This is a genomic window from Thermoplasmatales archaeon (genome assembly GCA_026127925.1).
In the GTDB taxonomy this organism is placed as follows: domain Archaea; phylum Thermoplasmatota; class Thermoplasmata; order Thermoplasmatales; family Thermoplasmataceae; genus JAKAYB01.
In genome coordinates, this window is record JAJSLM010000007.1 from 1 (window position 1) to 57,671 (window position 57,671).

Below are 57,671 nucleotides of genomic sequence, written 5' to 3' on the forward strand. Positions count from 1 at the left end.
GATCACCATATTCCTGGGAGTGTGCAGGAGTTTCAAAAAACCCCCTCTGGACTCCCCCTTATATCTATATCGTAGTATATTATCTCTCTTATAACTGTAAACTGTACAAATAATAAAGGGAGCACATCAATCCCCTTCTCCTTCTGTTCCATTTTGATCCAAGATAATCTCCCCTGATGGTGATCTTGAATCCTGTGGAATCAATGGCACAGTCCACAGGCTTCATCGGGAGATCATGAATTCTTGGAGCAATCTTCCTTATCCTTCTGAATATGCTTGTATAGGAAACGATTGCAATGCCGGTGATCCTTGCAAATACTCTGGCAATTCCCTCAAGTGATCTGAAAGGTACGTTGTATACTGCCCTCAGCTTGGCAAGGAATGTTATGAATGCATTTGGGGTCTTGTAAGGATGCCCTTTCTTTCCTCTATTGTTATCTTCCAGGAGTTCCTTCCAGTTCATTAGAAATGACGGATCAATCAGGTCCTCGATCCTGTTTACAAGGGATCTGTTATACCTGTCAAACCTTCTGTTTGAACCGATCCAATACCTTCTTGTTCTTCTATTACCTACAGCAGTGATTGGTTTTGGTGTCATACAAGCCAATCACTCCCCTGTATTTCACTATACAGGGGAGTTATGCAACACAGTTGTAATTAAGTTATCATTATCGCTTGTTAAATCCGAATTACAATTATTTTTTTTAAAACCTATTCAAGGTGGCATTAGTATCTTCAAGACACCTCCTGATCTATTCTTTTGCGTTTGTGTAGTTCAGCACAAACATAATGTAGTCAGATTAAGCAAGAAACAATAAATAAGATGCCATAAAGTGAGATTATCTTACCATAATAGTTTTCTATATCCTTAGCCGGCATGCTTCCAATTTTATGAAAGAACAACATTAGAAATGGGAATGTGGCTAGCGTGATCAGAAAAATTGGGCCTACTATTTTAAAAACCGCAAATAGTACGATAACTACTACAGCTATGCTGGAGACAACTTCCATAAGAATAATGCTATTCTTTTTTCCAAGTAAAACTGCAATAGTCCTGATTTTCCCTCTATCATTTTCAATATCTCTGAAATTTCCGATATACAATAATACGAAAAGAAGAACTGAAAATGGCGTAGACAAAAGTATAGAATTCAATGAAACTTTTTCAATTTGGAAGAAAACAATTGAATTGAATATTAGAATGAATGATAGCATCAGTACGATCTCCCCAAGAGCTCTGTACTTAAATTCGAACAGTGGACCTGTATAACCGTACGCAATACATATTCCTGCGACCTCAAACAGGATCATCGTGTAGTTGTCTTCAACCACAGAGAGCACAAAAAAGATCAGGAAAGAAAGAACGGTTGAAACCACGGCAAGTTTCAGGAGTCGGTTTGGTTTCAGTCGATAATAAAATATTGGATGATTTCTGTACGAAGTGTTCGGACTATCCGGTCTGTCTATCCCATTTTTATAATCGAAATAATCGTCAAATAGATTTATGGAAACAAGGAGAAATCCATACGATACAAAGGCTACAAGATAAAAAAGAAGATTAAACACGCCTGCTTTTTCGTAGCAGTATGCGAATCCCATTGAAACTATCACAAAGTATAGATATATTGGCGGAACTCGTCCATCCCTTATTGCTATCATGAAATAATTTTTAAGCATGGATGCGAGCGATATTGTTGGCAGAAATAATAAGCATGGGTAAGATTGGTGAAATTGACCTAATGTTTGGGGCAAGCAAAAATGTAAAAAATGAAGGTTTTATTCACCTTTGCTGTCCCGTTCTCCCCTTAAAAGGCATTTCCGCTCATTTGAGATGGTAATCGCGCCTATTTAAATTGTAGATTCGGATTTTTTAAACAGAGTTCAATGAGGCTTTAAGTATTCTACAAGAGCAATAATGTCATGGGATGGCCTAAGGGAGACGAAGGAATCGACAATAGTTTCTGTGTAATTTTTACGAGTGTAATGATCTAAAATCTATTTAAGGTAAATTGCCATACTCTTTTTAGTATCGTTGATAAGGCAGAGATAAGGGAGCTGAATTATTTGGCTACAATTGAAGAAAAGATCACGCAGTTAGAGGCTGCATTAGAAAACGAAAAGGGGAAGAGTCAAGACGGCACTAGCTGCATAACGATAGCAAAAATTGAGCTTCAACTGTCACAGCTCTATAGGCAGATAGGGAATGTTCCAAAATCAGATGAAATGATGGGTGAGGCAGAAAAAACACTTCAAGATCCAACATGCCCACAGACGCGGGAAACAAGTCGTCTCATTAACTATGTGCGCTACTATAAGGCCAATCCTAATATTGCGAACATAAAGCCTATGCCTCCTCTTCAAAGGTATATGTCATTGATCATATTGATAGCCGGATATGGTGTTCTCTATTTATTGTATTTTATTGGCGTTGTTTCTGGCGAGGATATGTTTATAGGCATAATAATCGTGTTCGTACTTTCGATGATAATCAGTTCTACGATGAGATCACGCTATATACGAGATCAGAAAAATCAAGTCACGAACAGCGGTGCGACAACCCAAAATGAGGACATAGTTCATATAGAATCAAGGATAGATTCAGACACTACTTATCGCAATCCAGAAAGAATTCTTGATGCGGCAAGATCCGAACTAACCCTAGCCAATATATACCTTCAAAAAAATAATCTTGAAGAGGCAATGAATCACATAGACTTGGCTAAAAAATTCCTCAATGATCCCATGTGCGAATCTGATGCAGAGAAAGAGCAAGTAACTCAATCTACCAGTAATCTAGAGGCTGCGATACGCTCTAAGCAAATGGGGACAAGATAAAAAAAGTAAAGACAAAGGCGAAAGTCCATAGCTTTGTCGTTTCAAGGTAATTGAATTTCTCTAAGTATGCATAAACAGTATTTAACTGAGAATATTATAGACTGACAGCTGTTGTTGGCAACGGTTCATTCGGATTAGTCAAATTCACTTACGAGCATCTTTGATTAATATTGACTGGAGATTAGGACTATAGTAAATAATGGGGTAGTTTCTAATAATTTGGTGCAATACCCAAATCAATGGCTGAAGATAGCGAGTTCAAGAAATTAACAATAGGTGAAACTTTAGCCAAATTATCTTCAAGTGCTGATGGTTTATCCAGCGCTGAAGCCGGAAAAAGAATTACGGAGTACGGAAAAAACGAAGTGTCGGAGAAAAAAAAGAATCCAGTATTCGCGTTTTTAAAAAAATTCTGGGCGCCAGTTCCTTGGATGCTTGAGGTAGCTATCATTCTGACCTATATTTTAGATAAATTCCTAGATATGTACATTATTGCGTTTCTCCTTGTTTTTAACGGTATTATCGCGTTCACTCAAGAAAAGAGAGCCGAAAACGCTGTAGAACTATTAAAGCAGAGATTAAATGTCAAAGCCCGGGTTCGGCGTGATGGATCCTGGAGTATTATTGAAGCTAGCGCTCTTGTCCCAGGGGACATAATCCATATAAGGTCTGGAGACATAATTCCTGCAGACATCAAGATCATTGATGGACATGTACTAGTTGATCAGTCTGCTCTGACTGGAGAGTCTATTGCTGTGGACTACGGGAAGAGCAATATGGCATACTCCGGTTCATTGGTGAAAAATGGCGAGTCAACAGGAATCATTGTTGCAACAGGCTCAAAAACATTCTTTGGAAAGACAACGGAGTTGGTAAAAGCTGCCGGATCCGAATCTCATCTTGAGAAACTCATACTGAACATAGTCAAGTACCTCATCGCTATTGATGTTGCTCTTGTCGCTATTCTTGTTGTATTTTCCCTTTTAATGGGCATAAGTTATTCATCGGTAATTCCATTTGCTTTGATAGTTTTAATTGTATCTATTCCCGTTGCGCTACCAGCAACATTTACTATTGCGATGGCTCTTGGTGCTAGGGAATTATCTGGAAATGGAATCCTTGTAACAAGACTGGTTTCTGCTGAGGACGTCGCGTCAATGGATGTCCTGAATCTGGACAAGACCGGGACAATCACGGAAAATAAGCTGACTGCAGGAATACCTATACCTTACGGCGTATACAAGGATTCGGATGTGTTGAAGTACGCATACCTGGCCTCAAGTGAATCTAGCCAGGATCCAATAGATCTTGCCGTTATTGAAGCTTTTAAAAAGTCTAATGTGGCTATGCCTGAATTCAGTGTGGAAGAATTCGTGCCATTTGATCCTAAAACTAAGAGAACCGAAGCTACAATCAAGTTCTCAGATCAGACAATAAGTGTCATGAAAGGCGCTCCTCAGATCATTGCCGGCATTGCAACCTTTACCAACGTAGATGCATATCACCGGGAAATAGATAAACTCTCGAAAAAAGGTTTCAGGGTAATTGCAATAGGTAAGATAGGAGATGGCAAAAAGTGCGATCTTGTAGGGCTCCTTCCTTTGTACGACCCACCAAGAAAAGATAGCAAAGCATTCATACAAGAAATAAAGAATCTTAACGTTGTTCCAAAAATGGTAACGGGAGATAATTCTGCCATAGCTAATGAGATCGGCACGGAAGTAGGTATTGGCGGGCGTGTATGTAGTATCGATGAATTGAAGGGATTAGCTAGTTCGGAATCCGAGGTTTCCAAAATAATAAACAGTGATGTCTTTGCAGAGGTTTTTCCAGAAGATAAGATATTAATCGTGAGGGATCTCCAAAAGGGGAAACATTATGTTGGAATGACTGGTGATGGAGTCAATGACGCTCCGGCACTCAAGCAAGCTGAAGTAGGGATAGCTGTATCCAATGCTACGGATGTAGCCAAGGCATCTGCCAGCATGGTTCTTACCCATGAGGGTCTTAGTGACATTGTAAACGCAATAAAAGTGGGACGACGGATATTCCAAAGAATGCTAACCTATACCATAAACAAGATCGTTAAGACAATTCAGGTTGCAATATTTCTTACACTTTCATTTTTTGTGGTTCGTTTTTTTGTTACAACACCGTTTGATATAGTCCTTCTGCTGTTTGCTAATGATTTTGTTACAATGTCAATAGCAACCGACAATGCAAGGTATTCAATGCACCCAGAAAAATGGAGCGCGCGAAGCCTAATCAGGTCCTCTCTAATACTGTCAGTAGCCGTCCTTGTAGAATCGTTTTTCACGCTATGGGTAGCGCTGTACTTTAGAATGACGCAGTTAGAAATACACACTTTCATATTTGACATGCTAGTATTCAGCGGTCAATTAACCGTATATGTGGTACGGGAGAGGGGACGTATGTGGTCCTCTAGGCCAAGTACTTTTCTGATGACAGCAAGTATACTCGATATAATAGCAATATCGCTTCTCTCGGTCTTTGGAATTCTCGTGAGCCCATTGCCTTACATATACGTACTCATAGCGCTCGGCATAACTTTCGGCTTTGCCCTTGTTCTTGACCAGGTAAAAATCTCCCTAAAGCGTGATTTTCGCGCCTGATCGTTAGTAAAATAAAAAAAAGATAATATTCATTTTACTATTAATACTGGGCAATCTGAATGTGCGACAACGGCATTAGAGACACTACCAAGCAATAAGCTCTTGAACCCTCCAAGTCCCCTGGAACCCATAACTATGAGGTCCGGTTTTAATTTATTTGCCTCTTCAAGCAAAGACTCAGCAACTGAGGTAGTTCCACTGGTAAAAACGCTTTTCACATCCTCCTCCTCGGCTTTTGCCTCTTTAATCAATGGATTGAGAACCTTTAATACATTTTTCTTAGCGAGTGAATAGTACTCATCCCAATCAAAATAAGCTTCTCCCGTACCGTAACCACCTATCGGAAAAGCAACGGCATGTACAACCGTAATCTCTGACCCGTACTTATTGGCTATAGAGAGCGCAGTTTTGAACGCCCTTTTGGATGGCACTGATCCATCGAAAGCCACAATAATCTTTTTCGGGAAAAAATCTCCTTCTGATTTATTGTTTTGATCTTTATTCTTCATCAGTTGTAAATGAGTTTATAAAATTTAAAATTATCTATACAATTGTATTCCACTCTTTAAAAACAGCTTTCGAATAGGACTGTAACTATCTTTTATGTTATCTAAGTTCATTCAGGCGGTTTGGGCGATGATTCAGCACTACAACCGTAGGTCTTACCATGTACTTTGACTTTGAGACTCGAGTTATAGAAACAAGCGCAGTTCTTTCGGATGTTGTATTAAAGAATTTCTTGAGTTCAGACAATAGTGACTTTGTTGGATAAAGTTCAACAAAGATAGGGTTCCCGTCATGGTACCAGGTAGCTATGATTGTATTGCAATCTTCGTCCTCTATATCCTCCCTGTCTATCTCGAAATCAAACTTCTGCCCTACTTCTATCCTCAAATTATTTACCTATCTACGTAACCTGGGACATTATATTTAGTTTTTCACTAGTGAAATCAGACAATTGTTCTAAAATCAGATATAATCCATCCAGATATATTACTATTCAATTTTTTCCACCAACTGAATTTTCAGGAATTTTTCAAGTTTTCGCAATGTCCGAATCTCAGGAATATAACCTCCTCTCTCTATAGATGAAATGATGTTTTTCTTTTCAAGTACTTTTTCAGCCAGCTGTTCCTGAGTCAAGCCCATTCTAGACCTGGCTTCTCTGACGAGTAAATGGAAATCAGGGACCGGTTCAAGTGATTCTATGTCATCTTTAACCCTCATTTTCGTATTAGGTTTTGGAACTGGATACGCGCGTTTTTTCACCGGGATAGTCACTGCAGGAATATCTTCCTGATAGTGTGGCTTAGTGCTTGAATGCTCCACAACAGGCTTTCCGAATTTCAGGCAGTTATCACACACATTCAGTTCCGCATCCTCTATGCGTATCTTAGTTAATTTTGGAACATTGCGCCCACACATTTCACAATACATATCGATCATTCACAAATACTATGACAGATTAAAGTTTTGCGAATTTCATCGTGGTTCGAAAAAGTTCTCATCAGCATAACTATACATAGTTTTTTTAACTTATATTCTGTTCCACCTCTATTGAATGATAAATCTGTAAGATATAGTGTGTCAAAGGGCAAGGCATTCACTATTAGTGACTATAGTAAGCCAGTTTACGGAGAAAACGTTGTCCACAGCGGGGGAAAATATGCCAGGGAATGGAATCCTAAAAGGAGTAAACTTGCTGCAGCACTGATAAAAGGTTTTTCGCATCTTCCTTTTACTAGCGACAGTAAGATTCTTTATCTTGGCGCCTCGTCCGGTACGACGGTAAGCCATATTTCGGACATATCTATAACTGGAAAAATTTACGCAGTAGAAAAGGCAATTGAACCATTTTCAAAATTACTATTCCTGGCTGAGCAGAGAAGAAATATATACCCAATCCTGGATGATGCAAATTCTCCGGAAAGGTACAAATTTTTTGTGGACAACGTCAACGTTATGTATCAGGACATTTCCCAAAGAAACCAAGTTCAAATATTCAATGAAAACGTTAATGCTTTCCCAGGGGTAAATAGTGCGATCCTCATATTAAAGATCAATGCAATTTCAAGCAAGGGGAAGGAACATGAAATCCTGGAAACAAATTTACGCATGATACCGCATTTCAAGATTTTGGACATAATCGATCTTCGCCCGTATTCTAAGGCCAACTATTTTGTCTTTATGCAGAGAATTAGGTGATCGGTTTAAAGGTCTGTTCAACCCGATTTCAACAGTGAAGGAGACAATAGTATATTATGCATCATTATAATGCTCAAAAATGACTGATTATCATGATTTTTTTTCCAAAAATGTGGACTACTATACTAAGAGCAAGTCCCATAGATCGGGGGAGGATTTGTCAATGCTTCTGGAGGCTCTTAATGTGTCCGGTGATTCTGTCGGGCTAGATCTTGCAACAGGAACCGGTAATACCGCAATTGAAATTGCGAAGATAGCACGTATGGTATACGGGCTTGATGGCACGCAGGAGATGCTCGACTCAGCAATCAAATCAGCTTATAATCTCGGGCTTAGTAATATTGAATTTGTACTGGGGTCCGTAGAGCACCTCCCTTTTGGCAATGAAACATTTGATCTCGTGTCATGTCGTCGGGCAGCCCATCATTTTAAAGATAAGAGTATGTTTTTGGATGAAGTTCGCCGTGTTTTGAAGGTTGGAGGGAAGTTTGGCCTGGTCGACTTTGTTCGACCCGAAAATGATACTCTGAACCTGTTTAACAGAATAGAAACCATGAGAGATCCTTCGCACGTCGCTGCATTAAGATTTTCCGAGTGGGATGATATGGTGAAGAATCACGGATTCAAAGTCTTAGAATCTCAACTTGTAAGAAGGTCAATTCCTTTTGGAGAATGGCTTAGTCCCGTTTCTGTAGACAGTGAAGCCGGTATCGGGATACAGAAACTCCTGAGATCGGTCAGCGCGTCTGAGCTCGAAATAATAAATTTCGATCTTGATGCCATGGAGATAAAGAAAGACTACCTTATACTGACTTGTGCAAAGGTAAATGATTAAGTTAAGCTTTAGTTTAGGGTGAATGATGTGGTTGGTAGCGAAAATGGAAATCTTGATCTTGAATTTTTCAAGTCGGAAAAGTTCATTAAGAAAAAATGTGTAAAATGTGGGAAATATTTCTGGACTAAAGACAAAAATAGGGTAACATGTGGAGATCCTCCGTGCGATTCATATTCCTTTATCGGGAATAGTCCTGTGAACAAGCAGTATTCTCTGAAGGAGATGAGGGATGCGTTCACTGGTTTTTTCTCGAATACCCACACGTTCATTAAACCTTATCCCGTTGTGCCAAGATGGCGTGACGATGTTCTCCTGGTAAACGCATCAATTTACGACTTCCAGCCTCATGTAACCTCTGGGAGAGTTAAGCCTCCCGGAAACCCATTGGTAATGTCACAACCGTCCATAAGAATGAATGATACTGATCTTGTAGGAGCTACGGGCAGGCATCTTACCAGCTTTGAAATGCTATGTCACGATGCATTCAACTACCCGGATAAAAAAGTGTACTGGAAGGAAGAGACAACAAAGTACTGTTATGATTTCCTGACTCTGGGATTAGGCGTAGATTCGAGCCTTATTACGTTCAAGGAAAAGCCTTGGTCTGGTGGTGGAAACGGAGGAAACGCCTTTGAGGTTTTTGTTTCCGGTCTGGAAGTTGCCACGCTCGTTTTCATGGATCTGAAGGAAGATCCAAATGGACCCGTAGAGATCGAAGGAAAGAATTACTCGAAAATGGATATGGAAATTGTCGACACAGGGTATGGGCTTGAACGTCTTGTTTGGTTATCTCAGGGAACTCCTACAGTTTATCATGCCGTTATGCCTGATGTCATAGACCTTCTTCTAGGGCTCCTAGATGATCGAGAGATAGATAATGAGATTCTATCTGTTTTTTCAATGGAAGCTGCCTTACTCGAACCCTTTGATAAGAGTGAGTTGCTGGAAAACACACTTGGCAGAATTAGGCGTGAAAAGAAAGACGTTGACATGAAAAGGTTGGAAGAATTGTTCGATAAGGCCCGGTCTCTCTTCACACTTGCTGATCATTCTAAATCACTCATGTTTCTCTTTTCGGATTATGTCATTCCCTCAAATGTGAAGGTAGGGTATCTTTCTCGCCTTCTCATAAGAAGGAGTCTAAGAATGATCGACGACCTTGGCATAAATGTCGATCTGTCAGATCTAATAATCAGGCACAGCACAAATATGCAGGATGTAATCCCGAACTTTCCTTCGGAATTTCTCAATACCATAATGCCTATGGAGAAGGCAAAATACAACGATCTTAAAAGTCGAGCTGTAGGCATTGTCGAGCGTGTGTTCAGAAAGAGCGATACTCTTGCACCAGATGATCTCGTACTCCTGTATGATTCGTTCGGGATAACTCCAGAACAATCGACAGAGATAGTGAGAGAAAAATTTGGAAAAAATATTGAGATCCCAGGTGATTTCAGTAAACTAGTCGTCTCTATACACGATCAGGGCGTCGTTTCGAAAGGTGAAGTTGAACACTTTCCAGATATACATACCAGGCCTCTTTATTACGATGACGCATCAATATCGGAATTTACAGCCGTAGTTCTTTATTCTGAGGGAAATAATATAATCACAAATCAAACCGCTTTCTACCCCGAAGGTGGTGGACAGCCAACTGACACTGGCTATTTTGCCTTAGGAAATAAAAAGGTGGATATGTTAAAGGCGGAAAAATTCAATCGCAGTATTGTTCACAGGCTCTCGTCGCCTATTCCGCTTGGTACACGCATTTCTGGGCACGTTGATTTCTGGAGAAGGAGAAGGCTCATGGTTCATCACTCCGCGACGCACCTATTGCTTGGTGTTTGCAGGATGGTCCTCGGAAATCATGTGTGGCAGAGCAGTGTGCAGAAGGGAACTGAGCACTCAAGACTTGATATAACACATTATGCGAAGATCTCAGATGATGAGATAAGGAAAATTGAGCAAACTTGCCTGAAGTTTATAACCGAAAACAGAAAAGTAAGAGTTAGAAACATTGAGTGGAACAAGGCCATTGGCACCTTCGGGTTCCGTCTTTTTCAGGGTGGTGTTCCCGATGGAAAGGAAATTAGGGTTGTGGAAATCGAGGGGGTCGATGTAGAGGGGTGCGGAGGAACACATGTTGCATCAACAGGAGAATTGGGTTTTCTTAAAATTATAAAAACCGAGACAGTCCAGGAAGGTATACAGCGTATTATATTCTCGGCTGGCTTTGCGGCTCTTGATTTCGTTGAGGACCAATATTTCACAATCAAGGCCGTGGAAGGCAAGATCAAGCCAAGTCCCGAGGGCCTTAAAGATTCATTTTTGAGAATTGTTGACGAAAATATACGCTATAAAAAGGAGCAAACGAAAAACGAAAGAAAATTCATAGAAACTCTTATCTCCTCCGCAACCAAGATCCGTATTAATGAACTTGAAGGGATATTCATATCTCATGACCTCGAAGATCGAGACTACAAGCTACTTGTTTCGGCCATTTTCAAACTCCATCCATTTTCAATCATAAGCAGGAGAACAGGGGATGTTTATGAAACGACAATCATATCCAGTGGCGCAATAGATTGTAACAAAATGGCAAATATTCTCAGGTCACGTATCGGTGGAGAAGTATCAGGATCCAACAACAACTCTATCGTTAAGAGTCAAGAATCGATTAATGAAACGTTAATAAGGAAGGTTTTCGATTTAGATTGATTGAGGTCTCATAGCCAATGGATAAGACGGAATCTGAACAAATTGAGAAGTTAGTATGTTCGAAATATAAGTGCGTGGACAAAAGTTATGACGGAAAGACACTAACTGTCAGCATCGATCATCTCGATTCCTACCCGGACAGCGTATTCGATAATTTGTCCAATGCAGTTGAAAGAATGGGATTCATTGCATTCACTGTCAAGGGAGATCCAGATTCGATAGTTATTTTGGATAAGTCACCAAAAAGAAAATCGGAGTCCACAATTAAGTTTGCTCTTGTGGGGGCCACGATTCTTAGTATAATCTATGTAGGTTACACTTACGTTTCTGTGTTCATTGGAGGATCAAATTTTCCAGCGATCCTAGGATACTCACTCATTCTTTACACAATACCTATTATAGCAATACTTGGAAGTAGGGAGATTGGCAGGTTTGTCGCACTTCATAAGAATGGTATGAGATATCAATTCCCTGTGTTCATCCCGAATCCTCTCGGAATGGGGACAATGGGATCCCTTAATTCAAGAAGCGATTCATTCAAAAACAGAAAAGTTATGATCGAGACAGGTGCTTATTCACTCATTTTTGGATTGTTCATTTCCATGTTCTTCTATATATTTGGTGCACTTTTTACCATCAGTTCCCTGCATTTTTATTCCATTTCACACTCAACAAGCAGTATCGGTAGCTCACTCATTTCACAAATGTTTCTCTTTGCTGGTCTCCCGGTATCGAGTTCTCTCACCCCTATAGGTTTTGCGGGCTTTGTTGGTCTGATAATAACTGCATATAACGCTTTACCGCTTGGATTCCTCGATGGTGGCTTAATTTCATCAGGAATCTTCGGAAAAAATTCTTACATATTGTCCTACGTCTCTGTTGTGGTAATAGTGGGTTTTGCTATCCTGTATCCACCAGTTCTCGTTCTGGCGGTTTTTGCACTTTTGTTTGGTGCAAAGGGGCCCCAACCATTGAATAATCTGAGTCACTTGTCAATAAGCGGAAAATCTTTGACAGTGATAGCGTTCATTGTGCTAGTGATTGGGATAGCTCCATTACCCTTGCACGTTCCATACAATACGTTTCATCTATCCGTTCCAGACTCAGATATCCTGATCTACAATAACAGTCAACAGGAGATAAATTTTAACCTTAGCCTCAATAATACTGGCGCCGTGACAGTATTTCCCTCGTTTGGTGTCACTCCGACTGTAAAGTACGACATTTCCGGAATATCGGATTCTGTCCTTCCAGGAAAGCAATCGTTCTACCAAGTCACCATATTTACCGGTAAGAATTTATCCTACGGTTTCTCCAACTACACGATTATCGTAAAATCCGGTTCAGCTCAAAGTTCAACCAGTGTTAGGATCCTTAAGATCAATGTTACGTCTGCCGTTGAATTCACAAATATCCCGAATAGGGTTATCAGTGTTTCCTTATCCAATAAGCAGGTCCAGCCATTCGTGGTTACAAGCTACATTCAAAATTCATCCATAAGGATTATGAGTATTGGTGGGCAAAATCTATCGTTTCTATTCTTTCCGTCGAACAAAAGCAGTTCATCTGCGATGATTAGTTCTGGTTTTCAAGTACTCTCACTTAACCTTAACATTAGCCCTTCGAGCAGTTACACATTTAGGGTAGAACCGCTGACTGTGCCAGATTATTGGTACATTGTCGCATTTAACTCTACTTTCAGTGGGACCTATGAAAAAATCCAAGTGGTCAAATGAGCAAGAAAAATGTTGGATTTTTGGTGAATCCCATTGCAGGATGCGGCCAATTTTTTAACATGAAGGGATCCGATGGTCTCTCTCTCAAAGATTGCCCTGAGTCTGTATCTTTAAGCCTGGCTGAAAGATTCCTTGACCTGATACCTGAAACAAACGTAACCTATTACACTGCAAGCGGAAACATGGGTGCAAAGGCATTTAACAAGAAACCATTGGAAAATTTTCATGTTATCTATAATGCCCCTGAGATTACATCTAGGGCTGATACTCAGAACTTTGTTTGTGCGCTTGGGGATTATCCCATAGACATCCTTGTTTTCTTTGGGGGGGACGGGACAGCAAAGGATCTTGTCGATGCGAGAGTGGATATACCAGTCCTCGGTGTCCCAGCAGGAACTAAGATGTTTAGTTCAGTGTTCTCGATATCCGTAGAAGATGCTGTTTCTGTGTTAAGATCGCTTCTTTCCCAAGACGAAGGGACAATCGTTAGCGGGGACGTAATATATGTTGATGAAAATAAGTACTCTGCAGGAAATCTTGTTATGTCCTTGTATGGTCAGTTAAAAATACCTTCTTCTCCTATGATCGTTACGGCATGTAAAGGGGAATATCCAGATAGTAATATTATGGACATAGTTGAATATATAGAAGAAATAATAAAGCAGGATGTCAATTATATCGTGGGTCCAGGTTCTACATGCCTTGAAATAAAAAAATTATATGGCGATGATGGAACTACATTCGGTTTCGATCTTATTAAAAATGGTAAAATCGTAGCAAGAGATCTATCCGAAAAGGAAATTTATGAAGCTGAAGCCGATCCCACTAAAATCGTCATTTCCCCACTTGGAGGTCAGGGTTTTCTCATTGGGCGAGGAAACAAACAATTATCAGCGAGAGTGATAAAAAAAATAGGTTTTGAAAATTTCATTGTTGTTTCTTCACCAGAAAAACTTAATGGTATCAATTATCTCTATATAGACATCGGCAACTTTGATTTTACCATCCCGAGTTACGTAAGAGTGCTATATGGATATGGCACATTCAAATTGGTAAAACTTCGGAGATAAAATACAACTGCCCGTATAAGGAACTGGGCACATGTATGCCCATATGCTAATCTTATGGATCGAGCAACTGGCAACCTACGTTGGGATATCCCCAAAGAAAGTTCTGGAATTACGCGAGACCAAAATCTTGAGTGCATTCATAACCCCATCCTACCAAATAATCTCTGTTTCTTTATTGATTTATTTGTATACAACATTGAAGAACTTTAAAAATAAATGACATGATGCCAACCTCCTAAGTTGTGATAAATAATCGCATCGTATGGAATAGAAGGGTATAGAAAAAGATATAATGTGAGTTAGCAATACACACTTCATTGGTTAGAAGCAAAACTAAGGTAAAAGGATTCTCAGATCTGAGCAAAATGATCAAGCGCTCACCAAAATGGTGGCAGCTCTTGATCCTGGTGTCTGTTATTTTGGTAGTAGATTATTTGCTTATTAGAAACGTTATTTTTATACTATTCGGCATTCTTGGATCATATGCTTTGTTAATATTATTCGATGTATTTTTTATTAGAATTAGCCGTACATATTTCCCGTTTCGTAGGATTATGTACCTAGATTTTTTGGCTTTTCTTATTTCATCTGCTTTCTTCTGGATACTCTACTATTCTCGCATATTTCAGAATCTGGAAGTTATCCTACTTCTGTCTATATCCTCCGCAGCTCTTCTTCGCGTCCTAATCCTCGCCATATATTATTCGGATAAGGTTTCAAAGTTAACGATACCTACACTCAACTACACATTTTCATCAATGATAGTTCTGACAATCATCTATCACAGCTGGTATGTCCTTATTCCAGCAATAATTTCTTCAATAATATATATTGTCGCTGGCATAATTTTCATAAAAACTACAACGCATAAATTTTCAAAAGAGTACGGTGAAAGCGCAACAAAGATAATAAATCTGTTTTTAAATTATAATAACAACCATAAATATATGAACACAGGAATTAACTTTTTTTCCAAGTTGTACACGAATACGAGATCAGTGCCCGTGAAGACAATTGACGTAATTAAGAAAGATGGTGGCCGTCTCGTAACCATGGTTTTCCCCTACGTTCACCCGGGTCCGTTTGGTAAATTAGGATCAAGTGATCTTCCTATAAGATTGCAAACAAAACTTCACGAAATCCAGGCCGATCTCATGGTTTTTCACACAACAACAACAAACAGTAACAATTGTGCTGGAGAAGAAGACCTTGATGCTATTGCAAGAAGTGTAAAGAAGTCCCTCAAGAAAATGAGTTACACAACGACGATCTCTCCATTCAGAAGATTTGAGTACAACAACTTCTCTCTGGGGATTCAGAAATTTGGCAATTTTGCTTTCGGAGCAATAATACCTGAACAGACCTCATTTGATGATATAAAATTGAACGAAGGACTAAGCGTGATAAAGCATGTTGAAAGCAAAGCAGTTAAACAATTTGCTCTCATCGATGGGCAAAATTTCTTTGTAGAAAAGGGTCAGGAACTTGATAACTGCGAAGGGATGGGCCAGGCTTTTGTGGAAGAGCTCGGAATACTGTCCGCTGATTCGCCAGCTCGTTTAGGTTATTATCGCATAAATGAGCCATTACCTGATCTGGGGACAATGGGAATTCAAAGCCTTGTTACTGAGAGTAACGGCAGATTTTATGCCATTACCCTTACGGATTCCAACAACATCCTGAGAGAAGTTGTAGAGGCAGCACGAGACATCCTAAAAAATGAAATTGCGGACCTAGAGATATATACCACAGATAACCATGCATTAAACGCAAATAATCTTGATTCAAATCCACTAGGAAAGAGCAGCGAAATCAATACGGTAGTCAAGCTAATTGTTAAATCAGTGAGGCTAGCTAAAGGTAATATCGATGATGTTAAAATTGGCGCAAGTACTGTTGCAGCTAGAGTTAGAATGGGTGACGAGAATGCGTATCAGAGACTAATAGATTCTGTTTTCAGATCGCTCAAAGCTGCGAAATATTCCATTATTCTTACGATCCCATCCAGCATCGTTGCGTCAATAGCGGTTTTTAAGTTTCTATTGCCAATTTTATGAGCTACTACAATATTTAACACTTGCGAGCGAGAATTTCCCTTTCGCAAGATAGGGGATGAAAGCGAGCGAAAAGCTATGTCAATGAAATAACAAGCAAAATATATAAGCAGTCACATGTAATTACTTAAACAGCATGTTCAACGCTTACAGATTCCGAATGTACCCTAATAAAGAATAAAAGATTCTTCTGAAAAAGCACTTCGGTTCATGCCGCTTTGTTCGGGGCCATTTCCTTGATCTTCGGAATAGACAGTATGTGGAAACAGGAAAGAGGATGAGTTGCAAGAGCATGCAGTCCCTTCTCCCTTCATTGAAAAGAAGAATGAATGGCTGAGTGATGTCAATTCGCAGAGTCTTCAGGTAGTGCTTCAAAATCTTGACATGGCATATAGTAGATTCTTCAGAAATATTGCTACTTATCCTAATTTCAAGAAAAAGAAAGCTGGAGGTTCATTCACAGTCCCTCAGCATTTCTCCATCAATGACAACCATCTATCGATCCTGAAGTTCAAGACTCCATTGTGTTTCTTCATGCGCAGGAACATTGAAGGCGAGATGAGGAGTTTCACCGTGACAAAGACACCATCAGAAAAACATTATGTTTCAATACTTGCTGGGAGGGGGAAAGAATACCTGAACCTGTAGAGATTGAAGTAGTCACGTCTATTGGTATCGATGTGGGCATCAAGTCATTTTCCACTGCTTCGGACGGAATTAAAATTCACAAACCAAAGAATCTCAAAAAATCAGAAAAAAAACTTGTCTTGTTACAGAAGAGGCTATCCAGAAAGCAAAAAGGATCAAAGAATCGCAATAAGGCAAGGATAAAAGTTGCAAAGACACAGGAACATATATCGAATCAGAGAATCGATTTCCACAACAAACTCTCGGATGCGGATGTTCAATGCATACGACGCCGTAATAATGGAAGATCTGAATGTAACCGGAATGATGAAGAATCATAATCTTGCAAGGAGCATATCTGATGCAGGATGGTCCTCTTTCATGATAATGCTCAAAACCAAGGCAATGTTAAGAGGGAAGAACATAATAGAGATCGGAAGATTCGATCCTTCATCGAAGATGTGTTCAAAGTGCGGGAACATAAAGCATGATCTGAAACTATCAGATCGCACATATCACTGCAATGAATGCGATCCCATCATCGACCGTGATCTGAATGCCGCAATAAACATAAAGAAATTTGGCCTCATACAGATAGGGGTACCCACGGACAGCGGGGGAAGTTACGCCTATGGAGATATCTCTCGCGGGATGCCTGATTCGTGAAGGCATTAGCCATGTATCGTTGAAATAGGAAGCCCCCTGCGTTAGCTGGGGGAGGATGTCACCAATATGAACGGCACAAAGTAATACGTAAAAATTATTATTGCTGGTAATAATACAATATCTGTTAAAGAAAAACTTAATTAGTCATATTAAATGGGAGATACGTGGAAAACTCAACCGAAGATGTGGGCTCCTGGGTAAAGAAGTTAAATCTGGCTTCTACAAAAGACATCCAGGTTCCGAAGTTGTTATTCGATCAGGTTATCGGTCAAGATGAGGCTAGGGAAGTTGTTAAAAAAGCCGCACTTCAAAAGAGGCACGTGTTGTTAATTGGAGATCCCGGAACAGGTAAATCAATGTTAGCACAATCCATGGTGGATTTTCTTCCTAAGGATGAACTCGAAGATATACTTGTATTTCCGAATCCAGAGGATTCCAACCGTCCCAAGGTCAAGACCTTGCCTGCAGGAAAAGGTAGAGAAATCGTAAGGCAGTATCAGATAAAGGCTGAAAGAGAAAAGAAGGATCGATCGAGAAGTATACTTTTCATAGCCATTACTATTATATTCCTCGGGATAATCGGAACGATTCTATTTCACGACGATATACTTGTTCTTCTTTTTGCCGTAATGATCGCTATAATGCTCTATTTCATGTTCGCAATGACTCCTGCAATAAGAATGGAAAAGGCTATGGTGCCAAAAGTCATTGTTTCTCATAATCCAAATGATAAGCCACCGTTCGTTGATTCTACGGGTGCACATTCTGGAGCACTTCTTGGGGATGTAAGACACGATCCATTCCAGTCCGGTGGTCTTGAGACCCCTGCGCACGAGAGAGTGGAGGCGGGAAACATTCACAAGGCTAACAAGGGCGTGCTATTCGTCGACGAAATGAACCTGCTTCGTATAGAAAGCCAGCAGGCACTGCTAACAGCGATGCAGGAAAAGAAATATTCGATATCGGGTCAGAGTGAAAGAAGTGCTGGAGCTATGGTACAAACAGAACCTGTCCCTTGCGATTTCGTATTAGTGGCTGCAGGAAATCTTGACGCAATTCAGGGCATTCACCCGGCTCTTAGGTCAAGGATAAGGGGATATGGTTACGAAATATATGTAAATGACACTATGGACGACAACGAGGAAAATAGGCACAAATTGGTTCAATTCATAGCACAGGAAATCGTAAAAGACAAGAAGATTCCGCAGTTTGACGCCTCTGCAGTAACTGAGATCATGAAAGAAGCTCAGAAAAGAGCTGGAAGAAGAGGCAAACTTACACTAAGACTGAGAGAACTTGGCGGTCTTATTCGCGTAGCCGGAGACATAGCGGTCAGCGAAAAGGCAGATATAGTTACTGCAAATCATGTTCTCAGAGCAAAAGCACTCAGCAAACCCCTAGAACAGCAGGTAGCTGATAGATCCATTGAAATGAGGAAGACGTACCAGACTTTCAGAAGTGAAGGCGCATACGTGGGAATGGTAAACGGCCTCGCTGTAGTTGGCGCTAACTCAGGTATGGCGGATTACACTGGCATAGTTATGCCAATAGTAGCGGAAGTAACTCCTGCTCAACACAAGGGTAATGGTGTCGTTGTTGCAACCGGGAAACTGGGTGAAATTGCAAAAGAAGCTGTTCAAAACGTTTCTGCTGTTTTCAAGAAACTTAGTGGAAAAGACATATCGGATTTGGATATTCACATACAGTTTATTGGAACGTATGAGGGCGTAGAAGGGGACTCTGCTAGTGTATCAATTGCAACAGCTGTGATATCTGCGATAGAAAACATCCCTATCGATCAAAGCGTTGCTATGACCGGTTCACTAAGTGTTCGTGGAGCCGTTCTTCCGGTAGGCGGTGTGACTGCAAAAGTCGAAGCAGCAATAGAGGCTGGCATGAAGAAAGTAATTGTTCCTGCTGCTAACTTCAACGATATAGTTCTGGATCAGCTGCATGTCGATAAGATAGAAATCATACCTGTTTCCACTATTAGCGATGTGTGGGAAAATGCACTTACCGAGACACCGGAGAAGAATAATTTCCTGTCAAGCGTCCGAAACTTCCTTAACGTCAAGAAGATTGTTTCCGGGAAAGGCGGTGTCGCTGGATCAAACGTTGCCTAATATTGTTTTCTTTTCTTTAAAGAGATTATTGAATCAGGACCAAATTAACGATATAATCTCTTCAATTCCTACCAAAAATGGCAGCTTTTTTGTTCTGGTTGATGCTCATTCTATCAGAACGCATAAACAAGTACAAGAAGCCTATTCTCGCTCATTGAGGATTTTTGAGGAATCCAAAAAAATCTTGAAACCCGAATCTGTGTTCCTGATGCTAGTCTCTGGTGAAAGTCAGATTTCAAGGGCCATAGCAAAATCCGGCATATCTCCAACAACAAAAGAGGGGTATATTGTACACGATTTTCCCGATGGTTTCAACAACTTTCTTTCTTTACATTCTGAGATTTTTGATTTTGTTGCTGATCCAAAAATTGCGTACGATGACGTCGATTCCGACAGAGACGTTTTTTTTTCAATGCTTAAAGTACAGTTAAAACTAGGGCTATAAGGAATCATTTTTTACTCAAAAGTTATCATGAACCGATGAAAAAGAGATTTCTGGCATTTTTTGGTCATTTCAATATTGATGTTACTATACGTGTTCCCTTCTTGCCTAAGAAGGGATCTGTGAACGTAATTTCTGAAAATGAGGCATTCGGGGGCACTGCTGGTAATTTTTCTATTGTAGCTGCTCATCTGGGAATACCGTTTGTATCTGTTTCTGCAGTCTCAAGGAGATCCCATTCCGATTTTCTTCGGTATTTGAAGGAGTTAAAAGTAGATCTTACGGACATAGTTGTTCATGAAGATTCATTCGGGCCTGTGTGTTACTCCGTTTCGGATGGGGAGGAACAGGTGTACTATGTAAATCAAGGACCCATGAGCATTCCGTTCACGAAGGGGCTGAACGAGGATTGGAACAGCTTCCAGTATCTGCACTTTGGAACAGGCCCACCGGAGGATTATCTTGACATTCTCAAGAATTCACATGGAAACGTAAAAGTCTTCGATCCTGGTCAGGAAATTTCCTATCGCTATACAAATAGAATAATACTGGATTTTATCAAAGTATCGGATATCACGTTCCTGAATTCCCATGAACTCGAAATGGTAACATCGATCACTGGTGTTGAGAAGGAGGAACTTTTCGATCTCGGCAAAGTGTTCATAATAACAAAAGGGACAGAAGGCGTTGAGATCCGTAGCAGAGATAGAGTTACCAGAGTACGTTCCAGGAAAGTTTCGGACGTTTATGATACAATAGGCGCTGGCGACGCATTCAGGGCGGGTTTCTACATGGGTTTAAATGAGAATTTTGATTACACTAATGCAGCAGTAATTGGGGACATAGTTGCAAGTGAGGCAATAAGGAAGCCAATACCAAAATTCAATCTGGCACATGATGACGTTATTAAAATATTTGAAAATGAAAGAGATAACTTAATTCTTTGAATTCTGTTATAGTGTGAGAAAGTGCCAATCTCCCCGTCGCATAAGATAGAAATATATTTTGACCGGAATCGGAAAAAGCTGGTAACATTTAAGTTATCTTATTCGCTTATGTTTTATGATGGAAGTACATATTGACGAAATTAAGGCAAGAAAAGTTCTTGACTCGCGAGGAACCATTACGGTTGAGGTTGAAGTATCCGCTGGTGGGCTTACTGGAATGTGCTCGGCCCCTTCCGGCGCGAGTACCGGTAAGACAGAGGTAGCTTCATTCCCTAAGGGTGGACCAGATTCGTCATTAGAATTTTTGCAAAAGAAACTTGCTTCAAAGTTGCTTGGGTTGAACATTTTTGATCAGAGGCTTATAGATACAACCTTAATGGAAGTAGACGGAACAAAAAATTTTGCCAATGCCGGTGGCAACCTTGCGACGGCAATATCAATAGCCTGTGCAAAGACGGCCTCTTATCTACTTGGAATGCCGATGTACCGATATGTAGGTGGGGCATTCTCGGATAGTCTACCCAGACCCATGGGTAACGTCATAGGCGGTGGAAAACATTCTAAGAACGGAACAACGATCCAGGAATTTCTTGTGTCAGGTCAGGGCAAGGACTTTTTCGAGTCGATGCTAATAAATGCTCGAGTCCACCATAGAATAGGTGAGCTCCTTTCTGAAAAATTTCCTAAAGAAAGCATTGGATTGGGAGACGAAAAGGCATGGACAGCAAACGTAAGCGATCTTGAAGCCGTAGAGATAGTAAAAAGTGCAGCAAAAGAAATATCATCCGAATTCAAGAGGCCAGTTCTTCTCGGGACGGATTTTGCGGCGTCATCATTCTACGAAAAAGGAAAATACGTATACAAAAAAGGCGTAAAGAGTCGGGACGAGCAGATAGATTTCGCCAGGTCATTTTCGAAGGAATTCGGATTCTACTATATTGAAGATCCACTTGATGAAACGGATTTCGAGGGATTTGCCGAAATTACTAAGGGTGTCGGATCAAAGAGTCTTATTGTTGGTGATGATCTTTATACGACCAACCCAGATAGGATTATGAAGGGTGCAAAATTGCATTCCACAAATTGTGTTCTTATAAAAGTTAACCAAATAGGGACCCTTAGCAAAACAGCAGAAGCCGTAAAGGTGGCTTCTGATGCTGGTATGGAAACCACCGTATCACATAGGAGTGGGGAAACAACAGACGACTTTATTGCACATCTGGCAGTAGCGTTTTCCTCCAAATTTATCAAGACCGGGACAATCGGTGGCGAGAGGCTTGCCAAGCTTAATGAACTTGTCAGAATAGAGGAAGATCTCTTAAGCAGTTGATATGTTACATTTGCTTGGGACTGGCCTGAGGGGAATAAAGAGCATCACGATAGAAGAGTTAGATATCATCCTAAAGGCTGATAAGGTCTACGTTGAAAATTACACCTCAGTCTCCCCTGAAGACCTCATTTCATCATTGAAGGATCGCTATGGGATTGAAGCAGAGCCCGTTAAGCGCGATGACGTTGAAGGCGAAGAAAAAATTCTGTCTTTTGCTAGGAAACATGATATATGCGTTCTTGTTGTCGGGGATCCACTGTCAGCCACCACTCATAACCAGTTACGCCTTTCGGCCCTGAATAATGGGATAGATGTAGAATTAGTGGAGAATGCCTCGATTGTCACTACGGCGCCTGCAAAGGCCGGTTTTTTGTTGTACAAGATGGCCCCGCCGGTTTCATTGCCATTCCTGAGCGAGAAATTTCTTCCCAAAAGTATTTTATTAAAGATAAAAAGGAATCTAGAACTTGGTTTTCATACTTTAGTTCTCCTTGACCTGAAGGAGGGTAAAACAATGTACCCTGAAGAAGCAGTGCGTGGACTTATGACTCTGGAGGAAACTTACAACATAGGGGCTGTAAACGAAGACAGCATGATATGTGTTCTTTCTAACATTTCACAGCCTGGCGAAAGAATAATCTTTGACTGCGTGCGAAACCTGCTTGATTATAGAGATGAGACCTCGCCCACTGTGCTCATAATACCTTCAAAGTTAGATGATACGGAAGATAGGTTTGTAAAGGCATTTTCAAAGACAGTAAATCAACTCAAGTAAGTCTTTACTAGCGATCGTACGTAATCTTCAGGAACACTATTTTCTTCTGATACGGTCTTATAATCTAATGTGTCTACGTAATCCAACAGTAATTCTCTTGCGAAACGATCATTTACCGAGACAACAATAAAGTCATGCAAATTTGCCAGGATATGGTCCTTCTTGGCTATAAGCCTGCTTCTCTCCGTCATGAGATTTTCAATATCGGAGTTAATTTCAATTAAACTAGAAAGGAATTCCCGAAGATCGGATCTTTCTTTGATCTCTTCCTTTTTGTTCTCAACGGGAATTTCATATTTCCTTATGTCTATAAAATTTCTGGAATAATCAGCGACAAGGGTGGAGAATCCGCGAGGCCTGTATATTTTGCGAGAAGCTCCTAGTTCGCTAGGAAAGGTTCCTACAGACTCAATGAGGTTAGCTCTCTCCAGAAGATCGAGCTGTTTTATGACGGCTTGCTGGGATATGCCAACCAATCGGCTGATCCGGAGCGCATAAGATTCATCTAGAGTGAGACACCTTAGTATCTCCCTTCTAGTGTTATTGAGTATAGCGCTCACAAATTCGTCCAGGCTTGAGTCTGTCATAATTTATTCACTGTATGTTTATTTTATTTCCAGTTGCATCAGGTTTCCTGGCCTTTTCTATGGTAACATCAAGAATCCCGTTTGTAAACTTTGCAACAGTGCCGTCCGTTTTCAGATCGTAATCAAAGTCAATGCTTTTGAAGTATTTTCTCGGCCCTTCCTTTACTTCGAGTGTGACATTTCTGTCAAATACTTTGAGGTCAATGTTTTCCTTTGATATTCCTGGAAGTTCATAAGTGATGTAAACCTTGTTCTGATCCTCGTTCATGTCTGTTATGGGTTCCCTAACGTCTTTTTCTGTCACCGGGAAGTAGCGTGAAGGTTTAGATTCAGGCAAGTTGCCAAATTCCTCAAACTGAGGCTTTCCGTCGGGTCCAACTTTATAAGTAAATCCATAAACATATGGCCCGTATGTTTTGACATCTGGATCTTTAAGTAATTTACCCCAGATTCTCTTCATTCTCTCTTCGAAGCGATCGAAATCAAATCCCCAGTCATCGAAGAAATCGTCAAAGTCATTATTCCAATCAGATCCGTAATCCCTATCTTTCTTTTTTCCAACCATTCTCCTCACCTGTTGTCAACCGATTGTTGACAACTATGTATTACTAACTGGTATTTTAACCTTTTCAATAACAGTCGCCGCAGGCCCAGAGCTTGATTATGGGTATATGCAATGATAAAGAATCTGTTTCTCTGTAATTACACTAGGCGTAAGCCAAAGGTGCTGAAATCGCATGAAAATCTATACTCGCACAAAACTCTGTAAATATTGCGAATTCAATTTAGTAACCATTGGGATACCATGTGTTTCCTCTCAAAAATGATAAGCAGATTATGAAAACCTGTTCTTCACATACGTCATTAAAAAGTTATGGAAGCATGTAAAATATATAATGGAAAGATCGCTATTTTACATATGGAGGTAAAACGTTAGGTACTATTTCTGGACGAAAAAAACTTTATTTGTCGCTGATATCCTTAATCGTGATTTTACTTGGACACAATTAAAGAGGATGTAATTATCCTAGGTGGCGGCATGGCCGGTCTGAGGGCTGCTGTTGCGGCGGCTGAATATGACCCAAAGATTACCATAGGCTTGGTTTCTAAGCTTTATCCGTTGCGATCTCATTCTGTGGCTGCCGAAGGCGGAACGAGCGCAGTATTGAATCCAAAGGATAGTTTTGATCTGCATGCATATGATACGATTAAGGGCAGTGATTATCTGGGTGATCAGGACGCTATAGAGGAATTTGTTAGACTTGTTCCGGAACAGATTTACACTACGGATCATTGGGGTTGTCCGTGGAGCAGAAACGAGGACGGAACTATATCACAGAGAGACTTTGGAGCTCTCAGTTTTCCGAGAGCCGTCTTTGCTGCAGATAAGACGGGTTTTCATGTTATGCAAACGCTTTACAGCAGAGCACTCATGTATCCAAATATACATTTTTACAATGAGTATTTTGCTACCAAACTTATCGTCCAAAATAACCTCTTCAACGCCATTACCACGATAAACATAAAAACTGGAGACTTTGTGGTTTTCCAGGGAAAGTCTATAGTATTTGCCGCTGGTGGTGCCGGAAGGCTATATCAGTTCAGTACAAACGCGCATTTTGTGACTGGTGATGGTGATGGTATAGCTTACATGGCAGGAATCCCACTTAAAGATATGGAATTCATGCAATTTCATCCAACTGGGCTCGTGCCCTCAGGGATCCTCATTACCGAAGCCGCTAGGGCCGAAGGTGGTATTCTCCTCAATAGCGAGAAGAAAAGATTCATGTCAACATACGCTCCAAATAAGCTCGAAAAAGCATCCAGAGATGTTGTTTCAAGAGCTATAATGTGGGAAATAGAGGCCGGAAGAGGCATTAAAGGCGAATATGGCGATATGGAATATGTGTATCTGGATCTAACTGGCATATCAGATATCCTTGATGAAAGATTGCCAATGATAACAGAAATTGCGAAGAAGTTCAATGGAATAGATGCTCACAAGGAGCCAATACCAATACATCCTGCCGCACATTATACTATGGGCGGAATAGACACCAACGTTAAGACAACGACACTTTATTCAAATGTTTTTGCGGTCGGTGAAAATGCATGCGTGAGCATTCACGGTGCAAACAGGCTAGGTTCGAACTCTACAAATGAGTGCCTTGCGTTGGGCAACGTTGCTGGGAAAGTGGCTGCAGAATGGGCTAAGTCACACGATTTCACAAGTGTTAATACTTCGTCGGTTATGGATGAGGAAAAGAGGATCTGGGAGGACCTTCTCAAACGGAATGGAGGAGAAAATATAGCGAAGATCAGAGATGACCTAAGGATCAATCTTGATAAAAATGTTGGAGTATTCAGAACAGAAGATTTGTTGCAGCAGGGTCTTAAAAACATCAAGTCCTACCAGGAAAGATATAACAGAATAACAATAGAGGATAAATCATCCAGATTTAATATGGAGCTGCAATGGGCACTTGAGCTCGGATTTATGCTTGATCTGGCAGAGGTCATTAACATTGGCGCGATAATGAGAAAGGAAAGTAGAGGTGCACACTACAGAAGAGATTTCCCTGACAGGGACGACAAGAATTTCATGAAACATACAATAGCAACTTATTCGCTCAATGGTCCTCAGATTTCTTATAAACCGGTTGTTAAGACGAAGTGGGAGCCGACAGTCAGGTCCTACTGAGGTGTTTGTAAATGGATGAATATACTGTTGAAATAAAAAGAACGGATGCAGATGGGAAATCAAGTATGCAGACTTTTAAGGTGCCAAAGGACAAGGTTTCCACGGTCCTTGAAACGCTCTTGTATATCAAAGGCTATCTCGATCAAACCCTGACCTTTAGATACTCGTGCGGTATGGAGATATGCGGTAGTTGTGGAATGGAAATAAATGGCAAACCGCATATGGCTTGCTCGTTTGTACTTGACAATTTTAAGGAGGACAAGATAGTTATAGAGCCTCTGAAACACTTTAAGATCTTGCGCGACCTGGCTGTTGATATAGATCCATTTTTTGACAAGTACAAAGCCGTTAAGCCTTACATAATTAGAAACGACGATGGCAATTATCAGAAAGAATTGCTGCAGACGCCGAAGCAATTCGATGAATACATGGACTATTCTATGTGTATCAAGTGTGGTCTCTGCATGGCAGCGTGCCCAATTGAGGGTTCCGATGAGGATTATTTGGGTCCTGCACCTTTAACTGCAGCGTGGAGATTTATTGCCGATAACAGGGATCAAGGTAAGAAAATGAGACTTGAAATCGTCAGCGGTACTGAGGGCGCTTCCAGGTGCCACTTTGCAGGAGAGTGCACAGAGGTTTGCCCGAAAGGGGTCAATCCTTCTTTTGCGATACAAAAATTGCGCAGTTCGATGTTAGGTCTTGAATTTCAAAAGTTATTTGGGGGAAAATAAAATGGATGAAAGTGTTCGGAACCTGAATGAAGGCGTTATAGGTTGGGTGAAATTTTATAGAAAGGGCTGGAATTATTTTGCGTTTGCAATGCACAGATTCAGTGGATTGGTGATAGTTTTCTACCTCTACCTGCATCTCTTTGTTCTTTCTCATCTTCTCAGCGGAGCAGTAACTTACAACAAGCTGGTGACAACTGTGACATATGGGCCATTTGATTCGTTCCTTGTTCTTGATGTCCTACTGGCGCTGGTAATTTTCTATCACGGCGCAAACGGAATACGGCTTGCTCTCAATGAGTTTGGCTTCGGGCTTCAGAAGAATAAGGTAATGTTCATAGTGTTTGAAGGAATAGCAATGGTGGTACTTGGTGTGTTCCTTTACTATGCTTACATGTTTATAGGGGCGAGCTAAATGGAAACTGAAAACAAATATGGTGTAACCAAAAGACCAATGGGTTCAATATCAAGGATGTTTCAGGCTGGATCGGGGGTGTTCCTAATATTCTTCCTCGGCGTGCACCTTTTCGTGGCGCATATCGACTTTGGCCATCCTATTCAGTTCTTTACTCAGGTCATACAAAACCTTCGCAATCCATGGTGGCTTCTCTTCTTCATAGTCTTTGTGTGGATCATTACTTACCACGCCCTTAATGGCGTTGGCAACATATTCAAAGACACGAACATAGGAGAAAAGGGGCGTAGTTACCTAAATATTGCCCTTATTGTAGTCTACTTTGCCACATCAATCTATGGAACCATACTCTCCATAGTCGTGGCGGGCGTGCCACTCTGAGCAAAATTAATTAATTTTTTTAGTATATTATTTATCTAAAAACTTTAGTCGCTTCCCGGGATGTTGGCGTAGAAATCGCCTAACATGGCTTTTACTTCGTTTTCCGGCAACTCGAAGCGACGTAATTTCAAATCACTTTCTAATAGCATCAACTCAGCAAGTTCATCTGGATACCCCTGCGCATATATAACTTCCTGGATCTTTGCATTCATAAGCATCTTGGAGCAGACGACGCAAGGGTGGGTAGTGATGTATATTGTTCCGCCAGCTATACTGACACCGTGCACTGCTGCCTGGATGATTGCATTCTGTTCAGCATGAAGTCCACGGCAGAGTTCATGTCTCTCACCGGAAGGGACATTCAGATCATCACGAATGCAGCCAACAACATCACAATGCACGGTGCCAGAAGGTGGACCATTATAACCAGTAGATAACACGTTTCTGTCCTTAACAATAACTGCACCAACCTTTCTTCTGGTGCAGTTTGATCGTGAAGCTGCAAGAAAAGCCATTCTCATAAAGTACTGATCCCATGTCGGTTTAATGTTTTCCATACAGTCTATAACCTCATCGCGGATAAAATGTTTTCCAGTGTGATGGAATTTCACCGGTGTGCAATTAAACCTGATATATTTTAGCTATATCCAAAAAAAAAAAAAAAAACAAATTACAAAAGTGAACCTCTTAGGGAAACAGCAATACTGAATTATTAATCGGAAAAAGAATAATAACGGGATCAATCGGCTGGCTAGGTTGTAGATCGGCCTATTGACACACTCGTCCATTCATTCAGGCCGAAGAAAAACGAAATCTTAATGCGATGTACGTGATACTACACTGATGCCCATTACAATTTCAACAACGTACATAATTATCACTTCCGCAATAATAACTCTCTATTTCCCCATTGCAGTGGCGCAGACAACTTTACTCATTGCACAGTTCCGGAAGAACTCTGATAGGGTTCACAGTAAACTTAGGAAATCAAATATTGAAATGCCACCACCAATTCTGGTTCAAAAAAATTATCACAACGGAAGGAAAGTGATTGTTGTAATCACTACGAATGGTGCAAACGCGGATGTTGTGGACAAATTATTATCGATACTCAAATCATACATGCTCCCAATTCGGTTGTTTGTTATCAAGGAAGCATACGATAAGCATGCATATCCTGCAGAGGAAATCGTCGTTCCTGCAGACTATAACTGCACAAATAAATCAAGAGCGAAACTACGTGCATTACATTATGGAAGTTTATGGTTCAAGGAACATGGCATTGGCAAAGAGACTTACATTTGCCATCTGGATGACGATTCCGTGGTTTCTCGAGAATATCTCGAGTACGTATATTCAATGCCGTACGATAGCGGGCAAGGTCATATTAGATTAAGAGAGCCCGGGAGGCATTTATTCTCTACATTGGGTGATATGTGGCGAATTTCGGAGTGTGCCTCGTTCTGTGCATACTTCAATAGCAAAGGAAAGCCCATGACAGCACATGGCGAGGGAATGGTAATAAGGGCTGACGTCGAGGAGAAAATTGGCTGGGATTATGGAACTTACGGTGCAGAAGACGTGATCATGGCACAATTGATCGTGAAGAATGGATACACATTCGGGTACATACCTGGACCAATATTCATTGCACCTCCACTGTCAACAAAGGATTTCTACAAGCAGAGAAGAAGATGGATCTGGGCCATGTTATGGGCTACTCCATTCATAGAAAAAATAAACAGGAAGTATGTTTACTGGGCATTATACCGGTATGCAATCGGATGGAGCGGATTTGTCGGTTTCTTTCTTTCTTTACCTGCGTATTTTATCCATTTCCAATATTCCTATGCAATTATTGCCTTCTCAATGTTCAATACAGTCAATTACTTCTTCTTCTATCAATATGGTATATTCAAGACAAACAAGAGGTGGAGTCTGTTGATGTTTATATTGCAATACCCAGTATCGCTGTACGAAGGAGGCACAATGATATATTCTCTCCTCTTCCCGCCAAACAAAATGAAATACGATGTGATTAAGAAGATTTGAAACCTATTTCAGCAATTTTTACGTACGTAGAATTTTTATGTTCTGGAAAATCAATAATTTTTAATGATGGTGCTATCACATGCATGTATGATATTGAATTTTGAGGGTCGGGTACCACTGATCGATGAGACAGCATATATATTCCCCAATGCGACAATTATTGGTGCTGTAAAGATTGGCAAGAATGTTTGGGTTGGTCCAGGGGCTGTTCTTCGCGGAGATTACGGGGAGATTGAAGTAGGGGCTTACAGTGCGATAGAGGACAATTGCGTCGTTCATGCCAGACCAGGTGAAAAGACGACAATAGGTGAGCATGCAACAATAGGACATCTTTCTGTCATACACACGGGGAGAGTTAATGACTGGGCGGTAGTTGGAATGAATGTCACAATCTCAGATTTTTCACGCGTCGGTGTCTGGTCAGCCATTGGGGAAGGTGCAGTAGTTAAAAGTAATCAAGAAATACCCGATGAAGCCATTGCAGTGGGTGTCCCTGCTAAAGTAATCGGGAAAGTTTCGGAAGAATACAAAAGGCTGTGGACAGACTATAAACACAATTACAACACGTTTTGCCAACGCTATAAATCCAATCTTACCGCAATGGAGTAAGCATATTTCCACGATAATTCCAATCTTTTTTTTGTTGTGTCTGGTGTATATTTAACCTTCGGGTTAGAGTGTAAAAATGTATCTAAAATTGATGAAATACCCCGGTTCAAAAACGGTGCTGTTGCCAGAAATAAAGCGTTTATTTCATCTCTCTGGTTCTAACATGCTAGTCGATGTTTTTGGCGGTTCAGGTCTGGTATCCCTGAACCTTGGGGCGCAAAGGACAGTGTATAATGACATAGACGCAAAACTTGTTAATATCTTCACTGCAATTCAAAACGATCCAGAATTAATCAAGGCCATGCTTTACGAAGTATTAAAATTTGTTAGCACCGAAGATAGAAATAAGATGTCATTTCGTGGGTGGTTATTAGCGAACAGCATGTATCATGGTCGTAAACTTGAGCTTATAGAGAGCCTTTATCTATATACGACAGGATTCGGAGGCATGGGCAGCACTTATGCAACGAAGAACGAAAAATCAAAGGGGGCATTCATCAAGAAGACATTAGCGAACTTTGGAAAAATTCAGGCATCAGTGCATTCATGGAGTATAGAAAATCTAGATTTCAGGAAGTTGTTCGAGAAATATCATTCTTCAGAGGCATTCTTTTACCTCGATCCTCCTTATTCCGAGAAAGCCTGGTATAACTATAACTTAGCAAGAAATGATTATCTTGATCTTAAGTCTATACTGTTTAAATTGGGTCAGCCTTATCTTATGAACATCGACCTTATGGACAAAGAACTCCTGGATATTTTTGAGAAACCCAAGTTCGTAAGAAGATACGCAAATGAAAACGGAAAGCCAGGGCGCGTAAACGATCGTATGAAGGCGTTTTACACGAATATTCCTGGAACGGGCGGAAATTTATAGAAGATTTAAATTTCATTTCCTGGTGCCAATTCATCACTTTCTCGCCACAGCTAGTAAATCTAACTCCAAAATTGCCCTGTCAGCTCCAAGAAAACAAAGATTGGAAAACAACTGAAACATTTTGCTTTACTCGGGAACCTATGCAGAGGCGCGTGTCTGCAAAGCTATGCAAAACTTCAGGTGTAGTGCAACTTCATGATCAGTAAAACTTGTACCGACCAGGTTAGGCCTCCCTTTGAGCCTATCCCAGACTCCGAAGAATATTGGCTTGTTGGATCCCGAGTCCGCATAAGATAAATATCCATATCAAGCATCTCCATCTATGCAACTAGTCAGAAAAGGGAAGGTAAAAGATGTCTACGACGAAGGTAAGACTTTGCTGTTCAAATTTTCCAATAGGATATCTGTCTTTGACAAGATAATTCCGAACGAGGTCCCGGAAAAGGGGGCGTCACTGTGCAGGACATCTACGTTTTGGTTCAAAATGGTGAAGGATCGTTTGGGTTTTCCAACACATTTCATTGATATGCCGGAAAGAAACCAAATGAGGGTTAAGAAGTATCAGGTCCTTTCAAGAAAACCAATTCCGGAGGATAGCAATTACCTAATTCCTCTGGAATTTGTCACCAGGTATTACGTGGCTGGGTCTTTGTTTGATAGATTGAAAAGCGGTGAGATAAAGTTTCAGGATCTTGGATTTTCGAAGTTCCCGTCATACGGTGATAAGCTGCCTCATCCATTCTTCGAAAGCACCACTAAATTTGAAAAATTCGATCGCCCTGTATCCGCATCTGAGGCCTGTGATATAAGCGGTCTTACACCATCGGACCTTGAAAAGATAAGAAACGAAATTTACAGAATAGATGAGGAAATCAACTCAACCGTATATTCAAGAGGGCTTATCCATGTAGACGGAAAGAAGGAATTTGCCCTTGACGAAGAGAGAAATCCGGTGCTTGTCGATACATTCGGCACTGCTGATGAAGATCGTTTCTGGGACAGGGAGAAATACGAGGCCGGAACTCAGGAAGAGTTCAGCAAAGAAATGGTCAGGCAATACTACCGCTCGATTGGTTATCACAAAGCGCTTTATGATGCCAGAAAGAATGGTACAAAGGAGCCAGATATACCACCACTGCCTGAAGATATGGTTCGTTCTGTAACTACCCTTTACACTGGCTTGTACGAAAAAATTACGGGGATGAAATGGTGAATATATTCTTCATTTTCAGTCTACGTTGCTCTGGGTTTCTATAAAGTGCCATAAAGCGTGTTCTAAGTGGTACGTCCATAGCGCTTCAGGTATTTCATTAAACGCTAGTTGTGGTTTCTGGAAAAACGATTCAGTGTTTGAGTCGTCTGGGCTTTCAATCCAGGGTGATACCCCAAGCCTTATAGTTAGTGACAAACCATTCTCACTTATTACAATCGTGTATGCCTTATCTCTTCCCAGTATCGTTCTGTATATACCACCCTTTGTAGCCTGCACAATGTTTCCATGAACAGATTTGTATTCGTGAGTCCTAAAACCTTCTTCCGCGAAAAAACTAACTATTTCGCGTGATAGTTCGTCATCACTCTGCTTCTTCGTGAAGTAATCTCTCTGTGTATATCTCATAAACTACCTCATGTGCAATTTGTTATTATTTTTTCCCAATTGCATCTTGACCAGTCGAAATCGTGCTCGTTACTTATACTTTCTCACAGAGCGTGGGCAGCAAAATTTTAAACATTGTTAATTAGACAAATAATCTTATTTAATCGGAATGCATGGTAAACCACGAAGCCATGGTATTTTGAATTGGTCAGACGCTGCATAGAACTGTATGGTTATGAACACGTGATCTCCCTAGATCTGGAAACATTAATTCATAAGCAGCGAGACTTTTTGACAAACGAGCCTATAATAGCTGTTTCCATCAGTTACTTCAAAGATTCTATAAATACTGAGCTATTTGTTGCTAAGAACGACAGTAAAGAGGAGGAAGAAAACATTCTTATAAAGTCAGGGAACTTTGTTTCTTCACTTGAACCTGCTATTATCATAGGTTATAATCACACAGGTTATGACGTACCACTTCTACAGATGAAATTGAAATCGCACTCCGTTTTCTCACAGCTTTACAAATTCAAATATTATCTGGCTACATCATATGTATTAGACATGATGTATGTTGTGGCGGATTATCTCTACTCCTACGATGGTGACTATAGACTAAGGAAACTCTCAGAAGTAGTTTCGCACGAGGCATTTTCTAGCCTGGATCTGGATAGAAAAAAGAATCTTGTCATAAAGGAAGGAAAAGGGGTAGGAGAGGTGATCGAGGATCTCTGGAAATCCGGTTCTAATGATTTCATCGATTACATAAGAGGTGATACGCGTGATATCTTGAAGATATTTTTCAGGTTATTTTCACAAGAGAAATCCTCACAGCATAGTACCCCTTAAGAACCGGAAGTGACGATTGTGCCCAAATAGTAAGCTGAGCTAGATAATGTTTAATTAATAGATTATCATTATAACTTAATGTCTCCATTTAAAGATTCGTATGGTCGTCCAGTTACCAGCATGAGAATACAGGTAAACACGACCTGCAATTTTAAGTGCTTTTTCTGCCACATGGAAGGAACTGGAGTACATTCTGAAACACTTTCTGCTGAAGAGATAGAGCGTGTTGTAGAGGTTGCAGCGAGACATGGTGTCAATAAGATAAAATTTACTGGCGGTGAACCTACTTTAAGACACGATATTCTGGACATAATCAAACTAACAAGGAAGCACATATCAGGAAATATTTCCATGACAACAAACGGTATCATGTTGCCGTCACTTGCTCAGAAACTTAAGGAGGCTGGGCTTGATCGGGTAAACATATCTATGCACTCCATAGATCGTGATGGTTTTCAATTCATAACCGGCGTTGATGCTCTCGATAAAGTTGTGAATGGTATTCGAGCGGCCAAATCTGCCGGTTTTGAGCCTATAAAGATAAATTTCGTGGTTCTGAAGGATGTGAACATAGATCAGATCCCTCGGATGATCGAACTGTCATCTAACGAAGGAGTTATATTGCAACTGATCGAGTTTGAAACAATACGAGAAAATGAAAATTCCGAAGAATATTTGAGATATCACGTGCCGCTTGACGGTATCGAAGCATCTCTCAAGGCAAATGCAGAGAGGGTAGACTATAATAGCCTTCATCTTCGGCCCAGGTACACTATTAACATTAATGGGAGGAAAGCTGTAGTTGAACTCGTAAAGCCCATGCATAATTACGAATTCTGCAAGCATTGCACCAGGATAAGGCTCACGTCTACAGGTGCACTGAAGCCATGCCTTATGAGGGACGATAACTATACGGATATTATCTCCGGAATCCGAAACAACTCAGGTAACGATCTGCTGGACGGTATATTCAGGGAAGCCGTGATGAAAAGGGAGCCATACTGGAAGGAAGAGTATGAACTCAAAAATAGTGATAAAGTACTTTGGATCAATCAGGGATAATATTGGTATCTCGGAGGAATACCTGGAAATCAGTGACGGCTGGAAAGTTGCAGATGCTGTCGATATCCTGAATCAAAGACACAAAGAATTAAAACCGGGATCCAATAATTTTCTTATGGCCTTAAACAAGGAATACACCAATAAATCCGCGATTTTAAAGAATGGAGACGAACTTGCAATATTTCCAATGGTAAGTGGAGGATAAAATCTATTCAAAAATTATCCTTTCTTGATGAGTGTACACATTGAATCCATTTTCGCGCACGAAGCAGATAAGGGTGATACCTAGCACATCGGCGGCTTCTATGGATAGACTGGATGGTGCAGAGACAGAGCTAACTATGGGTATTCCTGCAATTGCCGCTTTTTGAACAATCTCAAAGCCTGCTCGTCCACTGACCTGCATAATGAAGTTCCAGGCAGGTAAAAGATGGTTCCACAACATATAGCCTATAACTTTATCGACAGCGTTATGTCTTCCAACATCTTCGGCTGAAATGAGCATTTTCCCGTCTTCATCGAATATTGCTGCAGCATGAACACCGCCTGTTTCTTCAAATACCGCCTGGTATTCAATCAGTCTCTTTGGCAGTTCAGTGATAAAATCCGAAGTAACGCGCAAGCTTGATCTGTTTATCCTTCCAATCCTCAAAAATATATCATCAACGCTGTTCTTGCCGCAGACACCGCAACTTGAATTCACTACGAAATTTCTTCCATGTACACTTTTGAACTCATGCTTAAGGTCAAATTCTATTGTATTGTCTATGGCGATCCCATCGGCCTTTACGTTGCGTACTGAAATTATATCTTCGGGACTTCTCATGGCGCCTTCGGAAAAGAGGAAACCGGTACCTAAAAATTTGTCCATTGTCGGTGTTCTCATTATAATTGCATAATTTCTCGTTTTAGATCCGTTATACGAGACGGTGATCTGCAAAGGTTCCTCCACGGCAACTTTATCTGTGCGACGCTTCAACAGTTTCTGATTTCTAACCATTGCAACAGGAACATTCATTGTTCCTGATTCACCGGGGTATCTATGTACGTATCCCGAATTCATTTCTTTCCTGCTGATCCTATTCCCTTCAAAACCCCAAACATCAACCTAATTCCCTCAGCAATATCCGGATCCTTCATCATCTGCATAATTGTGAGGATGCCTATATTTTCCGCTTTAGGTGTCTCACCTAGGCCATTGATCGATTCGGTCAAGCTCCTTGAAATGCTGTCTAACTTGTCCGAGTTTATATGTGAGAGGAGTGAAACTAGAGATGAGGAATTCCTTAAAAGTCGAACGTTTGATTCTCTCAACATCTCGTTGGAGACAACGGACAAAATTGCGTCCGGATCGGACAACACCGCTTTTATTATCGTTAAAATCCCTGACTTCTCTATAACATCAATTAAGGATATCATCTCCTTTATCTGCCCATAGTGTTCCGATACTAAGCCCGTAAGTTCAATCAAATTATCCATGTCGTCAATTTTTTCCACAGTTTCTATACTTTTTGCCATTTTTATATCACTCCGTCACTAATTTTACGTAATCCTTTCTTTTCCATTTATTTTCAATCATAATTCCCTTTTGCGGCATAGCAGAATAAAATCTAGGGTTACTTTTCGGCAGCGGAGAATTGCCATCCCCATCGCTAACCTTTTTAATCTTGACTGGAAGTTCTTTATACGCTGGTGTATGACTGACCTGGTCCATGATGCGACCAGTAAGATTGTTTACACCCCGTTCCCCCTGCCCGTTCATAGGAAGATAAAGCTCATTCCCAGAAACCCTTTCTGTCACCAATGCAGGTACTGTTATAGATCCCCATTTAGAGGTTATCTTGATGAGATCTCCATTCGAAATGCCTCTGTCCGTTGCAAGCGCCGGAGATATTTCTACAAAAGTGCCTGGAACTTTCTCTCTAATGCCATCTGTCTTATAGGTTTCGTTTCCTTCATGGAAATGCTCCAATAACCTGCCATTGTTCAGTTGCAAATCATATGTCTTGGAGGTTGTAAGCGGCTCTGTATATGATAGCGGAAAGAGACGTGCTCTTCCATCTGGAAACGCAAATGATTTTTCATAAAGAAATGGTGAATCAGTCCCGTCTTGGGATACAGGCCATTGAAGGCTCTTAAACCATTCCATCCTGTCATATCGAACTCCAGAAAACATGGGTGTAAGTGCAGCCGCTTCTTCCATCACTTCTGCGGGTGATTTGTAATTCCAACTTACTCCCAGTTTGTTGGCAAGCTCCCTGAATATAGCGAAATCCGATCTGCTATTTCCTAATGGGTCCATCGCCTTGTATATCCTCTGGATTCTTCTTTCTGTGTTCGTAAACGTGCCCTCTTTCTCAAGGCTAGCACAGGCCGGCAAAACGACATCGGCATACTTGGCGGTCTCCGACAGGAACATGTCCTGTACGACCAAGAAGTCAAGGTTTGAAAGCTTCTCTCTTATGTAGCCAGAATCCGAGCCGGTTTCCGCGAGCTCCTCTCCTATGACGTACATAGCCTTTATTTTTCCATCCTCAATGGCCTCTAGGCACGTATTGTTGTCGTATCCCGCGTTTGGATTTATTTTAGCATTCCAAGCCTTCTCAAATTTTTCTCTTACTTCTGGATCTTTTATACTCTGATAGCCTGGAAGGAAGGCGGACATTGCTCCAAAGTCACTTGTTCCCTGGACATTATTATGGCCCCTCAAAGGATAAGCTCCTGTACCACGTCTCCCATAGTTTCCGGTCACAAGAAGTAGATTAGAAATCGCGGTAGAAGTGTCACTCCCCATCTGATGTTGAGTAACACCCATAGCCCATAAGGCGCATACCCTCTTTGCATTATGAATCATTTCTGCAACACTTTTCAAACTTTCTTGCTCTATGCCAGAAACCTCAGCTGCAAAGTCAAGTGTAAATTTTTCAAGACTCTTTTTGTATTCCTTTAATCCGTTTACTCTTTCATCCAGAAACTCTCGGTCTTCCCATCCTTGATCAAGAATATATTTCGTAATTGCACTAAGCCATACCATATCGGTTCCAGGCTTTGGATGGAGGTATTTATCCGCTCTCCTAGCCATCTCATGCATCCTGAGATCAGCAACTATCAGTTTTTGTCCATTGAGCTTGTGTGCTCTTTTGACTCTGGTAGCAAGAACTGGATGCGATTCTGCAGTATTTGTACCGACGGCAAGAACAAGGTCTGCCATGTAGATATCCTGGATTGATCCCGCATCTCCTCCATAGCCCACTGTTCTCCAGAGTCCATTCGTGGCAGGTGCCTGGCAGAATCTAGAACTATTATCCACATTATTTGTTCCAAATACCTGCCTAGCGAGCTTCTGGACCATATAGGCTTCTTCATTTGTGCCTTTGGAGGAAGCGATAAATTCAATTGCATCTCCTCCGGACTTATTTTTTATGTTCTTGAGACCTTTTGCCACGGCATTAAGAGCCTCATCCCAAGAAGCTTCTCTAAATATATCACCCTCCCTTATAAGAGGGTTTTTCAGGCGCTCTTTGCTATTCACAAAATCCCATCCAAATTTTCCCTTAATGCAAGTAGAAATACCGTTGGCAGGAGACTCTGGTTGCGGCTGCACTTTCAATATGTCTCTGCCTTTTGTCCATATCTCAAATGAGCAGCCGACGCCGCAGTAAATGCAGACCGTTTTTGTCTTTTTGATCTGGAATTCTCGTAATTTCGATTCTGCATTACTGATCGCCATTACAGGAGCCATTGTTAATTCATGTTCAACGGACTTTACTGCATCAACCATGGATTTTCTTGTATTTCTGTCAATATTGGTTAGGTATCCAGCCTTTCGCAACATGCTCTTTTCCATCAAGGCATTAACTGGGCATACGGTAACACAGTGCCCACAGGATACGCATGACGATTCATTAGCAGGCACCCCTTTGTCCCATATAACTCTCGGTCTTGGCAAGGTCCAATCTATGGAAAGGGTTTCATTGACCTGTACATCCTGGCACGCCTCAACACAGCGTCCACAAAGAATGCACTGGTTCGGATCATAGGCGTAGAATGGGTTGGAATCATCATAACTATATGGTTTTGGTTCAAACGGATATTTCTGAACCGTTATGTCAAGGTCGTGAACAGCATTATGAAGTGCACAGTCTCCATTGTTATTTTCACAGACAGTGCAGTAAAGCTCATGATTATGTAGAATCAACTGCACAGCCTCTGTGCGAAGATTCTTGATATCGACTGATGAGACGTCTATAGAATCACCGTCCTGTATTTGTGTTGAACAAGATCTTAGAACCTTTCCGTTAATGTTGACAAGGCATGAATCGCAAGACTGTAATGGACCAAGGTTAGGTTGATAACAAATATGGGGAATGTCGTAATCTAATTCAAGCAATTTGTTAAGAACTGTATCCGGAGTTTCGAACGAAAAATCTCTTCCATCAATTTTGACATCAATATTGGTCGCTGCTTTCACTTCAGCATCCTCGAGTCTCGATCTAAGAATAATAATTAAACCTTTTGTCATAAAAATTATACAGAAAATATTGGGCGCTGCTTCACGAGTGTTGCTCTAAAAGTAGGATTCAATGTTAGATCGCATGCGGAGGCTCATTGGTGAGCGCATTTCAGGAATAAATTTATTCAGGCAAGTAATCAATATTCATGGATGTCACAATCCAGAAGAACAAAATCAACATTGAAGAGTTAATAGAAAAAACAAGAAGTGAAAAGGCTGGTGCAATCGTTACTTTTCAAGGTACAGTCAGGAAATTCACGGATTCAATAGAAGTAAAATCACTTTTTTATGACAGTTATCCTGAAATGGCGGTGAAAATGATTCGATCTATAATGGAGGACGCCACGAATAAATACAAGATTCTTGACGTAAACGTAATACACCGTATCGGTGAAATAGGCTTGTGCGAGGATTCCGTTGCGATATGTGTCAGTTCGCAACACAGGAAAGAGGCATTTCTCGCGTGTGAATATGTGATCGACATGATAAAGGAAAAGGCCCCCATATGGAAGAAGGACATTCTTCAATCAGGCGGATCTAAGTGGCACAACTGAATTATTATTTCCACATCCTGTGCTGTCAGGCTTAGTAATAGGTTCATTTTTCTTAATTTTGCATTTGTATACTCCATCCCAGTAACCTTTTGCACCTCTTCTAAGTGCCAGTAGTTTTTTTCATGCGAATAACGTGATCTATAATTAATAGACACTGTAAAATAATGGGTTTTTACGCAAATGGGAAAAAAGGTTTAAATAAAGGTCTTTGATCAAGACATAATGCAAAAAGTTGAGAATTTAATAATCTCCTTCTTAATAGTATCTATAGTGATAGGGGTTGTTGCATATTTCATTCTAGGATTCCTTTTTTCTTTACATTTTATTGGCGTTCCCGGGGTTCCTGCAAGTCAAGAGGCGCAACCAATAATGGCAACTGGAATTGCTGCTATGGCATTTACAATATTGTTTATGATGTATCCTGTTGTTAAATTCGGAGTAAAGAATGATGAAGGTGACGATTTCAGATGAATTCTAAAACAAAAATTGAGCTGCTCTTTGTCGTCGTCGTATTAATAATATTGATGTCTGCTGCTGGCCTTAACATAGTTTACGTATTGGGACATGAATCAAACATCGCTACTGCTAAAGATCCATCTACAGTCCCAGCTGGTTCCACAGTTATTAATGTCACCGGTTATCAGTGGGCTTGGCAATTCACATATCCGAATGGAACGAGCAGTACTGATGTGCTGTGGGTTCACGTTAACACTGAGTACACATTTCAAGTAATTAGTAAGGATGTAATACATGATCTGCTAATTCCTGCGTTAGGTTTGCAAGTGTATGCGGTACCTGGACATCCAAACCAGGTGAGTTTCTCCGTTAATAAAGTAGGACACTACATATTCGAATGTGTGGAATATTGCGGTGAAGATCATTATCTTATGCGAGGAACAATGGAGGTTTTGAGCTAATGTCAACAGAATCTCTTTTAATAATCTCTGGCGTTGTTCTTTCAGTCGTTGCAATATTGGTTTTTCTGATATATTATCTAGTGGCAACCAAGGGGAGTGTGGTTGCTGAGGTTGCTGAAAAGGATGGCTATCAAGATAAAGATGTGTTCATAAGAGATCAGACATGGGGAAAACCACGATATCTAAGTTGGTCGGTACTTTCCGCAAATGACGCAAAAAGCATAGGCCTTCGTTTTATTTTCACATCTTTATTATTCCTTTTCCTTGCCGGTGCAATCGGGGTTTTCATGAGGATTAGCTTGGTCGATCCAAATCCCACAATAATCACCCCTATCGTTTACAACGTCTTGTTAACTCAACATGCGGTCTTAATGATATACATGTTTGCTCTCGGCTCGGCAATAGGGCTGGCGTATTATCTTCTACCCACTCAACTACATTTGAAGAGAGACGATCTTGGAAGATATTCTTCATTTGCTTACTGGATATGGCTTCTTGGGGGCGTTTTATTCTTCATATCTCAGTCCAGTATGAGATGGTACATGTATCCGCCACTTTCTCTTGAGATGCAAGCCTATGGGGCAGGAGTGTATAATTCGGTCGGAATTTTTGCTGTTGAACTAATCTTTATCGGCGTATTCATGGCCTCTATCATAGTACTAAGAATAATTTTGATTGATAGATCAGATGACATTCCTCTCAGCAAGATGCCCATATTCGCGTGGGCCATGGTTTTTACTGCAATAATGCTTATCAGTTCCGCTCTGCCACTGATGGTTGGAGTAGGTATGTTGTTTTATGACGTTTTTAACCCGATATTCTTTTTGAAGGATCCATTGACATTTGCGGTGATATTCTGGTTCTGGGGACATCCTGTGGTCTATCTGGCAGTGCTTCCTGCGTTCGGCTTGATGTATGATGTAATAACGAGGTTTACAAAGAGGCCAATGTACAGTTATTCTTCTGGTGTCTTTTCGTTGGGTCTTCTGATGATACTAAGTGAACTTGTTTGGGGGCATCATCTCTTGAATTCCGGTCTTGGCGTAGATTGGGTCCTGTTTTTCACTACCTCCTCATTCTTCGTCGCCATCCCTTCTGCAATTACTATATTCAACATGATCGCAACTTTGTGGACTGCCAAGAAGATACGAATAACAACGCCCATGCTATTCGTCCTTAACGCTATTTTGGATTTCACGCTTGGTGGGGTTGCAGGTGTAATGCTGGCGAATCAATCTATTAATGAAATTGCTCATGGGACATATTTCGTTACAGGGCACTTTCATTTCATATTTGTTGGTGTAACCCTTGGAGTCTTCATGGCTATATTCTATCTCCTCTATCCAACATTCTCCCATGGTAGGACTTACGATACGCGCTTGGCCAGATGGCATTTCTATTTCACGGCTGTCGGCTCTTTTCTTATGTCTGTTTCATGGGAGGTTGGGGGTTTTATAGGTATGCCTCGTGCTGTAGCAGGGTATTTCCCGCAATTCCAGCCGTATCAGGACAGTGCCATTTTGGGTGGTGTTATAATTGGTATTGGGCAGCTCATCTTCCTGTATAATATAACGAAAAGCTGGTCTGCTGTTCCCAGCGTGGATTCGTCAAATATCTTAGAGTATAGAACCGAGACAAATGATCCTATTGAATCAAGTGACGTCGGTCCAATTGCAGCTAAAGAAGAAGGAGGTTCTGGTGCATAATGGCGTTTAAAAATGCTGGTGTAGGTTTTGCCGTGATAGTCATCGTGGTTGTAGCTTTATCGTTTGGATATATAGGCGTGTCTCATATGGCGGCGTCCTCATCTTTAACACCACCGCCGCACGCAAAAACCAATCATACAGCTTACACTCATCTGTGGGCAGATGCAAACGGATGGGATTACAACCATGGTAAAATTAATCCAACTCTTTATTACAATGTTACAACAATGGTCTACTGGAATGTGACGGAAGAGGATAATGCTCCGCATACACTTACTATTTGTTATGATGGTGCTTATTCTGTTGCGTTATTTGACAAGATAAATTCAACCATTGCAACATCCCCGTTGACATGGGAGAAGAGTCCCAGCTATACAATTATCGGAACGAATCTGCTTACGGGTCTCAATACCGGTCAGACAGTTCATGCGACGTATCCCTTTTTGACGGGTGGAATTTATACGTATTGGTGCACTGTCCATCCAACGTCAATGTTTGGTATCATTGTCGTAACCGGATGAGAAAGAAAGTGATGTAGGTGAACGCAAAAGATTTTTTTAAATTATTTAAAGTAGAGATTACTCTTCTCGTTGATCTCGTCGCTGTCGCTGCTTTTTTTTCCAATCCTCTTTTTTCTACAAGGGTAGTACTAATTGCGCCCCTGCTTGTTTCAGGTACATTGGCTTCGATGTCTGCGGGCTTATTTAATAATATTTATGACAGAGATATAGACACAAAGATGGATAGGACTGCGTACAGGTGGAAGCTTATCAATGATTCTAATCTGAAGCAGTTTTCTGTGTTTTCTATACTAATGGTAGCAGCTTCATTTACAATAAGCTATATTTTCATAAATTTGCTTACTGCGCTTTTGATATTCAGCGGTTTTCTGGCCTATGTGGTCCTTTACACTATTGTTTTAAAGAGAAGAACGTCCTGGAACATAGTTCTGGGCGGAATAGCAGGAAGTTTTCCAGCTTTAGCGGGCTGGTCGACATTGTCAGATTCGTTATCTATTACCGCTTACTTTATTGCTTTCCTGGTATTTCTCTGGACGCCCACGCATTTCTGGAACCTTGCAACGTCTCATGTCGAGGAGTATAAGAAAGCTAATGTCCCTATGCTTCCTGCAGTCGTATCCAGAACGAAAAGTGAGTTCTATGTTCTTTTGAGTAGCATCATTCTTGTCGTGTATAGCTTAATTCCACTCGTTGTTCGTTCAATAAACGTGGGGATTCTCTATTATGTATTCGCAGTGGTGATGGGAGGCGTTATAGTATATACTGCAGTAAAACCGTTGATCTCTCCGGTCAGCGCGAACTTCTTTAAAAAGTCGTTCGGTTTTACAAACTTCTATCTATTAATACTCTTGATTTCCATATCCCTTGTAAGTATAGTAAGATGAATTCACTTATCAAGAGCTATGTACTATCTGCGGGTTCCTTCGTTTCGTTCTTTATAGCCTTTGTTTTGGGCATTTCTGAAGGCCAGATTCTGATAGACACTGATGTAGCGTTGCCTGTGCTAATTGGGGTCGTGGTACTATTGCTACTTGAGGCCATATGGCCTGTAGTTAAAAATGAAACAATATCGATGTATCTGAAAATGTTCATTACGCTGTTCTACGTACTTGTAGCATTTTTTGCTTTTCCGATCCTGAACCTCTTCCTGATATTCTTGATAGCCGTATTGATAAGTTTTTATGGGTTTTTCTTACGTTTTGGAATTAAAAGTATACCAACCAAGAAGTTTCTTGCATCCTCAATAGTATTTATAATAATGATGTTTCTCGCAACGCTCTTAAGAGAAAATTTTGTACCGGAGAATATTGGTATTCTCGTCGGTTCAGTTTATGACGACGTGCTTCCAGGGGGCGTTACATTCATGTTTCAGAATGGACTAGTATTTTTTTCCAGGTATTTCGTGGTAACTATCAGTCCCCAAACCCTCATGCTGTTTTCCCTTCTGTCTGCGCTTCTTGTCGAGAATTATGTTTTGATATTTCGATACGTTGGAAAACATGCCAAATCGGCTCTTGGTGGCCATCTTACACAGGCTGTATCGGTTGTCAGTTGTCAATGCGAATCCCTGGTCGCCGCCTTTCCTTCCATAGTGACTCTTCTGCTAAGTTTTCTCGCTCTTCCTTTGATACTGGAAAGTGTTGTTTTGGCTGGCATAACAAATTTCCTTTTAAGAAAGAGGTTCTTGCTTTCCAGGCCCTCACGCATTCTTCAATCATTATGGCCAGTAAGGAGAAGAAGCATCTTCATTTTTGCCACATCTATTTTTCTTCTCGCGATACCGGTAGTTGAGATCATAGGTATATATTACGGTCTTCAGGACACACTTTATTTTTATGGATCTATAAATTTTTTAATGCTTCTAGGTGGTACGTTCTTTTCGATCTTGCTGCTTGAGTTATTGACTGTGAAAGGCAGGCAATGGAATTTCGGTACTATTTCTCTCCTCTCTATAGGTACTGTAGCTATGTTTGTTTGGTTTATTCCGTATTTGGTTACTAAGGCTGTGACGGATCCCGGTATATTTGCACTAATGAGTATCACGTCATTCATTTCAGGCATGATTTTCGGGATTGCATACGTTTTTTCCAACAAGGGATTCCGGAAAGTCATTATTGAATACATTCCGATGATGTTCACACTTTTCGCAATGGTTGTATTCTTTTTCTCTGTTGTCACATCTTACACCGTCTGGCCTATGTTCGGTCTGATAGAGCAGTTCTTCTTCAGCATCTCGGTTTGGCTTGTTTTCCTTCCGATAATGTGGCTGTCGACTGTAACTGTATTGAACACATACGTTGTGGAGAAAAGGGAAAGAATTACATCTAATGTTAATATTGACACTGACTACGGCCAATGACACCTTTAGGCGAAGTTTATTTTGATGGAAATGAATGAAATGGATAGAACGAATATCACCCCTCCAGAGAAGAAATTCACTTTATTATTCGCTTTTTTAGAATTTGTGTTTTTCGCTCTCTTCTATTTTAGTCAAGATTCTTATATAAACCATACACTGGTTTTCCACATCTATATTTTTACTGCCCCCGTTATAATAATAGTCTTGATATGGCTGATACCAGAATTAAGAAAAAAAGTAAAATCATTACTTGTATCAAAGGATTTAATCATATTTGTTGCAGTGTTAGCTATTTGGTTATATGCTTATGATGTCCAACACATCGGTGTTTCGTCTGTGTTTTCATTCCTTTACTACCCAGTGATTCTTGAGGAGTTAAATTTTAGATTCATTGTAATAGAGTTTTTGAAAAATTACACCTCAGACGGAAGAGCTATCATTTTTCAGGCATTAATGTACACTCTGTTTTACGCTAGTTTCGTAATATTTTATCCCAGTGGATATCCTGGTCTTTATTCTCTCCTATTTATTCTTGATAATTTTGCTATGGCCATTATTTACGGGGCGATATACTATTTACGGAAAAACATCTACTTAACCACTGCACTGCATCTTTCATTCTATCTGCTCTTGGTTTTTCTTCCACTTGATTTTGGATGGCTGGGTTATGTAACCACACCAGTTTGATAGTTAAAAATACATCAAACGATTTTTGCTACTTTTAGTCCACAAATAATCGCTTCCTAGTTACAGGATCTCTTTCAGTAATAATCGGGTTAAGGATAATTCCCAAGATCAATGATAAAAATGTGCACTCATACATGAATCTCTTCAGTTATTTTGATTTGAAGCCTAAAGATTTTATTATCTCTTCTGGAACAGTCTTAGGCTTACCATTCTGATCTACAAACACCCCCACTATGGTGGCAGTTGAATAAACTGTACCGTCGTCTGAGTATATCTTATGAAAAAATGTTATGCTTGTCTTACCTATCTTTGCGATATCTGTCCCAACATGTATATCATTCTCAAAGAGTATCGGTTTCAGAAAATCAATCTCCGCCCTCGCTATGACTATCCCGATTTCAACAGGTTTTGTTTTATAAAAATTTTTGAGGAAGTTTACTCTTGCGAGTTCATAGTAAGTTAAATAAGCAGCATTGTTGACATGCCCAAGTGCGTCTATATCACCATACCTGAGTTGTATGTCTGTAACAAATTCATCGTAAGCCATCATCTATGAAGCCCACAAGGTAATTAAAAACTTTTGTAGGATTCTCAAGGCTGGAATTATTTACAGGCCTAATATACTTAATAACGGAACCAGCTATTAAGTCGTGGAAACTTAAGTGTTCAAGCACATATAACTTATGCATAGGCACTCCAGAAATTATCATTGTCGGGACATTAATTCCGTGTAACTTAGTTTTAATCGTCCCATCATCCTTTGGATCGATGAGAATTAACTTTTGCGTCACCTTTTCCTTAGAATAGAGAATATCTATGACCGGTTTCACCATCCTGCCTTCGGCGATAATAGCTATAGGTGGCTCTTGGGCGCTAACTTGCGATCTCAATACGGTAGCCGGATCACTTAACAAACCGGGGTTATTAGTATAGTTTTCTATAATTTCAATCACAAAACCATCGAGAGTAAATTTTCTCTCAATAAAGTGAATCGCATCGTTTTTCTCAGGAATAAACCAGATTATTTTGCCTTTCCTTTTCTCATCGACGTCGTTTTCAGCCATACTTACGCCTTCTCGAATTTATTGTAACTTTAAGTTATCGGGTCTCTTGGGGTCGAGAATTTGTTGTCAAGTTCACAGAATGACAAAGAAGGATTAAGTTATGACGCTTTGTTGATAATTTCTCTATTAGCACCTGTAATCCTTTCCTCTTTTTCCAGTTCGATTGCTTTATGCATGTTAATCTCGTAGGCTATAACCCCTATTACTGCCACACTAAAAACCACGATGAAAAATGGCAAGCCGAGAACGTCCAGATTGTGAACCTTAAGACCCGTGTCTATGCCATAGTTCCATAGCGCTGGGAAAATAATTGTTACAATCCCGGCAATTACAAACGCTGAACCACCGTAAGTTAGAACATAAGAACTCATGCCACGTGCTACAGTCTGTATTCCCTGCAGCGACAGTTTCTTTGCCTTTGAAAGCCACATACCAAAAATTGTACCTGCCAAAACCTGCATGGTCATTGTTCCAAGGCCAAAAAGAAGGCCTGGCATAAAACCAATATATATTGGCATGGAAGGCGCAAGAACAAAATATATTATAAGAGCAAAAGCACCAAACCCAAACCCTGCAATGAGACCGTGAACAAATGCAAGCTTCATCGGGATAGGTTTATAGATCCCATGATCCTCTCGAAGGATTGGGTTTTTTATGTGTTCGAATTCTTCCTCCTCCTCTAGGGCCCTATGTTTGTGTATTCCAAAAAGGCTGTAAAAGGCATGCTCTATTACATGAATATGGGGGTAATGTAGCTTTTTTGATATGTATAGACCAGAAATAGCCATTACTGTTCCCACTATAACATATATTAAACTATTGAAATATGGGTAAAACATGAATCCTGTTAGAGCAATAGCTGCGATTTCTGACATTATGGCTCTTTCAAGTGTAAATCCGCTTGAAAATATTAAACCAGCCTTGGCACCACCTTTCACAGAGTAACTTCCCACCGCATATGAAAACGTGATGGGCCATGTGTGTTCATCTGGTGTAATGCCATGGACTATACCAAGCAAATAAGAAACCAAGAAAGCCGCATAAATGCCTTCGTACTGGGGATTCCATAAGTTGATATCCATTCGCACTCACTCGTTTATGGGATTGCCATGTGGACAAAGTTTCGGGTTGCCAAGGTTGGAGGATAGTCTTTCAATGATATCGTGCTTAAAAACATAATCAATCTCTGATGCCACCTCACAACATTCACTTTTCGGGATACCATAATTATAAAGCATAACTTCTATAATTCTGTGACTTTCAATAACGTCGTGGTAAACTTTCTTTCCCTTGTCCGTTAATATTACCATACCCCCTCTCCTCGAAACGAGACTCTTTGATTCAAGTTTATCAAGAAGTTGTATTGTAGTCGGAGGCTTGACCTTTAGTTTTTTAGAGATGTCAATTAGTCTGTCGGGAAAACCTTCCTTTACATCATTACCTATGAATACAAGGCAATCTCTCTCTCTATGGGTTAATTCTAACATAACTCACCGTAAATTAGTATTACACTAACATATTTAAAGCTTATGAAACATAATTAAGTTAAACATAACGAGTTACTTTTGACCAGAACAGTCTTTAACATGATTAAGATCAATTTCAAGGCACAAATGATGAAGGTTTCAATCTTCTCGGGAAGCGATAAGCAAAGATAGAACCATAGAAGTAGTTGGACATTGTGGCGAATATAGAATAAGGTGCGTATTATTACTGACTAGAAAATGAATCCAAGACCATCTTCAATAGATCTTTATGCGTTCGTTGAACTAAATAGAAAAAAGATAGAGGATGGGATAATAAAGAAGGTTTACCAGACAGGCAAAAACGATTTTCTTTTTCAGATTTATGGTCGCGACCACAAGAAATTCTATCTATTCTTGTCTCCCATAATCGGCTTTATGATTCATGATCTGGAGAGGCCTGAATCCCCCTCCTCACTAATAATGCTGCTTCGAAAGAAAGTTTCTGAAAAGAGAGTGGTTAAATTTGAGCAAATAAATTTTGACAGGATATTGATGATCACTCTACACTCGGGGGAACAAATAATTTTTGAGATGTTTAGGAGCGGCAACGTCATAATAACCGAAGAAGGAAGGATAACTTTTGCTTCCGAAACCAGAGAGTGGAAAAATAGGAAAATCGCTAACGGTGAACCCTATTTGCCTCCCTCCTCTATGAATCCGCTCAGCCTTAGCGAAGACGGCCTTAAAAGTATACTAGAGAATAGCAATGCATCAATTGTTCAGACACTGGCGTCAAGAATGAATATCGGAGGAGACCTTGCAGAGGAAGTACTGTATAGAGCAGGCTTAGACAAATCACTTCTGGCAAAGAATTTGACGGCAAAAGCGAATGTGATTCTTGCAAAATTTCATGAAATACTTAGCGAATCGCTATTAGATAAGGCGTTCTATTATGCGGGACCAAACATTCTTTCACCAATTGAGTTCAAGCATTTAAGCAAAACCTCCGACAAAGAGTTTGGAGAATTCAATGAGGGACTCGTCGATTTCATACTGTACCATTACCCGCAGGATAAACCTGTCACAGAGGCGTTGCGAAGAACAGATTCCATAGAGAAAAGCATAAAGGAATTCGAGGAACAAGAAAGAATAAACGCGGAACTAGGGCACATAGTCGTATCAAATCTTTCAGCTGTCGATAGAATTATCAAAACGGTGAGATCAAATCAATCAAATCCCGATAAATCACTGTACCCCAAAGTGGGCGAATTCTCATATAAATCATACGATCCCGCAAGAAAGGAGATCGTACTCAGTGACGGTGAAAGAGAATTCAGACTCGATGCAAACGTGTCCGCTGGTCAGAACTCTAACATTCTATTTTCCAAATCAAAAGAGTATCGGCAGAAAATAGTAGGCGCAAATAAAATCCTGGAACAAACTATCAAATCGTCCAAAAAGAAAGAAACTGAAAAGAAGAAGAAACGGAATGCAGAGTGGTTCGAGAACTATCATTGGTTTTATTCCAGCGAAGGTTTCCTCGTAATAGCCGGAAGGGATGCCAAAAGCAACGAAAGGATTGTTAAGCGGCACCTTAAGGACAAGGATATATATGTCCATGCAGAAGTTTACGGCGCTCCAAGTACTATTGTTAAAGTTGAGGGAAACCTTAATCCTACAGATAAGACCCTGACCGAAGCCGGAGTATTTGCAGTCTCTTTCTCCAGAGCATGGCCAGCTGGTGTCGCCAGTAGCTCTGCATACTGGGTTCTCCCGAGTCAGGTAAGCAAGACTCCAGAATCCGGGGAATACATCTCCACTGGTTCCTGGATTGTCAGAGGAAAGAGGAATTACATGCCGAATCTTCCGCTTAGGCTACAAATATCCATGTACTCGTCAAAAGGCATTGATATCCCCATGATTCATCCCGTGTTCGAAACAAAAAATCAGGAAAAAACAGTCACCATAGTTCCTGGCGAAATGAAGCGACAGGAAGCTGCAAAGGAAATTTCCAAGAAACTCGGTGTAGAGAAAGAGGAAATTGAAAAGTTACTTCCACCCGGGGGGTCAAGAATAGAAGACTAAGTCAGTCTTTTTTTCAGTAATTCAATTTTTGAAACGTCTTGCGGATCGACTTTCCTGAATTTTGCAAGGTGATAGGATACATAGTCTCCGTAATGAACAAGAAAGAATAGTTTTTCTATAACGCTATTGCCTTCCGCGGCCACTGGATAAAAGTCAACACCCGTGATCTTCGAAGTTTCTTCGATTCTCTTCTCTATACGCTCATTCACTGATCCCCTGAACGCTATATATTTGAACATATCTTTCCTAAATGTGTCTCCAATTGCCATTGTCTCATTATGATTCAGCTCCGGAAAATAGTTTGAAAAGGCCATTATTTTTGAGTTTTCGTTAAATTGTGTTTTCCACCTATAAGCGACCCATGCAAACGGGAAAAAACCCATTATAACCGGTATCCTCTGTTCTTTAAAAATTTCGAGAGCAAGTTTTTCCTCTTTTGAGTGATCTTCATCCATACTTTTTAGCACCTTGAATGTGGCATCGCGCACATTATTCGTTACATCCATAAAGGTTGAGAGGAGGGGCATCAACATATATCCAAGCGAGGATCTCGGTTGTAAGCCACCTGGTATTCGGATAGTTTGGAATCCCATTCCTGATATTTTCCCACCGGAAGTTATTGCAACTGTAACGCAATGATTTCTTTGCGCTTGATTCAACACAGATACCGTTTCTTCAGTGTTTCCAGAATAGCTGACTCCTATCACCAGAGTTCTATTATTGGCATATTGTGGGAGGTGATAATCTGACACAACTTTAACCGGTTTTTCCGAATAAAGTTCAGAAAATATCCTTCCAACTATACCTGAGCCCCCCATACCTGCAACAACTACGTTGTCGAAGTCTCTATCTATGGCAAATTTTTCTGAAAATCTTACTTGGTCTTTTAGTGTTACCAACTCTTGTAGTAACTTGTCATCTGGCATGACACAGTGATTGTGTCGTTATTAAAAAGGTCTTATCACAACAAAATAACCGAAAATCGCTGTAACAACAGCGGCAGTCGTTATGACGGCCTTAATCTTAGTATCGGAAGACATACTCTTTTATTAAATCAACGTACTTAATCTTTTTTAGCCTGCTGGGCAAGAAAACTGTCACAGGAGAGTTTATCCTACGATAGGAGATCACCAAATAATTTTAACATTTGCAAGCAGAAATTGCCCTTTCGCAAGATAGGCGATGAAAGCGAGTAAATGTTTATTCTCGGCTCCATGATATTGTAATGTTCGCTGACAGACAGAAATGAAACAGGTCGGATCGCATATTGCTTCATCCGTGCCCGCATCCGTAAAGTCAGATGGTTTAGCATGTGGGACAGAGTACTTTCGGGAGGGGGGATTCAAGCCCATGGAGATTCCGCCAGCAACCTTTGAAGTGGGAAGATCAATGCAAAAGCGGGGGAGACGGTCACCGATAGTGCCTATGTTATATCATGATCACTTATAGATGCTCCCATGGGCTAAAAGCATGCCAAAATAGTTCTCCACATAATGGTAATCATAATGCATTCTTATGTTTCCCTCTTCCAAAAATCCCTTTAAAATGATCATGTTCCAGAAACTGTCCGGCTTCGCGCCATCCACTATCTCTTTACTGACATCCCTAAGAGTTTGAAAATTGTTTGATCGAACGCAGCGTTCCATTATATCCTCGTATCTCTTAGAATCACCAGAATATCCATAAGGACCACTCTGGGAATGGGTATGGGCCTGGTCAGCGCTGAATAATACCGATACCTTTTTATTATAACTATCAACATCATGAAACAGATTTCTGCCAAAGGTTTCAAGATCATCAAGATTCCAGATTCTAGGTTGGCCCATTACAACGAGTTTCTTTTTATTAAAAAAATATAATGGTATTAATGAACCAAAATCGAGAGGGAATACAGATTTTGGACCAGAAGAGGTAATAAACGAGGCTTCCTCGGCCAATTTATTATTCCTGATGATTTTAAGTGAGAGATCCTTCTCATTTCTGTACTTTCTTCTTATAATTTTGTTTCCCAACTTCAGATATCCCCAAAAATAATCCGTTAAGAGAACCGATATATTTCTACCTAACCTCAAGCCATGAGGGCTTATTATCGCAAGTATTTCTGCATTGTCTGCCTTAGATAGCGTAGCAAGGCGAGTTGCAAGGATCTTGCTTTGTTTATTTGGAAGTGTTATCAATTCGTCGCCATGCGGTGTAATATATACGTCAGTGAAGGTCATACGACATAAAGCGATTATGCGGATATCTATTTTTCCAGAACGCAGAAAAATGACAAAAACTAGTTCTAGTTGTACAAAAATGGATTATTTAAAATTTTTAAAATTCTACCTTGACCTTCCAGGAAGTTCTTTCCTGCATGGTATCTGCTTTCACACCTTTTTCGTTAATTCTTCGTTTAGCATTTTCTGCTTCTCTTTCATCAAGATATTGAAGAAACATCCCATCAATACCGAATTCTGGCACAAACTGTTGTTCGGACAGAACATCAGATATTTTTTCGACGGTAGAGAGAAACAAATTTTCTTCTACGTGAAACGATCCTCTAGAAATTCTCTTAATTCCCTCCTCTTTGATAGATTGATAAATCATTTTGTTTATCTTCTTTTGGATCTTCTTAGTATTCAATAAAACGTTAATTCTACAATAGATAAAAGTTTTTTCCGCGACATCTGGTAGCAGCACAGGCAAGTTGAATTGAAAAAATATTTCGTTTTCCAAATTCGCTCTCAACTTTATTGTACTATCTTATTGTCGCGTTCGTACTGGACAATAATCTCCATTGCTGTGGTCCAAATCGTTAGTTCTTCATCGAATATACGATACGCCTTGGCGGAGCTGTAAACATCCGAACTGTAGTCTCCTTCTGAGAATCCGCCTATGATAACTGTTCGCTCGCCTAGCCCTTGAAAGAGGTTAGAAACCAGAATCGGGTCCCCTTTTGGTGAAAGAACAGACAGATTCCCTGTGACGGCACTACCTAATAGATCTTGAATAGTACCGTCGGACATTTTCATTAACGTTTTGCCTTCACTCTTTATTTCCTTCTTTTTGTAAAGGTCTTCAATCAGCCCAATAAATCTGTTGTAGGACTTCGGAAGTTTTACTTCTGGGTTAAACGATATAATTTTATCTCTCTTCGTGTGAATATATATCTTCAGCTCGCCTTTCTTGTTAAGAATGCTTTCCATGCAGACCTGAAGGAAATTATAAATAATATCTGGCCTGCCCATCCTTCGCGATCCCCCATTATAATAACGATCTATGGCTGTGTGCATGTAATTGCTGTCAAGAATGATTTCCTTAACGGGTTTTTTTCGCTGTTTCGCTAATTTTATGATAGAATAATCATCCCACATTTCCTTGGGGATCAATTCCAGTTCCGCGTCAACAAGAAGAATAGTTAACATAGAAGGTTATAGCGCAACTCAATAATATATTTGCACGCCTGAACGGGCGTTAAAAATAGAGAATCGTTTAGTTTCACTTTTCATAATTCTTGGAGACGCGCGATATTAATTTTGTAAACTTATTAATGTAGTAACGTTATAAATATATAACCTTCAGAAATACCAGAACATGAACAAATATCCCTCGGACACAAGAATTATACTAGAATTAAAGACATCGAACGGGCTAAGCCTGAACGATTTATCGCAGAGGATTGGCATCTCAAAGATGGGTGTATTAAATCAAATACAGAAATTGGAAAATAGAGGGATGATTGAACGTAAAATAATCAAGAGTAAGATAGGGAGGCCTTATTTTGTCTTCACCCTTAGGGAAAATTCAAAGAGTATGGTAAATAATTCAAGTGATGCCATGCTGGAGGATTTATTGACTTATATTTCAGAAAAAGGAGAAGGAGACATAGTAGAGCGCTTCTTGAAGGATCGCTATCAGGCTATCAGAATCGAGTACTCCAAGAAACTCTATGGTCTTGTTCAAGATAAGAAGATAGAGGCTTTAGTGAAGCTGCGTGAAGAAGAGAACTACTTCCCAGAGCACAACAAATTGAACAATCAGGCTGACGAACTATTGGAATATAACTGCCCCATATTCCGGATATCAAACAGATTTGGAATTGCGTGTTCCCTTGAGACTTCATTATTTTCATCTGTTCTTAACATGGATGTAAAATCAACTCACAGGCAGGTTGACGGAAGTGGTTTGTGCAGATTCCTTATATCCAGAAAAAAAGATCTATGATTTGTATCTTTCCAAAAGCTGTATTCTCTTGGCGGGGTGTGGATGATCACTAAAAATCGTAGACACTAAACTTGGCTTCATTCTTTTCCACTGGTCTAGGAGGTCCCGGTAGTCATGATATTCGGCATCTCTGGAGCTGGAAAACATTAGCATGTTGGAAAAGGACGAACCAGCACTTGAGGTGTTACTCCTGTTCTGTTGACGTCTTGAGAATCTATTGTAGCTTTTTTGTACTCCGTAACTGCTGACAATTTTCGCCAGAGCAGTCTGGAGATTCTCCGCACCGCCATCAACAGTCTTAGCGGCGTTTATATCTGCATAAGCCTCTCTCATCCTATTGACTGCAAGTATCATCAAGTTGAAGACAAAACTCACAGCAACAAGAAGTATTGCAATGAGAAATATGTAGCCCCCATTGTTTCGGTTACCACCAGAAAACAGGAGCATAAATCCAAAATAAAAGATCAATGTTGGTATTAAGCCTATGGCCATCAATAATTCAACATCCCTGTGCCTGAGGTGCCCCATCTCATGACCTATAACTGCTGCCAGTTCATCCTTGTTAAGGATATTTAATGCTCCTCTCGTAATGGCCATCCTTCTTCCGGCAATAGGTGACCCGAAGGCAAACGCATTCGGTTCATTTACTTCTGCTATGAAGATTTTCGGCACCTTTTGTTTGTTCGCTTGGCTAACGTTGCTGACTAGTTGAACCAGCCAGGAATACTCCATGTCAGTCGCGCTGATCTCTTTGAGTCGGTACATCCTTGAGATGACATAAGGAGAGAAGAGCCACTGCATTACGTCCATAACAACTATTATCCCAATTATAAAATATACACTGATAATGGATAATGAAAAACCCCAGACAAGTTTCACGGTCAATGCAATTATACCTACGGCTATACCCGCAATAGCTATCCCGACAAGGACACTTGCGATCCTTAATTTTGCTGATAAGAAATCCATCGAAACGTGATGTAAAACTAAGATTTAACCTCTTTCAGCTCCCCATTTTAACGGGTAAAATGGTATTCAAGAGGTTCGGTCTCCACTTGTTTATGTCTCATTCCCGAACTGTGTAGAATTCATCTTATAGAAAATGCCCTTCCTGTCGATCAATTCATCATAAGAACCTTCTTCGACAAGTTCGCCCTGATTTATGACGACTATTTTGTCAACCAGGGAAATCATGGAGAAGCGATGGGTAATCAAAATTAACGTCTTTCCATTTATAAATTTCTTCAGAGATTGAATGAGCAATTTCTCGGAAAATAGATCGATCTGAGAGGTTGGTTCGTCCAATATTAGTACTTGGGGATTTCTCAAAAATGCACGCAAAATTGAGATCGCTTGTCTCTGCCCCTCAGAAAGATTCCTTCCCATCTCCCCTACGTCGCTCTCCACACCATTCGGTAAACCTTGGAATATGTCTTGCAGGTTAAAGCGCTCTATCAGTTTTTCTACATCTTCTTTTGTTTTTTTGTCGTCATAGAATATTATGTTTTCATACACAGTTCCTTTGAAAAGCATTATATCTTGTAGAACTGGGATAACCATTTTCCTGTAATCTTTTGTTGCAATAGAAGACAAATCATTACCATTAAGGAGGATCGTTCCATTTGTTGGTGAGTAAAATTTCAATAGAAGATTGGATAGCGTTGTTTTTCCCGCACCAGTATGTCCAACGATACCAATATGTTCACCGCTTTTAATCTCTAATGTTATATCTTTTAGGGCTGGTCTATCTCCGTAAGAGAAAGTAACATCCTGAAATTCTATTTGCTTAAACGAGTCAACACGGGGGCCGTTTCCCTCATTAGCATTGTCACGGGGAAAATCCATTATGCCATATATTCGCTCAGCTCCAACCATTGCTGATTGATATGAGTTGTAAAGTTGTGAAAGTTGTGTAACAGGATCAAAGAACTCCTGAACGTATACTATGAAAGCAATAAGAATCCCGAGTGTGATAATCCCTGAGAAGACCTCCCTCGCCCCAACATATATCACAAGAGCTATCCCCAGCGCCTCGATAATTCTCAAGACAGCACCATATGAGGACGAAAGCTTGGCTGCTTTCATGTTTGCATTGAAATTGTCCTTATTCAGGGTGTCAAAATTCTCATCAGTAGGTTCTTCTACTGTAAATGACTTAATTGCCCGAATTGCGCTTATATTTTCAGCAACGTTACCTGTTATAGCAGCTATTGTTTTTCGTGTTCTAAGGTAGTTTCTTCTAACGCGATTGCGAATACCAAACGAGAATGCTATTACAACAGGCACAATGACAAGTGCATACAGAGCCAGATTGAAATCGTAATAGAACATCACTCCTATGGAGACTATAACGGTTGTGATTCCAGACAGCACCTGCGGTAATTGAAATGTAAGGAACTCACTCAGCATTTCCCCATCATTTGTTATCCTGCTTATGAGATATCCCGCCTTAACATTGGAGAAGAAACTAACGGGCACGTATTGTAGATTTTCGAAAGATTTGTCACGCATGTTCCTGACAACAGACTGAGCAAGAAATGTAGAATAGATGGTCCTGGACCTACTCGCAAAAAACTGAATTAGGTAAAGGAGAAAGAAGGCTGTACCAAAAATATATAGATCTATTATGTGCCTGTATACTACTCCATTTATGGCAAACGCAAGCGCTATCGGATACAGCGCTCCCGCACCGGCATTAATTATTATAGCAATTATAACCCTGTTGAAGTGACC

57 protein-coding genes and 1 pseudogene (1 of these 58 running past the window's edge) are annotated in these 57,671 nt (G+C 40.4%); 36 read left to right on the top strand and 22 right to left on the bottom strand.

Annotated features, from left to right (window positions below; translation table 11 throughout):
* Positions 1 to 130: 130 nt before the first annotated feature.
* Positions 131 to 598, bottom strand: a pseudogene (locus LVQ96_06840) (transposase).
* 197 nt (positions 599 to 795) lie between these two features.
* Positions 796 to 1,677: a prenyltransferase gene (locus tag LVQ96_06845; GenBank protein MCW6170871.1), complete on the bottom strand. Its 882-nt coding sequence runs from the start codon at positions 1,675 to 1,677 to the stop codon at positions 796 to 798.
* Between the two features lie 387 nt (positions 1,678 to 2,064).
* On the opposite strand from LVQ96_06845, the gene LVQ96_06850 reads away from it, so the two are divergent.
* Together LVQ96_06850 and LVQ96_06855 are read left to right on the top strand one after the other, a co-directional pair.
* Positions 2,065 to 2,835 (top strand): hypothetical protein, encoded by a 771-nt coding sequence (locus LVQ96_06850; protein ID MCW6170872.1) that lies wholly within the window; start codon positions 2,065 to 2,067, stop codon positions 2,833 to 2,835.
* Positions 2,836 to 3,074: 239 nt separating this feature from the next.
* Positions 3,075 to 5,468 carry a plasma-membrane proton-efflux P-type ATPase gene (locus tag LVQ96_06855; GenBank protein MCW6170873.1) on the top strand — a complete coding sequence of 798 codons (2,394 nt, stop codon included), beginning with the start codon at positions 3,075 to 3,077 and terminating at the stop codon, positions 5,466 to 5,468.
* 29 nt (positions 5,469 to 5,497) lie between these two features.
* Here LVQ96_06855 and LVQ96_06860 read toward each other — a convergent pair whose 3' ends face one another.
* The 3 genes from LVQ96_06860 to LVQ96_06870 all read right to left on the bottom strand — a co-directional run bounded on the left by LVQ96_06860 (position 5,498) and on the right by LVQ96_06870 (position 6,905).
* Positions 5,498 to 5,977, bottom strand: coding sequence for a universal stress protein (locus LVQ96_06860; GenBank protein ID MCW6170874.1), 480 nt, complete (start codon positions 5,975 to 5,977; stop codon positions 5,498 to 5,500).
* Between the two features lie 97 nt (positions 5,978 to 6,074).
* Entirely contained in the window at positions 6,075 to 6,362 is a 288-nt protein-coding gene (locus LVQ96_06865; protein ID MCW6170875.1) for a hypothetical protein, read from the bottom strand.
* A gap of 102 nt (positions 6,363 to 6,464) precedes the next feature.
* Positions 6,465 to 6,905 carry a multiprotein bridging factor aMBF1 gene (locus tag LVQ96_06870; protein ID MCW6170876.1) on the bottom strand — a complete coding sequence of 147 codons (441 nt, stop codon included), beginning with the start codon at positions 6,903 to 6,905 and terminating at the stop codon, positions 6,465 to 6,467.
* A gap of 120 nt (positions 6,906 to 7,025) precedes the next feature.
* Between LVQ96_06870 and LVQ96_06875 the strand changes: the two genes are divergently transcribed.
* The 13 genes from LVQ96_06875 (at position 7,026) to dph5 (ending at position 22,996) form a co-directional block, all read left to right on the top strand.
* Positions 7,026 to 7,673 carry a fibrillarin-like rRNA/tRNA 2'-O-methyltransferase gene (locus LVQ96_06875; GenBank protein ID MCW6170877.1) on the top strand — a complete coding sequence of 216 codons (648 nt, stop codon included), beginning with the start codon at positions 7,026 to 7,028 and terminating at the stop codon, positions 7,671 to 7,673.
* Between the two features lie 79 nt (positions 7,674 to 7,752).
* Entirely contained in the window at positions 7,753 to 8,508 is a 756-nt protein-coding gene (locus LVQ96_06880) for a methyltransferase domain-containing protein (GenBank protein ID MCW6170878.1), read from the top strand.
* A 27-nt stretch (positions 8,509 to 8,535) separates the two neighbouring features.
* A complete protein-coding gene (gene alaS, locus LVQ96_06885) occupies positions 8,536 to 11,226 on the top strand; it encodes an alanine--tRNA ligase (GenBank protein ID MCW6170879.1) in 2,691 nt (896 codons plus the stop codon).
* A gap of 17 nt (positions 11,227 to 11,243) precedes the next feature.
* Complete coding sequence (locus LVQ96_06890) at positions 11,244 to 12,962, top strand: hypothetical protein (protein ID MCW6170880.1); 1,719 nt, start codon at positions 11,244 to 11,246, stop codon at positions 12,960 to 12,962.
* The gene (locus LVQ96_06895) at positions 12,959 to 14,032 is read left to right on the top strand and encodes an ATP-NAD kinase family protein (GenBank protein ID MCW6170881.1); all 1,074 of its coding nucleotides are present in this window, start codon (positions 12,959 to 12,961) and stop codon (positions 14,030 to 14,032) included. The genes LVQ96_06890 and LVQ96_06895 overlap by 4 nt, the downstream gene beginning before the upstream one ends.
* Before the next feature lie 317 nt (positions 14,033 to 14,349).
* Positions 14,350 to 16,089 (top strand): DUF2070 family protein, encoded by a 1,740-nt coding sequence (locus LVQ96_06900; protein MCW6170882.1) that lies wholly within the window; start codon positions 14,350 to 14,352, stop codon positions 16,087 to 16,089.
* 279 nt (positions 16,090 to 16,368) lie between these two features.
* The gene (locus tag LVQ96_06905; protein MCW6170883.1) at positions 16,369 to 16,734 is read left to right on the top strand and encodes a hypothetical protein; all 366 of its coding nucleotides are present in this window, start codon (positions 16,369 to 16,371) and stop codon (positions 16,732 to 16,734) included.
* Between the two features lie 252 nt (positions 16,735 to 16,986).
* Positions 16,987 to 17,379 (top strand): transposase, encoded by a 393-nt coding sequence (locus LVQ96_06910; GenBank protein ID MCW6170884.1) that lies wholly within the window; start codon positions 16,987 to 16,989, stop codon positions 17,377 to 17,379.
* Between the two features lie 164 nt (positions 17,380 to 17,543).
* Complete coding sequence (lonB, locus tag LVQ96_06915; GenBank protein MCW6170885.1) at positions 17,544 to 19,502, top strand: ATP-dependent protease LonB; 1,959 nt, start codon at positions 17,544 to 17,546, stop codon at positions 19,500 to 19,502.
* Positions 19,387 to 19,947, top strand: coding sequence for a hypothetical protein (locus LVQ96_06920; protein MCW6170886.1), 561 nt, complete (start codon positions 19,387 to 19,389; stop codon positions 19,945 to 19,947). The genes lonB and LVQ96_06920 overlap by 116 nt, the downstream gene beginning before the upstream one ends.
* A 35-nt stretch (positions 19,948 to 19,982) precedes the next feature.
* Entirely contained in the window at positions 19,983 to 20,891 is a 909-nt protein-coding gene (locus LVQ96_06925) for a carbohydrate kinase family protein (protein MCW6170887.1), read from the top strand.
* A 115-nt stretch (positions 20,892 to 21,006) separates the two neighbouring features.
* Positions 21,007 to 22,221: an enolase gene (locus LVQ96_06930; GenBank protein MCW6170888.1), complete on the top strand. Its 1,215-nt coding sequence runs from the start codon at positions 21,007 to 21,009 to the stop codon at positions 22,219 to 22,221.
* A gap of 1 nt (position 22,222) precedes the next feature.
* Positions 22,223 to 22,996: a diphthine synthase gene (dph5, locus tag LVQ96_06935; GenBank protein ID MCW6170889.1), complete on the top strand. Its 774-nt coding sequence runs from the start codon at positions 22,223 to 22,225 to the stop codon at positions 22,994 to 22,996.
* Here the strand turns inward: dph5 and LVQ96_06940 are convergent.
* Together LVQ96_06940 and LVQ96_06945 are read right to left on the bottom strand one after the other, a co-directional pair.
* Positions 22,984 to 23,583 carry a helix-turn-helix domain-containing protein gene (locus LVQ96_06940; protein ID MCW6170890.1) on the bottom strand — a complete coding sequence of 200 codons (600 nt, stop codon included), beginning with the start codon at positions 23,581 to 23,583 and terminating at the stop codon, positions 22,984 to 22,986. The two genes, dph5 and LVQ96_06940, sit on opposite strands and share 13 nt — an antisense overlap.
* Positions 23,584 to 23,590: 7 nt before the next feature.
* Complete coding sequence (locus LVQ96_06945) at positions 23,591 to 24,148, bottom strand: Hsp20/alpha crystallin family protein (GenBank protein ID MCW6170891.1); 558 nt, start codon at positions 24,146 to 24,148, stop codon at positions 23,591 to 23,593.
* Positions 24,149 to 24,580: 432 nt separating this feature from the next.
* On the opposite strand from LVQ96_06945, the gene LVQ96_06950 reads away from it, so the two are divergent.
* Genes LVQ96_06950 through LVQ96_06965 form a run of 4 tightly spaced genes read left to right on the top strand, consistent with a single transcriptional unit; the run spans position 24,581 to position 27,811 of the window.
* Entirely contained in the window at positions 24,581 to 26,284 is a 1,704-nt protein-coding gene (locus LVQ96_06950; GenBank protein MCW6170892.1) for a succinate dehydrogenase/fumarate reductase flavoprotein subunit, read from the top strand.
* An 11-nt stretch (positions 26,285 to 26,295) separates the two neighbouring features.
* Positions 26,296 to 27,018 carry a succinate dehydrogenase iron-sulfur subunit gene (locus LVQ96_06955; GenBank protein ID MCW6170893.1) on the top strand — a complete coding sequence of 241 codons (723 nt, stop codon included), beginning with the start codon at positions 26,296 to 26,298 and terminating at the stop codon, positions 27,016 to 27,018.
* A gap of 1 nt (position 27,019) precedes the next feature.
* Positions 27,020 to 27,430 (top strand): succinate dehydrogenase, encoded by a 411-nt coding sequence (locus tag LVQ96_06960; GenBank protein ID MCW6170894.1) that lies wholly within the window; start codon positions 27,020 to 27,022, stop codon positions 27,428 to 27,430.
* The gene (locus LVQ96_06965; protein MCW6170895.1) at positions 27,431 to 27,811 is read left to right on the top strand and encodes a succinate dehydrogenase; all 381 of its coding nucleotides are present in this window, start codon (positions 27,431 to 27,433) and stop codon (positions 27,809 to 27,811) included.
* Positions 27,812 to 27,855: 44 nt separating this feature from the next.
* Here the strand turns inward: LVQ96_06965 and LVQ96_06970 are convergent, their stop codons facing one another.
* On the bottom strand, positions 27,856 to 28,422 hold the full coding sequence (locus LVQ96_06970) for a cytidine/deoxycytidylate deaminase family protein (GenBank protein MCW6170896.1): 567 nt from the start codon (positions 28,420 to 28,422) through the stop codon (positions 27,856 to 27,858).
* Between the two features lie 232 nt (positions 28,423 to 28,654).
* Here LVQ96_06970 and LVQ96_06975 point away from each other — a divergent pair, with 232 nt between their 5' ends.
* From LVQ96_06975 to LVQ96_06990, 4 genes are all read left to right on the top strand, one after another.
* Entirely contained in the window at positions 28,655 to 29,863 is a 1,209-nt protein-coding gene (locus LVQ96_06975) for a glycosyltransferase family 2 protein (GenBank protein MCW6170897.1), read from the top strand.
* Positions 29,864 to 29,950: 87 nt separating this feature from the next.
* On the top strand, positions 29,951 to 30,472 hold the full coding sequence (locus tag LVQ96_06980; GenBank protein MCW6170898.1) for a gamma carbonic anhydrase family protein: 522 nt from the start codon (positions 29,951 to 29,953) through the stop codon (positions 30,470 to 30,472).
* A 76-nt stretch (positions 30,473 to 30,548) separates the two neighbouring features.
* Positions 30,549 to 31,349, top strand: a complete 801-nt coding sequence (locus LVQ96_06985; protein ID MCW6170899.1) for a DNA adenine methylase — start codon at positions 30,549 to 30,551, stop codon at positions 31,347 to 31,349.
* 322 nt (positions 31,350 to 31,671) lie between these two features.
* On the top strand, positions 31,672 to 32,562 hold the full coding sequence (locus tag LVQ96_06990) for a phosphoribosylaminoimidazolesuccinocarboxamide synthase (GenBank protein ID MCW6170900.1): 891 nt from the start codon (positions 31,672 to 31,674) through the stop codon (positions 32,560 to 32,562).
* Between the two features lie 15 nt (positions 32,563 to 32,577).
* On the opposite strand, the gene LVQ96_06995 is transcribed toward LVQ96_06990, so the two are convergent.
* Complete coding sequence (locus tag LVQ96_06995; protein MCW6170901.1) at positions 32,578 to 32,967, bottom strand: hypothetical protein; 390 nt, start codon at positions 32,965 to 32,967, stop codon at positions 32,578 to 32,580.
* A 183-nt stretch (positions 32,968 to 33,150) separates the two neighbouring features.
* Here LVQ96_06995 and LVQ96_07000 point away from each other — a divergent pair, with 183 nt between their 5' ends.
* The 3 genes from LVQ96_07000 (at position 33,151) to LVQ96_07010 (ending at position 35,065) form a co-directional block, all read left to right on the top strand.
* Entirely contained in the window at positions 33,151 to 33,798 is a 648-nt protein-coding gene (locus LVQ96_07000; GenBank protein ID MCW6170902.1) for a hypothetical protein, read from the top strand.
* A gap of 78 nt (positions 33,799 to 33,876) precedes the next feature.
* A complete protein-coding gene (gene moaA / locus LVQ96_07005; GenBank protein ID MCW6170903.1) occupies positions 33,877 to 34,860 on the top strand; it encodes a GTP 3',8-cyclase MoaA in 984 nt (327 codons plus the stop codon).
* Complete coding sequence (locus LVQ96_07010; protein MCW6170904.1) at positions 34,814 to 35,065, top strand: MoaD/ThiS family protein; 252 nt, start codon at positions 34,814 to 34,816, stop codon at positions 35,063 to 35,065. The genes moaA and LVQ96_07010 overlap by 47 nt, the downstream gene beginning before the upstream one ends.
* Before the next feature lie 3 nt (positions 35,066 to 35,068).
* Here LVQ96_07010 and fdhD read toward each other — a convergent pair whose 3' ends face one another.
* The 3 genes from fdhD to fdhF are packed head-to-tail and all read right to left on the bottom strand — an operon-like array spanning position 35,069 to position 39,331.
* On the bottom strand, positions 35,069 to 35,923 hold the full coding sequence (gene fdhD, locus LVQ96_07015; protein ID MCW6170905.1) for a formate dehydrogenase accessory sulfurtransferase FdhD: 855 nt from the start codon (positions 35,921 to 35,923) through the stop codon (positions 35,069 to 35,071).
* Entirely contained in the window at positions 35,920 to 36,378 is a 459-nt protein-coding gene (locus tag LVQ96_07020) for a DUF1641 domain-containing protein (protein MCW6170906.1), read from the bottom strand. The genes fdhD and LVQ96_07020 overlap by 4 nt, the downstream gene beginning before the upstream one ends.
* 7 nt (positions 36,379 to 36,385) lie before the next feature.
* Positions 36,386 to 39,331, bottom strand: coding sequence for a formate dehydrogenase subunit alpha (gene fdhF / locus LVQ96_07025; GenBank protein MCW6170907.1), 2,946 nt, complete (start codon positions 39,329 to 39,331; stop codon positions 36,386 to 36,388).
* Positions 39,332 to 39,519: 188 nt separating this feature from the next.
* On the opposite strand from fdhF, the gene LVQ96_07030 reads away from it, so the two are divergent.
* From LVQ96_07030 to LVQ96_07065, 8 genes are all read left to right on the top strand, one after another.
* Entirely contained in the window at positions 39,520 to 39,927 is a 408-nt protein-coding gene (locus tag LVQ96_07030) for a molybdenum cofactor biosynthesis protein MoaE (protein MCW6170908.1), read from the top strand.
* A 222-nt stretch (positions 39,928 to 40,149) separates the two neighbouring features.
* Positions 40,150 to 40,398, top strand: a complete 249-nt coding sequence (locus LVQ96_07035) for a hypothetical protein (GenBank protein ID MCW6170909.1) — start codon at positions 40,150 to 40,152, stop codon at positions 40,396 to 40,398.
* The gene (locus LVQ96_07040) at positions 40,395 to 40,844 is read left to right on the top strand and encodes a cytochrome c oxidase subunit II (GenBank protein ID MCW6170910.1); all 450 of its coding nucleotides are present in this window, start codon (positions 40,395 to 40,397) and stop codon (positions 40,842 to 40,844) included. The genes LVQ96_07035 and LVQ96_07040 overlap by 4 nt, the downstream gene beginning before the upstream one ends.
* Positions 40,844 to 42,550: a cbb3-type cytochrome c oxidase subunit I gene (locus LVQ96_07045; GenBank protein ID MCW6170911.1), complete on the top strand. Its 1,707-nt coding sequence runs from the start codon at positions 40,844 to 40,846 to the stop codon at positions 42,548 to 42,550. Before LVQ96_07040 ends, LVQ96_07045 begins: the two co-directional genes overlap by 1 nt.
* Entirely contained in the window at positions 42,550 to 43,071 is a 522-nt protein-coding gene (locus LVQ96_07050) for a hypothetical protein (GenBank protein ID MCW6170912.1), read from the top strand. The genes LVQ96_07045 and LVQ96_07050 overlap by 1 nt, the downstream gene beginning before the upstream one ends.
* Before the next feature lie 17 nt (positions 43,072 to 43,088).
* Positions 43,089 to 43,955: a heme o synthase gene (gene cyoE, locus LVQ96_07055; protein MCW6170913.1), complete on the top strand. Its 867-nt coding sequence runs from the start codon at positions 43,089 to 43,091 to the stop codon at positions 43,953 to 43,955.
* Positions 43,952 to 45,430, top strand: a complete 1,479-nt coding sequence (locus tag LVQ96_07060) for a hypothetical protein (GenBank protein ID MCW6170914.1) — start codon at positions 43,952 to 43,954, stop codon at positions 45,428 to 45,430. Before cyoE ends, LVQ96_07060 begins: the two co-directional genes overlap by 4 nt.
* A gap of 24 nt (positions 45,431 to 45,454) precedes the next feature.
* Positions 45,455 to 46,117 (top strand): hypothetical protein, encoded by a 663-nt coding sequence (locus LVQ96_07065; protein ID MCW6170915.1) that lies wholly within the window; start codon positions 45,455 to 45,457, stop codon positions 46,115 to 46,117.
* Between the two features lie 148 nt (positions 46,118 to 46,265).
* Here LVQ96_07065 and LVQ96_07070 read toward each other — a convergent pair whose 3' ends face one another.
* The 4 genes from LVQ96_07070 to LVQ96_07085 form a co-directional block, all read right to left on the bottom strand.
* On the bottom strand, positions 46,266 to 46,667 hold the full coding sequence (locus LVQ96_07070) for an acyl-CoA thioesterase (GenBank protein ID MCW6170916.1): 402 nt from the start codon (positions 46,665 to 46,667) through the stop codon (positions 46,266 to 46,268).
* A complete protein-coding gene (locus LVQ96_07075; protein MCW6170917.1) occupies positions 46,651 to 47,181 on the bottom strand; it encodes a hypothetical protein in 531 nt (176 codons plus the stop codon). The genes LVQ96_07070 and LVQ96_07075 overlap by 17 nt, the downstream gene beginning before the upstream one ends.
* Positions 47,182 to 47,279: 98 nt before the next feature.
* Positions 47,280 to 48,263, bottom strand: coding sequence for a hypothetical protein (locus LVQ96_07080; GenBank protein ID MCW6170918.1), 984 nt, complete (start codon positions 48,261 to 48,263; stop codon positions 47,280 to 47,282).
* A 6-nt stretch (positions 48,264 to 48,269) separates the two neighbouring features.
* A complete protein-coding gene (locus LVQ96_07085) occupies positions 48,270 to 48,668 on the bottom strand; it encodes a metal-dependent transcriptional regulator (protein ID MCW6170919.1) in 399 nt (132 codons plus the stop codon).
* A 237-nt stretch (positions 48,669 to 48,905) separates the two neighbouring features.
* Here LVQ96_07085 and LVQ96_07090 point away from each other — a divergent pair, with 237 nt between their 5' ends.
* Positions 48,906 to 50,732, top strand: coding sequence for an NFACT family protein (locus LVQ96_07090; protein ID MCW6170920.1), 1,827 nt, complete (start codon positions 48,906 to 48,908; stop codon positions 50,730 to 50,732).
* On the opposite strand, the gene LVQ96_07095 is transcribed toward LVQ96_07090, so the two are convergent.
* The 4 genes from LVQ96_07095 to LVQ96_07110 form a co-directional block, all read right to left on the bottom strand.
* Positions 50,729 to 51,658, bottom strand: a complete 930-nt coding sequence (locus LVQ96_07095) for a bifunctional phosphoglucose/phosphomannose isomerase (GenBank protein ID MCW6170921.1) — start codon at positions 51,656 to 51,658, stop codon at positions 50,729 to 50,731. The genes LVQ96_07090 and LVQ96_07095 overlap by 4 nt on opposite strands.
* Positions 51,659 to 52,171: 513 nt before the next feature.
* Complete coding sequence (locus tag LVQ96_07100) at positions 52,172 to 52,951, bottom strand: hypothetical protein (protein MCW6170922.1); 780 nt, start codon at positions 52,949 to 52,951, stop codon at positions 52,172 to 52,174.
* Between the two features lie 97 nt (positions 52,952 to 53,048).
* Positions 53,049 to 53,357: a hypothetical protein gene (locus LVQ96_07105; protein MCW6170923.1), complete on the bottom strand. Its 309-nt coding sequence runs from the start codon at positions 53,355 to 53,357 to the stop codon at positions 53,049 to 53,051.
* A 107-nt stretch (positions 53,358 to 53,464) separates the two neighbouring features.
* On the bottom strand, positions 53,465 to 54,139 hold the full coding sequence (locus tag LVQ96_07110) for a 16S rRNA methyltransferase (GenBank protein MCW6170924.1): 675 nt from the start codon (positions 54,137 to 54,139) through the stop codon (positions 53,465 to 53,467).
* 169 nt (positions 54,140 to 54,308) lie between these two features.
* Here LVQ96_07110 and LVQ96_07115 point away from each other — a divergent pair, with 169 nt between their 5' ends.
* Positions 54,309 to 54,938: a transcriptional regulator gene (locus LVQ96_07115; protein MCW6170925.1), complete on the top strand. Its 630-nt coding sequence runs from the start codon at positions 54,309 to 54,311 to the stop codon at positions 54,936 to 54,938.
* Here the strand turns inward: LVQ96_07115 and htpX are convergent.
* Both htpX and LVQ96_07125 read right to left on the bottom strand, forming a co-directional pair.
* Complete coding sequence (gene htpX / locus LVQ96_07120) at positions 54,933 to 55,907, bottom strand: zinc metalloprotease HtpX (GenBank protein MCW6170926.1); 975 nt, start codon at positions 55,905 to 55,907, stop codon at positions 54,933 to 54,935. The two genes, LVQ96_07115 and htpX, sit on opposite strands and share 6 nt — an antisense overlap.
* Before the next feature lie 90 nt (positions 55,908 to 55,997).
* On the bottom strand, positions 55,998 to 57,671 hold the 3' portion of the coding sequence (locus LVQ96_07125; GenBank protein ID MCW6170927.1) for an ABC transporter ATP-binding protein/permease. It continues 102 nt past the right edge of the window; the window shows 1,674 of its 1,776 coding nt (coding positions 103-1,776); its start codon lies beyond the right edge, outside the window — the gene reads right to left on this strand; it ends in the stop codon at positions 55,998 to 56,000.

Excerpts from the sequence above, each read along its gene's own strand:
- LVQ96_06845 (MCW6170871.1), bottom strand. The coding sequence starts at position 1,677 with ATGCTTAAAAATTATTTCATGATAGCAATAAGGGATGGACGAGTTCCG.
- LVQ96_06855 (MCW6170873.1), top strand. The coding sequence starts at position 3,075 with ATGGCTGAAGATAGCGAGTTCAAGAAATTAACAATAGGTGAAACTTTA.
- LVQ96_06860 (MCW6170874.1), bottom strand. The coding sequence starts at position 5,977 with ATGAAGAATAAAGATCAAAACAATAAATCAGAAGGAGATTTTTTCCCG.
- LVQ96_06870 (MCW6170876.1), bottom strand. The coding sequence starts at position 6,905 with ATGTATTGTGAAATGTGTGGGCGCAATGTTCCAAAATTAACTAAGATA.
- LVQ96_06880 (MCW6170878.1), top strand. The coding sequence starts at position 7,753 with ATGACTGATTATCATGATTTTTTTTCCAAAAATGTGGACTACTATACT.
- LVQ96_06890 (MCW6170880.1), top strand. The coding sequence starts at position 11,244 with ATGGATAAGACGGAATCTGAACAAATTGAGAAGTTAGTATGTTCGAAA.
- LVQ96_06895 (MCW6170881.1), top strand. The coding sequence starts at position 12,959 with ATGAGCAAGAAAAATGTTGGATTTTTGGTGAATCCCATTGCAGGATGC.
- LVQ96_06910 (MCW6170884.1), top strand. The coding sequence starts at position 16,987 with ATGTTCAATGCATACGACGCCGTAATAATGGAAGATCTGAATGTAACC.
- LVQ96_06920 (MCW6170886.1), top strand. The coding sequence starts at position 19,387 with ATGCACTTACCGAGACACCGGAGAAGAATAATTTCCTGTCAAGCGTCC.
- LVQ96_06925 (MCW6170887.1), top strand. The coding sequence starts at position 19,983 with ATGAAAAAGAGATTTCTGGCATTTTTTGGTCATTTCAATATTGATGTT.
- LVQ96_06930 (MCW6170888.1), top strand. The coding sequence starts at position 21,007 with ATGATGGAAGTACATATTGACGAAATTAAGGCAAGAAAAGTTCTTGAC.
- dph5 (MCW6170889.1), top strand. The coding sequence starts at position 22,223 with ATGTTACATTTGCTTGGGACTGGCCTGAGGGGAATAAAGAGCATCACG.
- LVQ96_06940 (MCW6170890.1), bottom strand. The coding sequence starts at position 23,583 with ATGACAGACTCAAGCCTGGACGAATTTGTGAGCGCTATACTCAATAAC.
- LVQ96_06945 (MCW6170891.1), bottom strand. The coding sequence starts at position 24,148 with ATGGTTGGAAAAAAGAAAGATAGGGATTACGGATCTGATTGGAATAAT.
- LVQ96_06955 (MCW6170893.1), top strand. The coding sequence starts at position 26,296 with ATGGATGAATATACTGTTGAAATAAAAAGAACGGATGCAGATGGGAAA.
- LVQ96_06960 (MCW6170894.1), top strand. The coding sequence starts at position 27,020 with ATGGATGAAAGTGTTCGGAACCTGAATGAAGGCGTTATAGGTTGGGTG.
- LVQ96_06965 (MCW6170895.1), top strand. The coding sequence starts at position 27,431 with ATGGAAACTGAAAACAAATATGGTGTAACCAAAAGACCAATGGGTTCA.
- LVQ96_06975 (MCW6170897.1), top strand. The coding sequence starts at position 28,655 with ATGCCCATTACAATTTCAACAACGTACATAATTATCACTTCCGCAATA.
- LVQ96_06980 (MCW6170898.1), top strand. The coding sequence starts at position 29,951 with ATGATATTGAATTTTGAGGGTCGGGTACCACTGATCGATGAGACAGCA.
- LVQ96_06985 (MCW6170899.1), top strand. The coding sequence starts at position 30,549 with ATGTATCTAAAATTGATGAAATACCCCGGTTCAAAAACGGTGCTGTTG.
- LVQ96_06990 (MCW6170900.1), top strand. The coding sequence starts at position 31,672 with ATGCAACTAGTCAGAAAAGGGAAGGTAAAAGATGTCTACGACGAAGGT.
- LVQ96_06995 (MCW6170901.1), bottom strand. The coding sequence starts at position 32,967 with ATGAGATATACACAGAGAGATTACTTCACGAAGAAGCAGAGTGATGAC.
- moaA (MCW6170903.1), top strand. The coding sequence starts at position 33,877 with ATGTCTCCATTTAAAGATTCGTATGGTCGTCCAGTTACCAGCATGAGA.
- LVQ96_07010 (MCW6170904.1), top strand. The coding sequence starts at position 34,814 with ATGAACTCAAAAATAGTGATAAAGTACTTTGGATCAATCAGGGATAAT.
- fdhD (MCW6170905.1), bottom strand. The coding sequence starts at position 35,923 with ATGAATTCGGGATACGTACATAGATACCCCGGTGAATCAGGAACAATG.
- LVQ96_07020 (MCW6170906.1), bottom strand. The coding sequence starts at position 36,378 with ATGGCAAAAAGTATAGAAACTGTGGAAAAAATTGACGACATGGATAAT.
- LVQ96_07030 (MCW6170908.1), top strand. The coding sequence starts at position 39,520 with ATGGATGTCACAATCCAGAAGAACAAAATCAACATTGAAGAGTTAATA.
- LVQ96_07035 (MCW6170909.1), top strand. The coding sequence starts at position 40,150 with ATGCAAAAAGTTGAGAATTTAATAATCTCCTTCTTAATAGTATCTATA.
- LVQ96_07040 (MCW6170910.1), top strand. The coding sequence starts at position 40,395 with ATGAATTCTAAAACAAAAATTGAGCTGCTCTTTGTCGTCGTCGTATTA.
- LVQ96_07045 (MCW6170911.1), top strand. The coding sequence starts at position 40,844 with ATGTCAACAGAATCTCTTTTAATAATCTCTGGCGTTGTTCTTTCAGTC.
- LVQ96_07050 (MCW6170912.1), top strand. The coding sequence starts at position 42,550 with ATGGCGTTTAAAAATGCTGGTGTAGGTTTTGCCGTGATAGTCATCGTG.
- LVQ96_07060 (MCW6170914.1), top strand. The coding sequence starts at position 43,952 with ATGAATTCACTTATCAAGAGCTATGTACTATCTGCGGGTTCCTTCGTT.
- LVQ96_07065 (MCW6170915.1), top strand. The coding sequence starts at position 45,455 with ATGGAAATGAATGAAATGGATAGAACGAATATCACCCCTCCAGAGAAG.
- LVQ96_07070 (MCW6170916.1), bottom strand. The coding sequence starts at position 46,667 with ATGATGGCTTACGATGAATTTGTTACAGACATACAACTCAGGTATGGT.
- LVQ96_07075 (MCW6170917.1), bottom strand. The coding sequence starts at position 47,181 with ATGGCTGAAAACGACGTCGATGAGAAAAGGAAAGGCAAAATAATCTGG.
- LVQ96_07080 (MCW6170918.1), bottom strand. The coding sequence starts at position 48,263 with ATGGATATCAACTTATGGAATCCCCAGTACGAAGGCATTTATGCGGCT.
- LVQ96_07085 (MCW6170919.1), bottom strand. The coding sequence starts at position 48,668 with ATGTTAGAATTAACCCATAGAGAGAGAGATTGCCTTGTATTCATAGGT.
- LVQ96_07090 (MCW6170920.1), top strand. The coding sequence starts at position 48,906 with ATGAATCCAAGACCATCTTCAATAGATCTTTATGCGTTCGTTGAACTA.
- LVQ96_07095 (MCW6170921.1), bottom strand. The coding sequence starts at position 51,658 with ATGCCAGATGACAAGTTACTACAAGAGTTGGTAACACTAAAAGACCAA.
- LVQ96_07100 (MCW6170922.1), bottom strand. The coding sequence starts at position 52,951 with ATGACCTTCACTGACGTATATATTACACCGCATGGCGACGAATTGATA.
- LVQ96_07110 (MCW6170924.1), bottom strand. The coding sequence starts at position 54,139 with ATGTTAACTATTCTTCTTGTTGACGCGGAACTGGAATTGATCCCCAAG.
- LVQ96_07115 (MCW6170925.1), top strand. The coding sequence starts at position 54,309 with ATGAACAAATATCCCTCGGACACAAGAATTATACTAGAATTAAAGACA.
- htpX (MCW6170926.1), bottom strand. The coding sequence starts at position 55,907 with ATGGATTTCTTATCAGCAAAATTAAGGATCGCAAGTGTCCTTGTCGGG.